Source organism: Sphingobium sp. DN12 (genome assembly GCF_051058005.1).
GTDB lineage: Bacteria > Pseudomonadota > Alphaproteobacteria > Sphingomonadales > Sphingomonadaceae > Sphingobium > Sphingobium yanoikuyae.
Genome location: NZ_CP173717.1, coordinates 1,080,001 through 1,137,671, shown reverse-complemented (window position 1 = coordinate 1,137,671; position 57,671 = coordinate 1,080,001). Strand labels below are relative to the sequence as shown.

The window sequence follows — 57,671 nt, the reverse complement described above, 5'->3', positions numbered from 1 at the left end:
ATTTCCCCGATCGCGCGGCGCTGGGCACCGGTCGGGGCGAAAGGCAGCTTCAGCATCGCGCGCAGCCGCCCGTCGCCGCTGATCGGCACGCCGCGCCGCCGCCGCGACGATTGCCGCACCAGCATCAGCGCCAGTTGCCCGGCGAAAATCTCGTCATAGGCCAGCCGCTCGCGCGCCTGTGCGTCGGTCGGGTCGGCATGGAAACGCTCCAGCGCCGCGCGCCAGGCCGGCCAGCCCTTGCTCGCCAGCAGGCTCGGCTCGATCCATTCGGGCAGTTCGGGCGCGCGGGCCAGCGCCTGCCCCACCAGGTCGCGCATCCGGTTGTTGGTCAGCCCTTCCGACAGGCCATAGACGCTCTCGCGCGCCGGCACGATGTCGGCCTCCTCGGGCGGCAGGACATAGTCGGGATGAACCATCTGGAGGTTGTCGCCATAGGCCTCCAGCTTGCCCGACACGAACTTGGGTTCATTCAAGGGCAACAGCTTGCGCGGCCAGGCGCTGTTGCGGCCGAAATAGACGAGGGAGACGGCGTTGCCATGAGCGTCCACCGCCTGCACCCGGAACGGCGCACGCGCATTGCCACTGGCGCGATAATCGACCGGGGTCAGCATGATGCCGATGACCTTGCCGGCGTCCGCCATGTCCAGTTCGTCGATCAGCTTCCGGTCGACATAATTGACCGGCAGGTGAAAGGCGACATCGACCGCCCGCGCCAGCCCCAGCCGTTCGAGCGGACGGGCCAGCGCCGGGCCGATGCCCTTGAGCGCGGAGATTTCGGCAAAGAGCGGATTGAGAATATCGGGTCGCATGGCTATCTGAGGCTTCTCTAACGCAGCCGGGACGGTCATTCAAATATCCGATCGGCTGTTTCGGCACGTCCGTTAAAGGAACAAATTGTGAACGACAACCCGCTGATGCGTCGCCTGAAATTCCGCGCCTGGCACCGGGGCACGCGCGAGGCGGATTATACGGTCGGTGGCTTCTTCGAGCGCTACCATGCGAGCTGGAACGAGGAGCAGATCGCCTGGTTCGAGCGTTTCATGGACGAACAGGATGCCGACATCATCGGCTGGGCGCTCGGCACCATCCCGGTGCCGGACGAATGGAAGGGCCCGATGATGGACCAGTTCCTGAAGCTCGATTTCGTCAAGATCGAGAACTGACAAGTCCCCCTCCCGCTTGCGGGAGGGGTTAGGGGAGGGCCTGTTTCTCCCCCTCCTTTGCAAACCCTCCCCCGACCCCTCCCGCAAGCGGGAGGGGAGAGAGCAAGGAGAGGCGCGAGTAGCAGATATGACCGATCTCCAGAAAATCCTGAAGGCGAAGGCGCCGCTCACTCTGTCCGGCGTGCCGGCCGGCTTCCAGCCCTGGCTGCTGGCGGACATTGCCCGCGCGGCCCATGGTTCGGATGCGACCCGCGCCGTCTTCGTCGCTTCGGACGAGCAGTTGATGCGCGCGGTCGCCGACACCGCCCATTATTTCGCGCCAGAGATCGAGCTCATCGAAATCCCTGCCTGGGACTGCCTGCCCTATGACCGGGCCAGCCCCTCGCTGCGCACCGCGTCGGCGCGCCTCGCCGGCCTTCATGCGCTTCAGGCAAAGCCTAAAGGGCCGCAACTGGTCCTCACCACCCTCAACGCCCTGACCCAGCGCACCCTCACCCCGTTCCGCGTCCGCCAGCTGGTCGCGCGCCTCGCGCCCAAGGAGCGGATCGCGATCACGCGCCTTGCCGACATGCTGCAATCCAACGGCTATGTCCGCACCGACACCGTCCATGATCGCGGCGAGTTCGCCATTCGCGGCGGCATCGTCGACCTGTTCCCCGGCGGCGAGGACCAGCCGTTGCGGCTCGACTTCTTCGGCGACGAGATCGAGACGGTGCGCCGCTTCGACCCGACCGACCAGCGCACCACCGGCAGCGTCGACGGCTTCACCCTGCTCCCCGCGTCCGAGGCGCTGCTGGACGAAGACACGATCAAGCGCTTCCGTGGCCGCTATCGCGAAACCTTCGGCGCGACCGCGACCGGCGACCCGCTCTATCAGGCGGTGAGCGAGGGCCGGCGCCTCGCCGGCATGGAACATTGGCTGCCCCTGTTCGAGGAAAAGCTGGTTCCGCTGACCGAGCATCTGGGCGACGACGCGATCATCGTCCGCGACCATGGCGTGGTCGGCGCAGCTGACGCCCGGTTCGAGGCGATCCGCGACTATCATGCCAACCGCATCGCCGCGAAATCGGCCGATCCCGGCGCCTACCGCCCGCTCGCGCCGCACGCGCTCTATCTCGACGCCTCCGAGTGGGACGCCGCCGCCGCCAGCTGGCCGATGCACGCCACCACCCCCTTCCATGAGCCCGAGAGCGCCACCGTCCTAGACTTCGCCGTCGACGGCCCGCGCGACTTCGCGCCGGAACGCGCGCAGAACGTCAATGTCTATGAGGCGGTCGGCAAGCATATCGACGCCCTGCGCCGCACGAAAAAGAAGGTGGTGATCGCCAGCTATTCGGCCGGCGCGCGCGAGCGCCTGTCGGGCCTGCTCGCCGATCATGGCGTCGCCCGCCTCGCCGCTGCCGACAGCTGGCAGGAGGCGCTCGGCACAGCCGCGGGCGGCAGCGCCGTCCTCACCGTGCTCGGCCTCGACCATGGCTTCACCGCGCCCGACGTCGCCGTCCTCACCGAACAGGATATGCTGGGCGACCGCTTGGTCCGCCGCGCCAAGCGCAAGAAGAGCGCCGACGCCTTCCTCGCCGAACTCGCCACCCTCTCGCCCGGCGATCTCGTCGTCCATATGGACCATGGCATCGGCCGCTATGAAGGGCTGACCCAGATCCCGGTCAGCAAGACCGCGCATGACTGCGTCGCCCTCTCCTATGCCGGCGGCGACAAGCTCTATGTGCCGGTCGAAAATCTCGAAGTCCTCTCCCGCTACGGCTCCGACAGCGAAGGCGTGAGCCTCGACAAGCTGGGCGGCGAGGCCTGGCAGCGGCGCAAGGCGCGGATGAAGGAGCGGATCCGCGAGATTGCGGGCGAACTGCTCAAGACCGCCGCCGAACGCGCCCTGCGCCCGGCCGAGATCGCCGAACCCGACGCCGCCGGCTATCCCGCCTTCGTCGACCGCTTCCCCTATCAGGAAACCGACGATCAGGATCGCGCGATCGGCGATGTCATCGAGGATCTGGGCGCCGGCCGCCCGATGGACCGGCTCGTCTGCGGCGATGTCGGCTTCGGCAAGACCGAAGTGGCTCTCCGCGCCGCCTTCGTCGCCGCCATGGCCGGGATGCAGGTGGTGGTGATCTGCCCCACCACCTTGCTCGCGCGCCAGCACCACATGAATTTCGTCGAGCGCTTCCGCGGCTTCCCGCTGGAAATCGCCCGCCTCTCCCGTCTCGTCCCCGACAAGGAGGTGAAGGCGACCAAGGCGGGCCTGGCCGACGGCACGATCGACATCGTCGTGGGCACCCACGCCCTGCTCGCCAAGGGGCTGGAGTTCAAGCGCCTCGGCCTCGTCATCGTCGACGAGGAACAGCGCTTCGGCGTCACCCACAAGGAACGCTTGAAGTCCCTGAAGACCGACGTCCATGTCCTCACCCTCACCGCCACGCCCATCCCGCGCACGCTCCAGATGGCGATGTCGGGCCTACGCGAATTGTCGGTCATCCAGACCCCGCCGGTCGATCGCCTGGCGGTGCGCACCTACATCATGCCCTGGGACGGCGTCGTCATCCGCGAGGCGCTGCTGCGCGAACATTATCGCGGCGGCCAGAGCTTCTTCGTCGTGCCGCGCATCTCCGACCTGACCGAGGTCGAGGAATTTCTGCGCACCGAAGTGCCCGAGGTGAAGCCGATCGTCGCCCATGGCCAGATGAGCGCCACCGATGTCGAGGAGCGCATGTCCGCCTTCTACGACAAGCGCTATGACGTGCTGCTCTCCACCACCATCGTCGAATCCGGCCTCGACATCCCCAGCGCCAACACCCTCATCATCCACCGCGCCGACCGCTTCGGCCTCGCCCAGCTCTATCAGCTGCGCGGCCGCGTCGGCCGGTCGAAGACGCGCGCCTATGCCTATTTCACCACGCCCGCCAACCGCATCATCACCGAAACCGCGGAAAAGCGGCTGAAGGTGCTGTCCGATCTCGATACGCTGGGCGCCGGCTTCCAGCTCGCCAGCCATGATCTCGACATTCGCGGCGCCGGCAACCTCGTCGGCGACGAACAGTCGGGCCATATCAAGGAAGTCGGCTTCGAACTCTACCAGTCGATGCTGGAGGACGCGATCATGGACGCCAAGGCCGGCGGCGCCGGCCTGGAGGCGCGCCGCGACAGCTTCTCGCCGCAGATCAGCGTCGACGCGCCGATCATGATCCCGGAAGAATTCGTGCCGGATCTCGACCTGCGCATGGGTCTCTATCGCCGCATCAACGAACTGGAGGACCGCCAAGGTCTGGAGGCCTTCGCCGCCGAACTGATCGACCGCTTCGGCAAGCTGCCCGCGCCGACCCAGAACCTGCTCAAGATCATCGAGATCAAGCAGAATTGCCTCAAGGCCAATATCGCCAAGATCGATGTCGGGCCAAAGGGCGCGCTGGTCAGCTTCTTCGAGGATCGCTTCCCCAACCCCGCAGGCCTGGTCGCCTATGTCCAGCGCCTCGACGGCGTCGCCCGCCTGCGCCCGGACAGCAAGGTCGTCGTCACCCGCGCCTGGCCCGACCCCGCCGCCCGCCTCAACGGCGCGCTGCAACTGTCGAAGGGGCTGGCCAAGGCTGCGGGGTAAGGGGGGGGCTCATTTCTCCTCGCCTTGCGGGGAGGGGAACCGCGGCGTGCAGCGGAGGATGAGCGACTGATTTTGGCCGTAAGGAGAATGGCGGCTTTGCATTACCGGATGTGAGAAAGCTGACATTGCCGGTGGAGCCCTAACTTCCCTTACGAAGGCCTATCCGTCCTCCGTGCTCGATTGCTCCGACACGTGCTGAAGCGTGATCGGGGGGAATTGGATACCAAGGGCGTTCAGGGTGCCGGCGCAATTAACGGCAGCGAGTGTCAATGTGGCGTCAGTATGAAATTGCCTCTTGTATCCCAACACCCGCTGCGCTTGTGCCAACCACGACAACAGGAGCAATTCGTGGTCGGCAAGCCAGACCGTCCCCGGCTCGTTCAACCGCATTCCAGCATGTTCGGCCAAATCACGCAGTCGACGAAACTGTTCGTTATATACGAACTGCGCACGGTCATCCGTGGGATCGCCGCGCAGCATGCGGATGACACGCTGTTCGGCAAATGACCGTCGTTTCAGCGCCATGGCGGTTCGGCGGGGCAAGGTGCGGATAGCTTGTGCCAAGGATATTGTCTCCCGGATCGGGAAGTGTTCAGCGCATGAAGAATTCGACGGGCACGACCAGTTCGATCGTCTCGCCCTTTACTTCTTCGGGTGGTTTGGGGAGCGGCTGCGCTCGCTTGGGCAGAGAGACGGCTTCGTCATCAAGGGGGCTATGGCCGGACGAGCGCTCCAGTCGCACCGACAGCACCTTGCCGTCGCGATTCATGACGAAGCGAATATAGGGGACACCCTGCTGCCTTCGGAAGGCCGCTTCACGCGGATAACGCTTCACCTTGTTCAGCGCGCCGAGCACCAGCCCCTCCCAGGTCGGCTTGGCATTGCTTTGCTGCGGCGCTGGCGGGAGCGGCCTGCTCTCGGGGGCAGTCGTCTTCTCGATAGGCGGGCCAGGGTCGATAACTGGCTTCTGGACCTCTATCGTCACCGGATTCTCGCTAGGCAGCTGGATTTCCGGCAGATCGACCTTGGGGCGATCTGGCTGGACTTCGGCCTTTTCCTTTTGGATCTGCTCAGGGCCGGGCGGAACTTCGCTCTGTGGTTCTGGCGGAGCGGCGGGCGGTGCGACATCGAAGACAGCCAGGTGCGCGGGCGACTGGGCGGGGCTGAGCGTCGTCCAGGTGAATAGCGCTCCGCCAATGACGAGCAGCACGACCAGAAGCACGCCTCCCATGCCGAACAGGCGTGTCCCTAAACTCACAGGCTGATCGCAGTAGCGACCGGAAGGCGCCGCGCAGGGTTGAGCGGACAGGCAAGAGGCGTTGACCATCGGAACCTGGACATCAAACAGATGCCCATCTGTCAGAGCAGAGGCATGCACGGTCATTTTCGCCACCAATTGTCCTTGTAGGTAAGCAGGAGCGCAACGGTCGTTGCGGCCACGGCCAGCAGGCCCGTCCAAAGCACCAGACCGGCAGAGTGGCCCGAATAACGGACGGCAGGAACGATCCCGGTACACAGCAGCAGTCCGCCTGCAACGCGCAACCCCCACATCTTGCGCGGGCCAAGGGGCGTTCCGAACAGATCGCGGTGATGTTTGGCAAGCGACAGGGCCAGCGCCGTGAACCCGGCAAACAGCAAGATGAAAGAAGCCAGCAGGTTCATGATACGCCCCCCACCGACAACCAGATCAGGATGCCCAGCGTCGCGGCAACTATCGCCAGCCCGGTCCAGGCCCTGCGCGCTGTGCGCGCGTGGAACACAGCCATGACGATGCCCGCCCAGATCGGGAAGCTGGCAATGGTGGCGCCGAGAATTACGGATGACCTGGCGACGCCGAATATCGGCAACAACGCCCCCAAAGCGACGATCACCAGCGAAGTGACCGCATAGCCGCCAAGCGAGGCAGCCAATATGCGCGATGCGATGGCGATGCGGTGTGAGCGTGTGGTCACAATGCCTCCGCCACTATCCGGGGCTTGGTTCGGGATCTGGCCGAAGGGACCGGCGGCATCGCAGCCTTGCGGGCTGCCAGTACGAACGCCGCGCCGACCAGCAAGGCGATCAGGTCGAATCCGGCCATCACCCAGTCGCCCGCCGGGATGGAAACGCCCAGATGGCGATCCGTGGTCAGCGCGTTCAGCACCGGCAGGAAGCCGAACGCACAGGCGCCAAGGGACAGCAATTCCACCCATGCCCGGCGCGCAGGACGCCAGATCGGCCAGATGAGCAGCGCCGCCCATGTCAGGAACAGGACGTGCACTTCCCAGTCATGGCGCTCTGGCAAGCTCAACGACAGCAACCGGTTGGCCCAGAAATAGGCGGCAATGGCGACAGGCAGGCCCGCGATTGCACCGATGTTGAGTGTTTCGACAAGCCGAAATCCGAAAGTCGAGCCCTGCTTCGCCCGGCGCTTGGCCGTCCACAGGACAAGGCCGGTGGCGATCATCCCGGCGCTGGCCAGTCCGACCAGCACGAAGATTGCCCGCAATGCAGGCCCGGCAAAGTCCGCCGCGTGCAGGCTGACAAGAACTTCCTGTGTCATGGCTATTGGCGATGGCGTCGCCCGCTCGTCACGCAGGAGAGTGCCGGTCGCGGCGCGGAACGTCAGCGAGCCATAGTCCTTTTCAACATTGCCGCGCCCGCTGGGATAGACAGTGACTTTTCCATTCATCTCGCCGGGGGCAGTAACCACGACCCGCCCGATGGACGCGCTTGTGCCCCAGCGCTTCTCGACCTGGGAAACAATGGTGGCGATCGGCACCATATCGGCGCGGGGTGCCCGCTGCGGCGCGACAGGTGCGGGCGACGCTGCCGTTTCCTGCGCCACGCGCTGCCCCGTATCGCCGTGAAGGATGGCCGGACCTGCTGGCATGTAAGTGAACAGGAAGAAGACCAGCCCGCTCCAGCTGATCATGATGTGGAATGGCAGTGCGGTGACGCCCAGCAGATTGTGCGCATCGAGCCAGCTGCGCTGCCCTTTGCCGGGCCTGAAGGTGAAGAAATCCTTGAAGATCTTCTTGTGGACCACGACCCCGGTGAGCGTCGCAATCAGCATGAAAATGGCGCAGATCGCCACCAGCCTGATGCCGATCTCATAAGGGATATAGTGAAGCTGGTAGTGCATCTCGTAGAGATGGCCCCCGCCGCCCGTATCGCGGACCTTTACGGCATCGGGCTGGCCCGTCGCCGGGTCAAGAAACAGTGCCTCAGTGTCCTCGCTGCCGGGCCATGGGCGCGCGACGAGATAAAGGTCATGCCCCAATCGGCGCATCGGCAGGAAGATCGTCCAGCTTTGCGCATCGGCAAAATGGCGCTCCAGATAGGCCACCGCGCGCGGCAGGCTTTCCGCCACTGGAGGCACTGACGCAGCCATCGGCCGCTCAGGCATCATCCAGCGGTCGATCTCGAACCGGACATAGGAGAGGGTTCCCGTCACGAAGACGAAGAACAGAACCCAGCCCAGGACAAGACCCGCCCAGGTGTGCAGCCAGGCCATGGACTGGCGGAACGTATCTTTCATCGGGCAGCCATCCGCAGACCACCGCCCCGCACCGCGAAAGTGCAGGGCGGCAGCGCTATTAGTATTTCGCGCGGAGGGTGACGGCGAACTTGCGAGGGTCGCCGTAAAGGTTCTGTCCGGCTCCGGTCAGGGTAGCATAATATGTCGTGTCGAAGATGTTATCCAGCAAGGCAGTCAGTTCCAAGTGCTCAGTCAGCCTGTAGCCGATCGTCGCGGAAGCCACTGCCCAGCTACCCTGCCGAAACACGCTGTCGGCGACGTAGACGCTGCTTTCACCGCGCAGCCCGCCGCCCAGGCTCAGGCCGTCCAATGCGCCCTTTTCGAAGCGATAGAGGCCCCACAGCTTGTAGGAGTGGCGCGGGGTAATTGAAGGCTGAAAGCGCTCGCCTGCATCAGCGCCGTTCAGGTTCTTCGAATCGTTAAAGGCATAGCTGGCGCTAATGTTCAGACCTTCGACTGGACTGCCGCTGATCTCCGCATCGATACCGCGCGTGCGCACCAGCCCGGCATTCTTGTAGCAGGTGGTCGAGGTCGGGCAGTTGACGTTGTCGGTATCGATCATCGCACGGCCGGTGTCACGGATCTGGAATGCTGCCAGCGCGAGATTAAGCCGATCATTGAGCAACGAGGATTTCACGCCTGCTTCCATCTGCCAGCCTTGACGCGGCTTCAGATAATTTCCCGCATAATCCTGCGTGAAGTTGACATTGTAAATTTCCGCATAGCTCGCATAAAGCGAGAGCGACTTGCGAATATCCCAGACGAGGCCACCATAGGAGGTGAACCGGTTCTTCTCCTTCAGGTCGTCATAGCTATAGTCCGCCATATTGCCGCCGACGATCGTGGTCAGGCTGTCGGCCAGTTTGATATGCGCGGCCCCGTACAGAAGCGACTGGCGGGAGCGAGCGTAGGTGAGGTTTCCCGACAACGGCGTGACGGTGAAATCGTGATCGTTCAGCACGTCCACATCGCTGTAGAATGTGGTGCCCGCACCATAATCAATGCCCATTTTTGCGGTGTTTAGCTGCCAGCCAAGCGTCAGCTTATGCTCCTGACCAAGAAGATGGACAGGGCCGTTAACACGCAAATCCAACCCCTTCATCGTCTGATCGAAAAGACGGTGGAGAACGCCCACGCGTGCAAGGTTCGTTTCCTCAGCGATCGTGCCGGATACGAAAAGATATTTCTGATCAGAAGTCTGCTCGATCCGATGGGCAACGGCTTTCGCTTCCCACCCGTTGTCAAAGTGATGGGTCAGGTCGACCCCATATTCGACTTCCTCATCGCTGGACGGAGCATTCGTGCCGATGAAAGACGAACGGCCGCCTATGGGGGTGCCATCGGCATATTGCGCACTGCCCCAGAACCTCTGGATGTATTTGCGATATTCGCGCTTCGCATAGGTCCCCAGCGTTGTCGAAGGCGCGAAGTCATATTCGACTATGCCATAAAGCGACTGATGCTGATCGGTGACGACATCGACGAAACTGTCACCACCCTGAACCGCCACGACCGCCCGTGCGCGCAGGGATCCGCCCTCGTTGACAGGGCCGGTGACGTCCATCGTACCACGATAATTGTTCCATGAACCGGCCCGAGCGCTAAGAGCGATGGCGGCATGATCGAGCGGCCGCTTGCGCACATAATTGACGGTGCCGCCCGGTGTCCCGATGCCCGTTAACAGACCGGAGGGGCCGCGCAGAACCTCGACCCGGTCGAACAGCTCAAGGTCGTTCACCGCGAAGTTATCGGTCAGTCGCTGCTGGGAGATGCCTTCCACCTGGATATTGGCCTCGTCACCGCGCATCCACGGGCGGTTCTCGTCCCTCTCGGCAAGGATGACACCCGGTGCGAACTGCAGTGCTTCTGCGAGCGAGGTCATCTGCTGATCGTCCATCTGCTGGCGGCCGACCACTGATACGGATTGCGGGATTTCTCGCAGGGTCTGCGCCGACTTGCCGAGGGTAACACCCAGCGCGGCGTAAGTATCGACGCCTTCGGTTGCCATGACATCGCTGCTGCCGCCGGATGAGGTGATAGTGCCATTGCCGCCGCTCGTCGCGCCTTCGACGCGCACCGGACCCAGCGAGATGGCGCCATCGGCTGACTTGGGTGCGCGCTCCAGCGTGTAGCGATTGCCGCCGCTGTGCCGGAACGTCAGGCCCGAGCCCGCCAGAATGCGGGACAGTGCCTCTGCCGTGCCGAAGCTGCCCGACAGGCCGGGGCTGGAAAGCCCGTCAGTCAGGCTGCCGTTATAGACGATGTCCGCGCCGCTCTGGTCCGCGAAGCGATTGAGCACGCCCGCCAGCGAACCAGCGGGGATGGAATAAGTCTTGTTGGCCTGCGCATGCGCCGCCATTGGGGCCACCGCTGCGCACAGAGCCAACCCGCTGGCCCCCAGCATCGTCATCGCCAGAACCCTGCGCCCCTGCCGCAAGGCAGATGCTGCGAAATTCACGTCCTTCACCTGGATATTCCCCCAATCGAAAAATCAGCAGGCGCCATGCAAATGCGACGCGCCCTCAATAAGAGAGACGCCGCACTTCGCCGAACCGGGATGCGGAAAGACGGAATTTTTCCGATTTTTATTTATGTAGGAAAATCATCCTGTTGGTGAGGCGTGTAGAGTGCACGCCCAGCGCGGTTTCAAGCTGTCCGAGCGCCGCGACGGGATCGGTGGTCCTGAAATTGCCGCTGACAGGAATGGTAGCAACGCTATCGCTCACATGGATGTATCCCGCATGATAGCGGCTCAGTTCCGCCGCAACCTCGGCCAGCGGGCGGTTGACGGCGATCAGACGGCCACGGGTCCATGCTTCTGCATCCGCGATCTCGATATTACCGGGCTTCGAAAGACCATGCCTGCTGTCGAACGCGACGCTTTCGCCTTCGCCGACCACGCCTTGGTGTTTGCCAAAGGATACCAATACCCGGTGTTCGGTAACGGTGACAGTCGCGCCATCGCTGTCGTTGCGCACGATGAACCGCGTGCCCAGCGCGCGGGCAGTGCCGCCATGGGCCTCGACCGTGAAGGGGCGTTGCGGGTCGGCCTTCACTTGGAAAGAAGCCTCGCCCTTGAGAAGTTCGATATGACGGCCCGATGAGGAATAGTCGTAAGCGATCGCGCTGTCGGTGTTGAGGTGCACCGACGATCCGTCAGGAAGCGAGACAAGCTTCTGCTCCCCCACGCTTGTCATGGCATCTGCCCGAAAGCGCATGGACAGATCCGTGGCCACCAGCACGGCCGCCACTGCGGCGCAGGCTGCGGCAGCACTGGTTATCTTGCGGCGATGGGCAGGCTCGGCCAACCAAGGCCTGCGACGTGGGCGGCGCCGTGCCGGCAGGGCTTGCACCTCTGCCGCGCTCCGCGGTGCGGGCCGCATACCAGGCGTTTCTTCTATATCGTCAAGCGCAGCCCAAAGGTGGTTGGCACGGTCATATGCCTCCTGATGCAGCGGATCGACTGCCAGCCAGAGCGATAGTTCCGCTTGCATCTTGGGCGTCAGCAATCCGGCATCGGCGTCAGCCACCCAGCGGGCAGCTTCATCGCTGATGTCTCGGGATATGGCACGCCTGTCGATCAACTGCTTCTTTCCTTCGGCTGTATCAGCGCAGCCGCGCACATAGAGTTAGACGATGGCCCAACCGGAACCGGGATGCGAGCAGGAACTTATTTGTCCGTTTTCTGCTCCAGTCTTTCCAGGCAATGCTGGAGAGCGATCCGAACATGCTTGGCGACCATGTTGGTGGAAATGCCCAGCCGGTCGGCGATTTCGGCAGGCGTAAGCCCGTCGATCTTGCGCATCACGAACACCTCACGGCAACGCGGTGGCAATTCTTCGACCGCCTGTGCCATTCGGCCCAGCAGGTCGCGGTTGATGGCTACAGCCTCGGCATCTGGCTCCGAGGATGCGACATCTTCTGGCAAGTCGCCGCTATCGAACAGCCGGCTCGCCCTCAGTGCCGAACGCCGCTGGTCCGAAGCCAGATTGAGAACCATGCGATAGAGGAAACCGCGCTTGTCCGTGATCGGCGGCTCGTCCTCGACCCGCTGGATCCGCAGCCATGCTGTCTGCGCAATATCTTCCGCCACGGTGCCGCTGCCGACAATCCGGCGCGCCAACCGGATGAGCGAAGAACGCTCAGCGATCAGAACTCGGGATAGGGCGACGGCATTGGTCGGCATAACGCTGCCCATAAGGATTTTGATAACGGCTCGCAAGAAGGGCATGCGAGTACCGTGAGCAGGGAAGCCAATGTCTGGTTTTCAGTATGGCAAGTTCGGTTCTGCCGACCAATTTGGGCGCAAAGCCGCCCCTCAGCCCTCAATCACGCCGATCGCCAGAGCCTCACCATCTTCCACGATCGCGATCAGCCGATCGACATTGGGGTGCGCGCCCGGCCGGTTGCGGGCGTCCGCCGTATGTTCGGCAAACACCGCCAGCCCATGCTCGGCCGCCGCCGCGTCGAGCGTACCAAACACCTTCTGCAAATAGGCATAGACCGCCAGCGATCCCTGCTTGCCCGGCTGGTTCTCGATGCTGGCGACGACCGTGCCGGTCGGATCCTTCAGGTCGATGCGGGCAATGCCGTCGATCGGCGGCAGCAGTTGGAGATTGTCCTTGAACGTCGCACCCGGTTGAATCATCGCTGGTTTCCCGCCTCGAATTTGGAATGAGCCTGTGCCCCTAGGGCCTGATCCCTTGCGGCGGAAGAGCCTTGCGCTTTTGCTCGGTCCGACACGCAGCCCTGAGCGCCCGCCTCACCCGCCCGCAGGCGGCATCGCGGCTTCCGATGCGGTCAGGTCCAGCACTTCGAAACCGGGCGCCGGCACCCGGCGCCGGATGAGCGATCCCACCCCGTTGGTATATTGATATCTGGGTGTTACCCGTTCGATCCGGTAGCTGCCCGGCACATCCGTCTCCCTCGCCTCCCCGCGTGCGGCATAACGCCGCCCCGTGACTTGGCGCAGGATCGCAGGCGCCCAGCCGGACGTGCGCGAACCGCGCAATATTTCCGCATCCTCGGTCCGTCCGTCGGGCCGGATCCAGAAACCGACATCGATCCACTGGATCGCTGCGATATCCGTGCTGCCGCCCGGCCGCACCGCTATGCCATTGAGATCCTGCGCCCGCCCGATATCGACGGCGTCTGTGCTGGCCGGATAGGGCGGCTGCCAGATCAGGATCGGCACCGCACCCTGCTCCGCGCCGATCGCCTCGGCCAGGCGGGTGATGGCCGCGTCATCCCCGTCGCGCACCGCGAGACGCAGCCGGAGCACGCGCAGGGCGGTACGATATCCCGGCTGCTGCGCGATCGGCCGCTGCTCCAGTTCGTCCAGCATCCTTGCCGCCTCGCGCCGCTCACCCTGCGCCGCCGCCAGCCAGGCCCGCTTCATCCCCGCCATGATCGCGGGATGGGCTCGCCCCTGCGCCAGCGCCTGATCCTCGATCCCGCGATAGGTCGCTGCCGCCTGTCGATAATTGCCCAGCTTGATCCACATGTCGCCCAATGCGGTGGAGGCCGCCAGCACCGCCACATCGTCCGCCGGCAGATTGTCGCGCAGCGTCTTCACCTGCCCCGCCACGGCCCGGCGATAGGCATTCTGGTCGCCCTCATGCAGCGCCACCGTCGCCATCGCTTCATAGATGGCCGCGACCGGCCGGGGCGCTTCGCTCCCCTTGTCCTTGTTGCGGCGGATCGCCGCCGCCAGCAGATACTTGGCCTTCAGATAGTCGCCATCGCGAAAGCGCTGCTCGGCCAGCGCGATCGTCGCCTGCGCATCGCGCAGTGGCGTGCAATCGCCATGCAAACATTTCGCCTGCTCCTCGACCAGCTTCTGGCCGGTGACGATGATCTCGGGCGATCCGGCCTGCAACAGCAGCAGAAGGGCAAGCATGATGATTTTCCTCCCGTTATCCCCGCATCATAGTGTCGAATCATCATGGGCCTGCCAATCCCCATGCCAGTTCCCTATGGAGCGCCGCGGCTTTCCTATTTGGATTTTCCCTGCTCTATCCTGTCGGATGAAACAGCACACGCCCATCGCCTTGCCCGCATTACCGACCCGGTCCCGCCACCCCCGCAACACGCCAGATCATCGCCCATGATCGTCGCTTTGCTGTCGCCTCATTGTCGCTTCACTGTCGCGTCGCAGCTGCGTTACAGGCGCGCCACTGTCGCTTCGTCGGCGCGTGACTGTCGCCTTCTCGGGCAAAAACGCCCAAATGCGCACGGCATCGACACTATGTACTTTCAACTGTCGCGTCGGCGCCCTCCTCATCCGACCCTCATGTCGCCATTCATCATCAACCGGAAAAGAAGCAGCAACAGTAGAAACCTACATGCCTTCGTGACGACCGGGCAACAAAGCGCGGCGTCACAGCAGGAGAATGAAATGAGTTTGATCCTTATGGCGCTTGCCGCCGCCGCGACCCACAATGTGTCGGTCGAGCATCATGGCAACCAGATCGGCGCCACCTACACCGCCCGTGCCGACATCCGCACAAAGACCATCGGCGCCAAGACGCCCAACCGCATGGACAATCAGCGCTGCCAGTGGACCGCGACGATCGTCGTCGACCGCAAGCTGGACCATGGCCCGGCGCTCGCCCGCACCGTGTCGAGCGACAAGCGCTTTTCGGGTAGCGAGGCTGGCGCCTGCACGACCGGCCGTCAGTCGGGCGAACGCAACATGGCCCAGTATCAGGACAAGATCGAAGCGCACCTGATCGCCGTGGCGGAAGCCGATCGCGCGCCGCTGCTGGCCGAACTGGACTCGGTGCGCGCTCTTGCGTCGAACTGATCGGACCATCGGCCTGGCATGGCTGGGCGGGCTCGGCCTCGCCCTCCATGCCGTACCGGCCGCCGCCCAATATGCCAGCGGCCCCAGCGCCACGGTCGAGGTCGCCAGTGACGAGCGTCGCCGCGGCCTGAGCTGGAGCGACGGCGATCCGGTGCTGCGCGGTAGCGTCTCCGTGCCGGTTGCACAGGGCCTGTCGCTGGATGGCGCCGCCACCAGCCTCTGGGGCAGCGGTCGCCATGGCGGCGCCGACGCCGTGATCGACCTTGGCCCTTCCTATGTCCACCAACTGGGCGGCTGGCGGCTGTCGCTCGACGCGCGCTACCATCTCTTCCCCGGCGCCGATCATCAGGGCTATGGCGAATTTGGCGCCGGCGCCGGCTTCATGATCGGCCCGGCCAGCGTCGACCTCGGCGCCCAATATGCCCCGCGCCAGTCGGCGATCGGGGGCGACAATCTCTATCTGTCCTCCGCCGCCGCCTTCGCCATTCCGGGCACGCCACTCACCGCCTCGGCACGGGTCGGCCATAGTTCCGGGTCGGATCGCGATCCGCTCGCTTCGCGACGGCTGCGACCGGGCGGGGATTATTGGGATTATGGCGCGGGCATCGCCTGGTATCGCGGCCGCTGGTCGGCGGAACTGCGCTACAGCGACACCGACATCGCCAACCGCGACGCACGCCACGCCGGCTCGGCCCTCATCGGAAAGGTCGGCCTAACCCTGTAGCACCAGCGATATGAGTTCGGGCGAGGAGACGCCCGCCGAGCGCAGGAAGCCCTGATAATAATCACAGCCTTCCCGTGCCAGCAGGTCGAGCTGCTGCTCCGTCTCCACTCCTTCGGCGATGACGTTGAGGCCCAGCGACTTCGCCATATGGATCACCCCGCGCACGATGATCCGGTCACGCGCCGACCCGGCGATATCCTGGGCCAGGCTGGAATCGATCTTCAGATAATCGAGCGGCAAGCCCTTGAGGTAAGCCAGGCTCGAATAGCCGGTGCCGAAATCGTCGATCGCCACCGCCAGCCCTTCGGACCGCAACGCCGTCAGCAGCGCCGCCGCCGCGTCGACATCGTGGATCAGCCCACTTTCGGTAATCTCCACCGTCAGCCGCGACCGGGGAAAGCCACTGCGGTCCACCTGCCCCAGGAAATCGGCCATGAACCCCGGCTGCGAAATATCCGCCGCCGTGACGTTGATCGACAGGCGCAGATTGGACAGCGCGCTCGGCCAGGCCGCCGCCTGCCGCAGCGCCTCCGCCTGGATATGCGCCGACAGCGGCAGCATATAGTCGGACCGCTCCGCCGTGCCGAACAAGATGCCGGCCCCCAGCGGGCCATAGATCGGGTGGTTCCACCGCGCCAAAGCCTCGACCCCGCTGATGCGATGGTCATAGACCGGATATTGCGGCTGGAACACGATGCCGATCTCGCCCCGGTGCAGCGCCAGCCGCAGGTCGGTTTCCAGCTGGTCGGCGTCGAGCTGGCGGCTGCGCTTCTCGGCGGAAAAGATGCGAATGCCCTCGCCCCCGCCCTGCCGCGCATCGGCCAGTGCAGCCCCTGCCCGCCGCAGCAACTGGGTCGCATCATCCTCCGCCCGCGCCTGCGCGATACCGCATCGCGCAATCAAACGGATCAGATGGTCGCCCGCGCTGAACGGCCGGCTGATCGCCTCGATCAACTGCCGCGCCAGATAGGTCGCTCGCTCCGCCGCCGCCGGCTCGCCGGTCAGGCCGACCAGAAATTCCGTGCCGGCGATCCGCGCGACCATCGCATGGCCCGCCACGCTATCGACAATCTGTTCGATCCGCCGCGCGATCCGCCCCAGCAGTGCGTCACCCACCACCTGGCCATAGGCCGCATTCATGCGATCGAACTGGCTGATCGACAGCAGCACCACCGTCGTCGGCAGCCCCGACCGGCGATCCAGCCAGTCCAGTGCCGCCTGGCGTGAACGCAGCCCGGTCAGATTGTCGCGGCTCGCCACATCCTGGTCCTGCGCGTCGGACAGCCACTCCACATCCGCCGCCACCGTGCCATCGACGAAGCGCAGATGATGCACCAGCCGATTGCCCGGCCGCCCCGGCACGGCATGGGCGAATGCCGCCGGACGCCCCGACTGCATCATCCCCTCCAGCGCGTTCAACACCGCCTTGCGCTCATTACGCGCCAGCCGGTGGATCAAGGTCGATGGCGTCGGCTGCCACGCCTCTATCCCCAGATTGCGGGCCAGACTCTCGCTCAGCCGCAGCCCTGCGCCGTCGCGGTCCATCTCCCAGTAGAGCGCGTCGCCGCGGCGGATGCGCTGCGCCCGCTGGCTCTGCATCGCGCCGCCGCCCAGCCGCTCGACCAGTCGCTGCGCCGATGCCAGCGTTGCCTGCAACACGGGTTGCGTTACCGGTGCCACCAGAAAATGGGTCGCGCCGGCGTCGAACAATTGCGGCAGGGTCGCGACCGCCGCCGCATCGACCAGCACCACCAGCGCGCAGCCGCCCGCATCCACAGCTGGCACCAAAGGCGCGATCAGCTTGGCTGCCGTCCCGCCGCGCATGTCGACCAGCGCTATCTGGGCATCGCTGCGCAGGAAACGTTGCGGCGCATCGGTCGCACGCCGCGCACCAATCGCGCGCCAGCCCGCCTCCTGCGCGGCACGGCACAGGGGGTCGCGGTCGCCGGGCGACAGGATGAAGATGCTGCGCTGCCCGTCCGGGGCGGCCTGCCCGCTCACTCTTTTATCGACTCCCTGACAAGGCGCATGCCGCTCTTGTAACAGCAACCGGTTACCGACCTCTTCACCGCCCCGCAACCGGCCAGCTTGCGCCCGCCATGCCCATGGCCTAGCTAGGGACATGGCCATGGTCGATCCTGCCTCAACTTCCATGACCGACGGCCTTGGCCGCCGGATCGATTATCTGCGGATTTCCGTTACGGATCGATGCGACCTGCGCTGCCGCTACTGCATGGCCGAACGGATGCAGTTCCTGCCGAAAAACCAGGTTCTGACACTGGAGGAAATCGCACTTCTCGCCGATCTCTTCATTGCGCGCGGCGTCCGCCGCATCCGCCTGACCGGCGGCGAACCGCTGGTACGCCGCGACATCATCGACCTGATCCGTCGAATCGGTCGCCATCTGGATGCCGGCCTTCAGGAACTGACGCTGACCACCAACGGCACACGCCTGGCCGATCATGCAGAGGCGCTGCACGACGCTGGCGTCCGCCGCATCAATGTCAGCCTCGACAGCCTGCAGGCCGATCGCTTCGCCCATATCACCCGCGGCGGCGACCTGACGGCCGTGCTGCGCGGCCTGGATGCCGCGCGCGCGGCGGGGCTCGCGGTCAAGATCAACATGGTCGCGCTCAAGGATATCAATGCCGACGAGATCCTGCCGATGCTGCGCTGGTGCGACAGCCAGGGCTTCGACCTGACCCTGATCGAGACCATGCCGCTGGGCGAAACCGGCGAGGATCGCACCGACCATTATCTGCGGCTGTCGCATGTCGCGCAGGAGATTGACGCCCATCATGCCCTCACCCCGATCGCGGCGCGCACGGGTGGCCCGGCGCGCTATCATGATGTCGAGGGGCTGGGTATTCGGCTCGGCCTCATCACCCCGCTCACCCGCAATTTCTGCGCCGACTGCAATCGCATGCGCATGACCTGCGAGGGCAAGATCTACATGTGCCTGGGCCATGACGACCATGTCGATTTCAAGGCCGCGCTGCGCAGCGGCGGTCTCGCCGCGGTCGAGCCGCTGGTCGATCGCGCACTGCGGCGCAAGCCTGCCGCCCATGATTTCCGGATCGGCGCCGGCGCTCCGACTGCCGCGGTCCAGCGACATATGAGCGTCACCGGCGGATGAACAGCGAACCCCGGCGCGCCCTCGTCGCGTCCCCGACCCAGGCTGCACGGGCAGCGGAAGAGCGGTTGCGCGCCGCCTATGATTTCGTGCCACTGGACCAGGCGGACACGGTCGTCGCGCTGGGCGGCGACGGTTTCATGCTGCAGACACTGCACGCCATGCTGGAATCCCGCCGCATATTGCCGGTCTTCGGCATGAACCTCGGCACGGTCGGCTTCCTGATGAACGAATGGCGTCTGGAACGGCTGGAACAGCGACTGGAAAAGGCCAAGAGCTTCAAGGTCAACCCGCTGCGCATGGTGGTCGACACAGTCGATGGCGAGCGTTTCTCCATCCCCGCGATCAACGAAGTCTCGCTGCTGCGCGAAACCCGCCAGACCGCCAAGCTGGAAGTGCAGGTCAACGATCGCCCCGTGCTGCCCGAACTGGTGTGCGACGGCGTGCTGGTAGCCACCCCCGCCGGGTCCACCGCCTATAATCTTTCCGCCCATGGCCCAATCCTGCCGCTGGGGTCCGCCCTGGTCGCCCTGACCCCGATCAGCCCGTTCCGGCCGCGCCGCTGGCGTGGCGCCATCCTGCCGGAAAATACCGCGATTCGCTTTACCGTGCTCGATCCGGTCAAGCGTCCGGTCAGTGCCGTCGCCGACCAGCGCGAAGTCCGCGACGTCGCCCAGGTCGAGGTCAAGATCGACCGCGCCACCCCGCTGACTTTGTTGTTCGACCCCGAACATACGCTCGACGACCGGATCGCGGCCGAACAATTTATCGCGTAATTTTCTGCAATTTCACGCTTGCCATTTGGGACAAGCCGCTGCATATGCGCGGCCTGCCCGGCGCAAGCGGGGCTGCTCCCCGATAGCTCAGCGGTAGAGCATTCGACTGTTAATCGAATGGCCGTAGGTTCGAATCCTACTCGGGGAGCCACTATTTCAGCCCTTGGCAAGGCCGGGCTAGCTCCAGACAATCCGAAATTCAGCGCATCGCACGATTGCGACACTCGCAACGCGCAGATGCATTGCGGGCCGGAACCTTTCGGCCCGGCCCGCATGAAGTCACGGTCACGCCCGAAGGCGCCGTGCGATCAGCGCGATGCGAACTGGCGACCGCGCGTCGATGCCACGGCCCAGCGCTGCGGCGTCGCGTTCGGTGCGCCTTCCCGCACGAAGCACTGGCCGCGCTGTGCCTTGATCGACTGGCACAAAGTCTGTGCGTCCGCACGGCTGCCAAAGCCGCTGATCGCGATCCGGTGGAAGGTCCGGCCATTGACGGTCGCCTGGCTAGTCAGCACCGGGAAGGCAGCCGGGCGGTCATTCACCCGGGCCATCGACATCCACTTTTCCTTGGCGATCGGCGGCGAGCCATAGGCGCCCAGCTGAACGACCCAGGCGCTCAATTATGGCCTGACGCGCTGCCGGCAAGGTGAGTTGAGGAGGTGGGTCAAGGACTTTTTTCCTGTCCTGCCTGAACGAGCCTTCTGGACTGCAAGAAGGCGCAGGCCATTATCGACATCAAGGCATGGCGATGAAGTCCGGCGCATGAGGCACCTGTGGACGACCGTGGCCTGTCACTGGGAAGGTCAGTTGCATGCCCGCCTTGGACATGCACGCGCTATTGCTCGCCCAGCTTTGTGGCAGGAATAGCAGCAAGCTTAGCATCAGGGGAAGTTCGCTTGAGGCCGGTGTCACCGATGCCAGCGTCTGGCAATTGGGATTCTTACCCAACGCCGTAGCCTCGGTCGATGATCGGTCAGGCTCCATCGCCACCACCCAGTTCACAGCCAGGCGCCACAAGGTTGCGCCCAGCGGCGTCTCACCGACCGGCTCCGATGAAGTTATGAAGCGGTCATAAGTGATAGCATCCGCGCGGGCTGCCATGAGCTGGATGCTCCAAAGCCGACCCTGCCAATTGCTGATTTCATACCGCCATTATCAACAATTTTCCGGCGCTTCATTAGCATGTCTTGGCAGCGCCCTGCACAAGCCGAGAATTGCAATTTACGCTGTCCGGCCAGAGGGATGTCACATTTTGGATAACATCTATTCGGGCTGATCTGGCGGACTTTTCATGGCGTCCAAAAATCAAATGTCTTGTTTTGCAAATAAATCTCATTTGCGTTAACAGCACCCTCCCGACGCGGTGATGCATCCGGCCATACGCCAGCGAAAGGGGTGGGCATTTTGTGGGCAACGGGACGGTTTCCAATATTTCTTGACGGTTTTTTGGAGAACCGGCCCCGCCAAACGTCAACCAAACAGGGCAATGATGGGCATTAGCGAACAGCGGGACATGCACGAACACAGGTCATCAGAGGTCGCCGGAGGCAAGGCATCATGAAGGCATCGTTGCGCCAGACCATGTCGACGCTGCACACCTGGACCGGGCTGCTGCCCGGCTGGCTGCTGTTCGTCATCTTCCTGTTCGGCACGGTCGCCTTCTTCCAGCAGGAAATATCGCAATGGATGCGCCCCGAACTGACGCCCGCGCCGGTGAGCGCCAAGTCGATCGACGCAGCAGACGCAATCCTGCGCAAGGACGGTGCCGGCGCCGACAACTGGACCCTTTCCCTTCCCGGTGCGCGCGGCGGCGAAGGCTTCTCGATCAGTTGGACGCCGGCCGGCGGCGGCCGCTCAAGCCAGCAGGAACGGACGCTTGATGCGACCAGCGGCACCCTGACCAGCGTGCGCGATACGCGCGGCGGCTTCTTCCTCTATCGCATGCATTTCGACCTTCATTATATGCCGGTCATGTGGGCGCGCCTGCTCGTCAGCCTGGCCGCGCTCGCCATGCTGGTCGCGATCCTGAGCGGCGTCGTCACCCACAAGAAGATCTTCACCGACTTCTTCCTGCTACGTTTCGGCAAGGGCCAGCGCTCCTGGCTCGACGCGCATAATGTCACCGCCGTCCTTGCCCTGCCCTTCTATCTGATGATCACCTATACGGGCCTTGTCACCCTGCTCTTCACCCTGATGCCCTGGGCAATCAGCGCCAATTTTCCGTCGACCGACGCCTATTATGAGGCGGCCTTCCCGTCCGGGCCAAAGAGCGAACCGAGCGAGACGAAGGCCGACCTGCGCCCGATCCCCGAACTGCTGCAGCGTGCGCGTACGCTGCGGCCCGGTTTCGAGCCCAGCTATGTCAGCATCAGCCATCCCGGCAATGCAGCCGCGATCGTCCGCATCTGGCCCCGTACCGAAACGCTGGGTGGTCACCAGCCGATGCTCTACCTCGACGGCGCCACCGGCGAACCGCTGGCTGGCCCGCGCGAAGGCGGCGCGGCGACAGCGACCAAAGGGGTGATGGTCGACCTTCATGCCGGCCGCTATGCCAACCCGGCCTTGCGCTGGCTCTATTTCCTCTCCGGCGTGGGCGGCACGATCATGGTCGGCAGCGGGCTGGTGCTGTGGACGGTCAAGCGCCGCGCCAAGCTGCCCGATCCGGCCCGACCGCATTTCGGTTTCCGTCTGGTCGAACGGCTGAACATCGGCGTCATCGCCGGCGCATCGGCAGGGATCGCGGTCTATTTCCTCGCCAACCGGTTGCTTGATCCAGCCATGGCCGGACGCGCCGACTGGGAAGTCAACGCCCTGTTCATCGCCTGGGGCGCGATCTTTGTGTGGAGCCTGGGCCGGCCGGCACGGCGGGCCTGGGTCGAGACGCTGGCCGCCTGCGCCCTGCTCTATGCCGCCATTCCGCTGGTCAACGCCGCCACTACGCCCCGCGGCCTGCCTGCCAGTATGATGGCGGGTGACGCTATCTTCATCCTGTTCGACCTGATGATGATCCTGACCGCCGCCGGCTTCGCCTTTGCCGCCCACAAAGTGGCGACCCACCAGTCCAAGGCCAAGACGCGCCGGACGCGCCAGCCCAAGCAAGATTTTCAGGAGGTGCCGGCATGACCCATGTCGCAACAGCCCTGCTGTCGCTCGGCGGCTTTGCGCTGCTGTTTCTGGCGATGGCGCGTCACCAACAGGACTGGCTTCGCCACAAGCTGCCCGACGCGCAATCGCGCCGGTTGCGCCGGGGCGGCTTTGCGCTGCTGAGCATTGCCTTCCTGATCGCAGGCCTTGGCCTTGGCTGGGGTTATGGCAGCGTCGCCTGGTTCGGCTGGCTGAGCGCCGGCGCCGTCACGATCGTGACGCTCAACTGCAATCGCGAGCGCATCCTCGCTCGGGTGCGGCCATGATCGGGTTCAGTTCCGTCGCCCGTGCCCGACTGGCCAATGCCGGGCGGGTCACGGCCTGCACGCTGGGCGCCTATGGCCTGACCGCGCTCGTCACTGCGGCCCTTTCCCGTCTGCTCGTGCGCCTTGGCATGGACGCTGTGGAGGCGGTCACCGGCGTCACCCTTGCCAGCTTCGCCCTGTTCGCGGTGATTGCGATGAGCGCCTTCCATGCGCGCAGTCCTGCGCGGGCTTGGGTCATCATGATCCTCCTCGCCTTGCCGCCCACCCTGCTGCTCGCGCTTTCGGAATAGACATGGCTTCGCTGCCTCTCGCCCGTGCGCCACTGACCGATCGCACGCCTTCACGCATCGAACCGGGTTGGAGCTATAGCCGCTACAGCGACCAGGCGATGCCGCTTCGCACGCGCCTGGCGGGCATGGGCGGCGTCGGGGCGATCGGACTGGCCGTCCTGGCGGTGAGCCTTGTCACCTGGCGCACCTATGTCGCGCCGAAATCGACGCCGACGCTGAGTGTCTTTGCCGTTGCTCCGCCGGCTGCGCCGCCGGAACCGGCACGCGAAGTGTCGCCCGGTCCCGAACAGGTGCAGAAGGAAAAATTGCAGCCCACGCCCCAGCGACCAATGCTGGAACCGCCCAAGATCATCATTCCGAGCACCAATATACTGCCAGCCGTGGCGGTCAGGTCTGTTCCCGATCCCGGCCCCCCGACCAAGGAAAGCACCGCGCCGGAAAGCAGGCCAGCGCCACCGACACCACAGATATCGACCGGCAAGCCAGCCTGGGAAGGGCTGGTGCTGGGCGCGCTCAACAAGGTGAAACGTTATCCCCGCGATGCCCATTTCGCGCGGCAACAGGGTGTTCCCTATATCCGTTTCGTCATGGACCGGACCGGCAAGCTGTTGTCGGCACGGATCGAGCGTTCGTCCGGCGTGCGGTCGCTCGATCAGGAAGCGCTTGCCTTGCCCAAGCGCGCGCAGCCGCTGCCCAAACCGCCCGAGGATGTGAAGGGCGACAGCATCGAACTGGTCGTGCCGGTAGAGTTTTTCCTGCGATGATGTTGTTTCATGCGCTGATGGCCGGCCTTGCCATGACGGCGGGCGCGATGGCGAGCGAACAAGAAGGGGCGCAGAACAATAGTCCGCCGGCTCATCCGCCAATCGTCCCGACCGGCCCTGATCCGGTTTATCCGGCCGATTTCTACGCGCCCTTCCAGCCCCAGACCGCGCTCGACATGCTGGAGCGCACCCCCGGCTTCCTGCTGAGCGAGGGCAACAGCCTGCGCGGTTTTGGCGGCGCGGCCGGCAATGTGCTGATCGATGGCCAGCGACCGACGGTGAAGGCCGGCGGCATTACCGAGGTGCTGCGCCGGATCGGTGCCGCACGCGTCGAGCGGGTCGTGCTGCTGCGCGGGACCGACGCGGCCGAGGCACAGGGACAGACATTGGTGGCCAATGTCATCCTGCGCACCGATGGAGGCGGATCGGGCAATGCCTCGCTGAAGCTCAGCCATACCCGCGACGGCCGCATCGCGCCCTCTGCCCAGATCAGCCATGCACGCAAGATTGCCGGCTGGCAGAGCAATGTGGAACTGTCGGTCGAGCAGGTCCGCTATCCGATCGACGGCATCTACCATATCAGCGACGGCAATGGCATGCCGACCGAGACCCGGCATGAGCGCATCATCGGCAAGGCGCCGGAGATAGGGCTTGCGGCATCGACATCGGGCGCGCTGGCCGGCGGTACGCTGACGCTCAATCTGCGGCTCAATCGGGATGGCTATGAATCCGACCGGGCGATCATGATCATGCCGACCGACGGTGCAGCGATGATCGAGCGGACCATCGGCTATGACGAAAAGGGGCGCAGTGGCGAATTGGGGCTCGACTGGACCCGCAGCCTTGGCAAGGACTGGTCGGCAAAGCTGGTGGGGCTCGGCCGGGTCGAACGCCAGACCACCAACGAAGACTATGTCGAAGCTGGCTATCGCGGCGTTTCCGCGCTGGCGCAGAAGCCGTTGGAACTGGTCGGTCGTACGACGCTGACGCGGGGGGGCGACCATGTGCTCCGCCCCGAACTGGGGATGGAGATCGCCTATAACCGGCTCAACAGTGCCCTCGACTATGCGGAGGATAATGGCAGCGGCCTGACCCCGATCACCCTGGCAAATGCCAATAGCCGTGTATCCGAACTGCGGGGCGAGGCCTTCGCCAATGTCACGCTGCGCCTGGGCACGCGATGGACGCTGGAAAGCGGCATGGCGTTCGAACTGTCGCGTATTCGCGTTACGGGGGATGCCGCGAACGAGCAAAGCCTGTCCTACTGGAAACCGTCTGCCGCTCTGGTCTGGTCGCCGCGCGATACCAGCCAGTTGCGACTGGGCATCCGCCGCACCGTCGATCAGCTCGACTTCGGCGATTTTGCCGCATCGGTAAATCAGGCCGACGGCCGGCCACTTGGCGGCAATGCCCAGTTGCGCCCGGCCCGCGTCACTCGCGCGCTCGTCCGTGCCGATCATCGCTGGGGCAGGGGCGGCGCGCTGGCGGTCGAGGCTTATCATCAATGGCACCAGGGGATGCTCGGCTATCTCCTCCTCCCCACCGGCGACGAAGCGCTGGGGACGATCGGCAATGCCCGCCAATGGGGTATCAGCACCCAGGCGACCCTCCCGCTCGATGCCGCCCTGCGTGGCGCGCGGCTGACGCTCGACGGTACGCTACGGGGATCGCGCATGCGCGACCCTGTAACCGGAGACAACAGGAAGATGGATGATATCGCGCCACGCAGCCTGAGCGCCGAGTTTCGCCACGACGTGCCGAAACTGCGTTCATCCTGGGGGATCAGCTATACCGCCGCCGAACAGGGCGATGTCTTCTACACCGGCGAGCGACTGACCTGGCGCGACGATGCCGCATTCGATGCCTATATCGAAACCACGGCGCTCGCCGGTTTCAAGGCCACGCTGCGGGCCAGCGCTCTCAACGGTCAGGATTATCATCGGCTGCGCCGTTTCTACAGCCCGAGCCGGGCAGGCAGCTATAGCGGGCAGGAACAGCGCAACCAGTGGGAGGGTGCAGTCGTCTCGCTGACACTGGCACGTGCGCTGTGAACCGCTCTACCCTTCCCCTCCACCGCCGCACGCGGACCGAGCGCCGGGTGCTCGCAATGCTGCGAGGCGAGGAGCAGCGGATCGGTCTCGCGGCCATCGACAGCTTCGCCCGCCTGCGCAGGATCGCCACCGAATGCGGCCTGCGTATCCAGCCGCCCGGCACCCGCTATGTCAGTGACGACGAACTGGTCCTGCTCGCCTCGCTGGCGGATGCGCAACGTCTCAACTCTGCCCCCACAATACCCCTCGACGAACGACTGACCGCCGATACCCGCGCATGCGCGGAACTGCTGATCCGGAATAATCTGCGGCTATCGCCCCTGACCCTTTATAGCGGACGTGGAGCACGTCGAAGCTGACCACAGCCGATGATCGGCGCGCCCATCTCTGCCGCGCAAATCTATGAGCCATTCTCCCGCCAGATTGCCCGAACTCATTTGCGCAAATTGTCTACAACTTTAGTTGACAGTTAACGCTGAGCCCCGGCTGCGGCGGATCAAGATTGAGTGGGGAACAATGAAAAAAGGGATTTTCCTGGCCGCTGGTGGCAGCGCGATCATGGCCGCGACAATGGCCGGATCGGCCTGGGCCCAGGCGCCCGCAGAGGATGGCGACGCTGGTGGCGGCATCATCGTCACCGCCGAGCGACGCGCTACGGATCTTCAGAAGACCGCGATCGCGATCTCCGCCTTCACGCCCGAGACGCTGGAGCAGCGCAACATCACCAATGTGCGCGACCTGGCCGGCCAGGTGCCCAACCTGTTCGTGGCGCGGACGTCGATCAGCCATACCACCCAGACCTTCTCGCTGCGCGGCGTGGGCGAATCCGACCCGATCCAGGAACCGGTGCTCGCCATCTATGTCGACGACGTCTACATCCCCCGCCAGATCGCCTCGATGAGCGAATTTGTCGATCTGGAACGGATCGAGCTGCTGCGCGGGCCGCAGGGGACGCTCTATGGCCGCAATTCGTCGGCCGGTGCGCTGCGGATCATTACCCGCGCCCCCGACGAAACCACCCATGTCACCGCCGAACTGGGCTATGGCAGCTATAATGACGTACAGGGCCGAGCGCTGGTCAGCGGCAAGATCGCGGGCGACCTGTCGGGCAGCATCGCCTGGATTCATCGCACCCGTGACGGCGTCACCTATGACCCGACGCTGGGCCATGACGTCAACCGGATCGACCTCGACGCCTGGCGCGGCAAGCTGCGCTATACCGGCATCGCCAATCTCGACGCGCTGCTGACCGTCAATATCCTGCGCGACCGCAGCGATACGCGGTCCTATATTCCGGTCAACCAGCCCGGCAGATTCAGCCGCCGCCGATCCTATTCGGAGGTTGAGCCGGACCAGCATCTCAATTCGCGCAGCGCCTCGCTGCGGCTGGTCTATGACCTGTCGCCCAGCCTGTCGATCAAGTCGATCAGCGCCTATACCGGCTTCAACCTCAACCCCGTCAATTACGAGAATGACGGCGAGGCCGCACTGATCCAGAAGAACCTGATCCATTATAATGACCGGGCCTTCAGCCAGGAGGTGCAGCTGAACGGCGACTTTGGCGACCTCAGCTTCACCAGCGGCCTCTTCTACCTGCACGAACGTTTCTTCGTGGAGCGCGACGGCTTCAGCCGGACCGGCACCGCGGCGACCGCACCCATCAACCGGCTGCGCGCCCACAACATCACCTATACCGATGCCTATGCCGTGTTCGGCGAGGGCACCTGGAAGGCGAACGACATATTCAGCCTGACCGCCTGCCTGCGCGGCACCATCGAGAAGAAGCGCTTCGTCTTCGACAACAAGGTGATCGACGATGATCGCAATGTTGTGGCCCAGTCGATCGCCGGCGAGGCGGAAAAGACCTGGAAGGCGCTGACACCGAAATTGTCGGTGCAGGCGCAATGGACGCCCAATCTGCTCAATTACCTCACCTATTCGCGCGGGTTCAAATCGGGCGGGTTCGACAATCGCGCGACCCGGCTGGATCTCGCCACCCTGCCCTTCGATCCGGAAAAGGTCTCGACCTATGAAGGGGGCCTCAAGGCCACCCTGTTCGGCGGCGCGCTGCGCAGCAATCTCGCCATCTTCTACAATGACTACAAGGATCTCCAGGTCTCCTTCTACGACCCTGCCTATGTCGGATCACGCCGCGGCAATGCCGGCAAGGCGCATAGCTGGGGCGTCGAGCTGGAGAATGACCTGCGCCTGTCGGAGCGTTTCTCGCTTCAGGCATCGGCCGGTTATCTCAAGGCCATTTATGACGATTATAAGGGCGCGGGCGGCAATGGCGTGGATGCCGATGGCAATCCGCTGCTGAACGCGCCCAAATGGTCCCTGTCGGGCGGCGCCAATTATGCGCTGCCGCTGGGTGCGTCGGGCAGCACATTGCGGCTGTCGGCCAATGCCCAATATCAGAGCAGCTTCTATCAAAACGCCCTCGCCCGGCCGCAGGACGAAGTGCCGGGCCAGACCTTCGTCAACGGCTCGATCACCTGGATATTGCCGGACGACCGTTTCCAGTTCGCCATCCAGGGCAAGAATATCCTGGGCGCGAACAAACCGGTCAGTTCGACCTACATCCCCTCGACCGGGGTCTATTATAAAAATTATGCCGATCCCGCGACGGTGCTGCTGAGCGCCCGCTTCTCCTACTGACGCCCGCCCTATTGGCCCATTTCATATGCGCTTGAAGAGTCCGCGTTGGTCGCGCGAACCGTCCGGGCGTAGATGGAATGGGCTCACCCTCCCCTCCAGCAGAAGGACAAGGCCATGGCCCGTTCTCCGCATATCAAGCTCGGCTTCATCCTGCATGGCGTCGGCCGCACCTGGCATGACTGGCGCCATCCCGATCGCGACGTGAATGCCAGCACCAGCCTTGCCCGCTATCAGGAACAGGCAGCGATTGCCGAACGCGGCAAGTTCGACTTCCTGTTCGTCGCCGACAGCCTGTCGATCACCGAACGATCCAGCCCGCATTATCTCAACCGGTTCGAGCCGATCACCATCCTGTCCGCGCTGGCGGCAACCACCAGCCATATCGGCCTGGTCGGCACGCTGACGGTCAGCTACTCCGAACCCTTCAACGTCGCCCGCCAATTCGCCTCGCTCGATCACCTCAGCGGCGGGCGGGCCGGCTGGAATGTCGTCACCTCCTGGCTGGGCGATACCGCCGCCAATTTCAGCAAGAGCGAACATCCGGCCCATGCCGTGCGCTATCGCATCGCCGCCGAATATCTCGATGTGGTTCAGGGCCTGTGGGACAGTTGGGAAGATGGCGCCCATGTCGCCGACAAGGAAAGCGGCCAGTTCGTCGATCCCGATCGGCTGCATGCGCTCGATCACAAGGGCGAGTTCTTCCAGGTGCGCGGGCCGCTCAACATCAAGCGCACGCCGCAGGGCCAGCCGGTAATCTTCCAGGCCGGCGCGTCGGACGATGGCCGCAACTTCGCCGCGCGACGGGCCGAGGTGATCTTCACCCATGCCGAGACGATCGAGGCGGGCCAGGCCTATTATGCCGACGTGAAGGCGCGGGCGAAGGGCTTTGGCCGGGATGCCGACCAGCTGTTCATCCTGCCGGGCATCGCCGCGATCGTCGGTGACAGCGATGAGGAGGCCGAGGCGCGCTACCGCGAACTCGCCGCGCTGGAGTCGATCGACACCGGCCTCGGCTTCCTGTCGCGCACCTTCAACGACCATGATTTCCGCCAATATGATCTGGACGCCCCCTTCCCCGATGTCGCGCATCTGGGCCTCAACAGCCAGCAGAGCGGGACGCTGCGCATCCTGGCCGAAGTCGAGGCGGAGGGGCTGACGCTGCGCCAGGTGGCCGAACGGCTGGCGACGCCGCGCGGCGCCTTCGTGGGTTCGGCCGAGACGGTGGCGGATCAGTTGCAGCACTGGTTCGAAAGTGGCGCGGCCGACGGCTTCGTCCTGTTCGAACCATTGCCGGGACAGCTGGCCCTGTTCGTCGACAAGGTGATCCCGATCCTGCAGCAGCGCGGCCTGTTCCGCACCGACTATGAAGGAACGACTTTCCGCGAGCATCTGGGCCTGTCGGTGCCGGACAATCGCTACAGCGTTGCGCGCGAGGCCAAGTCGGCCGCCTGATCCCATCGAACAAAAAAGGACCCGGCAATCAAATTGCCGGGCCCTTCTTTGTTGCGTTCAGCGCAGCCAGGCGAGGATATCGTCCGCCTCCGGTCGGTCGAGCCAGTCGGGGCTGACCTGCAAGCGCTGCACCACCCGGCCCGGCCCCAGCAGCAGCACGGCGGGCTGCGGCAATTCCCAGTTGCCCGTGCCGGTCACCTCGCCAATCCAGCCGGCGGGCGGCGGCGACGGGCGATCATCGGGGAGGAAGCTGATGCCGAGCAGGCGGGCGAGCTGATTGTCGCGATCGGTCGCGACGGCGAAGGGCAGATCGTGGCGGCGCTTGATTTCCGCCAGCCGATCGGGCTGCTGTGGGCTGAGCGCGACCAGCGAGATGCCGCGCGCCCGTAGCACCGGCCAGAGCGTTTCGGCATAATAGGGCAAGGCGATGTTGCAGGCCGGGCAACCGGCGAAGCGGAAGAAGATCAGCAAGGCCGATCCCTGCGCCGTCAGCGCGTCGAGCGTCAGGGTGCCGCCATCGACATCATCGAACCCCAGATCGGGCAGGACATCGCCGGGCTGCGCCACCGTCGCCGGATCGAAGCGCGCCACCAGCTGCTGCCGCTGCGCCGCGTTGCGCGCCAGTTGGGCCGGCGGCCAGTCCCGTTCCCGTTCTGCCTGAAGCGCGGCGTAGCGCGCCCTCAAATTGTCGCCGACGATCGTCGCCATCTGCCTGTCTCCTTTGCTGGAGATAGGAAAATGGCGCCGCGGGGCACGCGACGCCAATGAGACTTGGCGGAAAGCCGCCGATTAATCCTTATAGATCAGGCGTCATAGCCAGCTGCCTGGCGCGATGCCTTGCGCAGCGCCGCTTCCCAGACCAGATCATAATGGGTGCGCCGCCCTTCGACCGGCTGGCGCTCGCGCGACATCTGGCGCTTCACTTCCGCCTGCGCCTCCTCCGGCGCGATCAGCACATTGTCGCGCCCGACGCTGAGCGAACGAACCTGTGCGATGCAGGCGGATTCGAGCTGATAGATGCCGCTCCACGCCTCGCCCGGAGACGATCCCAACGCCAGCGTGCCATGGTTGCGCAGCAGCATGACCTTGGTGTCGCCCAGGTCCGCCACCAGCCGTTCGCGCTCGTCCAGGTTCAGCGCCACGCCTTCATAGTTATGATAGGACAGGCGCGGGATCAGGGCCAGCGCGCGCTGGTTCAAGGGTAGCAGCCCTTCGGCATGGGCCGAAACCGCCATGCCGTCGGCGCTGTGGAAATGGGCGATATAATGGGCATCGTCGCGCGCGCCGTGGATCGCCGAATGGATCACATAGCCCGCATAGTTGATGCCATAGTCGCTCTCCCCGATGACATTGCCGTCGAGATCGACCTTGACCAGGCTGGACGCCGTGATCTCGTCGAACATCAGGCCGAACGGGTTGATCAGGAAATGATGGTCCGGTCCGGGCACGCGGGCGGAAATATGGGTGTAGATGAAATCGTCCCAGCCATAGAGCGCCGAAAGGCGATAGAAGGCGGCGAGATCGACCCGCACCTTCCATTCGGCTTCGCTGATGCCGGTGCGCGAAAAACGATCATCCTTGAGGATGGTGGCCATGGGGAAAGCTCCTTGCGTCAGGATCCGAAACTGGTGTCGAAGGCCTGCGCCACGTCCCGTTTGGGATCGATCAGGCCGGCGCGGCGATAGCGGTCGACGATCGCCTGCTCATGGGCGATCACCTTGGCATCGACGGGCTGCGAAATGCGGTTGCTGCGTTCGAAACTGGCGCGGGCGATGTCGATCGGCAGGCCGGTTTCCTTGGCCAGCACGGCGGCGAACTGGTCGGGATGGGCGCGGGCCCAGGCGACCGCCGTCGCCTCACGCTGGAGGAAATCGGCCAGCAGCGCACGCTTGGGCGCGATCGAGGCATCATGGGCGATGTCGATATAAAGCGGCAGGCCGTAATCCTTGGCGTCAGCAACCGCCCGCGCCCCTTCCTTGACCGCGACATTGGTATAGGGGGTCCAGGTCGACCAGGCGTCGATCGATCCACTGTCGAAGGCAGCCTTGGCATCGCCCGGCGGCAGGAAGGTGACCTTGACCTTGTCGGCGGGGATATGCGCCCGCTCCAGCGCCTGGAGCAGCAGGTGATGGCCGATCGATCCGCGCGTGGTGGCGATCGTCCTGCCGACCAGATCCTGGGCAGATCGGATGGGCGAGCCATTTTTCACCAGGATCGCCAGCGCCTCGGCCGCCTGGTTGGCGGGTGCCTGCACCGCGATCGCCTTGACCGGGCTGCCGCTCTGATAGGCGAAGATGAAGGGCGCGTCGGCGGCAAGGCCAAGGTCCGCGGCGCCACCACCGACCGCTTCCAGCAGCGGCTGGGCGGCGGGAAATTCCGACCATTCGACCTTGTAGGAGGCGCCGTCTAGCGCGCCAGAGGCAAGCATCATCGCCTTGACCTGCCCCTTCTGGTTGGCGACGCGCAGCACCGGCACCTGTTCAGTGCGATATTGGGTGACAGCGAAGGCGACACCGGCGGAGGCGATCAGCGCGCCGACGATCAGGATCGATTTCTTGCTCGCCATGTCAGCCCGCGAGCGCGACGTCGACCTTCTCCCGCTCGGCCACCTTGCGGCGGACGACCGGCAGCAGTTCGCGGCCATAGAGGATGGAATCGCCCAGCGGATCGAAACCGCGGATCAGGAAATGATCGATGCCGATGTCATAATAATCGAGCATCGCATCGGCCACCTGTTCGGGCGTGCCGACCAGGCCGGTGGAATTGCCGGCCGCGCCGGTGAGCGCAGCGACGCCGGTCCACAGCCGCTTGTCCTGCCGGTTGGCCCTGGCCGCCTCCAGCAGGCGCAGCGATCCGACATTGGGCGGGCGATGGCCGGTCAGCGGAAGTCCGGCGGCGACCCGATTGGCGCGCACCTGCTCCTCAATCTCCGCCGCGCGCTTCCAGGCCGCTTCCTCGGTATCGGCGATCACCGGGCGCAGCGACAGCGAGAAGCCGGGATTGCGGCCATGACGGGCGGCGGCACGGCGCACCTGGCGTACCGTATCCTGCACCGCTTCGAGCGTTTCACCCCAGAGCGCATAGACGTCGGCATGGCGCCCGGCGACCTCGATCGCCTCAGCCGAGGAACCGCCGAAGAAGACCGGCAGATTGTCCGGCTTGATCGCGCTGAAGGCCTGGCGAATGTCGTAGAAGTCGCCGCGATGGTCGAACGGCTGGGCCGCCGTCCATTCCTGGCGCAGGATGGTCAGATATTCGTCGGTGCGCTGATAGCGCTGGGCCTTGACCGTGCCGGTGTCACCATCGCGTGCCATTTCATCGTCCGCGCCGCCGGTGATGATGTGGACCGCGACCCGCCCGCCAGACAGCTGGTCGAGCGTCGCCAGCTGGCGCGCGGCCACGGTCGGCTGGGTGAAACCGGGGCGATGGGCGACAAGGAAACCAAGCTTGCTGGTCAGCGCAGCGGCATGGGCCGCGACGATCTGGCTTTCCGGACTGTTGGAGCCGAAGGGGATGAGGACGCGGTCGAAGCCGCCCTCCTCCTGCGCCCTGGCTGCGGCCTCGACATAATCCTTGTCGAGCACGCGGCTGCGCACCGCCGCCTGGGTTTCCGAGCCATTGTTGAAGCCGATATAGCCGATGAACTTGACGCTCATGGGGTCATTCCTTCCCGCTGATCAGATGACGTAGAAGCCGTGGGTGCCGTCCTTTTCGAGCTGGGCGACAAGGCCATATTCCCAATCGAGATAGGCCTGCATCTTCTCGGCCTTGTTGTCGGTGCCCTCATAGGGGCGCTTGTAGCGGCCCTCGGGTCCACGCGGGGCCGGCGCGCCGTCACTGCCGCGTTCCAGCACCACCGCCGACCAGTCGACGGACAGGACATAGACTTCCCAGCCAAGCTGGGCGAGCCAGGAGGCGCTCATGTCGGCACGCGGGCCAAGATCGTCGGTGACGACGATGCGGGCGCCGCGCACCGGGGCATTATGGTCGGTTTCCTGCACCAGCTGGCCGCCCTGCGCATTGCGGAAACCGGGCAGATGCCCCGCCTCATATTCACGCGGCTGGCGCACATCATAGAGATAGAGGGTGCGAGCGGTGTCGGCCTTCAGATGCTCCAGATCGTCCCAGCCGATCCACTTGACCCCGGCGCGGTAGGCGACATCGCGGGCATGGGCACGGGCAGCCTCGATCGCCTTGCCATCGACCTCCGGCGCGGCACGCACCTGGCCGGTTTCCAGCCCCTGCCCGGCCAGCGTCCAGCCGATCGTGCCGTTGCGCAGCGCATAGACCTTGTTGGGCAGGCCGGCATTGACAAGCGACTGGGTGCCGATGATCGACCGGGTACGGCCGGCACAGTTGACGATGATGGTGGTGTCGGGATCGGGCGCGATCGTGCCGGCGCGCAGGACCAGTTCGGCGCCCGGCACGCTGGTCCCGGTCGGGATGCTCATCGTATGATATTCGTCGTAACGGCGCGCATCCAGGATCGCGATGTCGGCCTTTTCGTCGATCAGCGCCTGCACATCTTCGGCCGCAAGGCTAGGCGTATGGCGGCGATGCTCGACCAGTTCGCCGAACGCCTTGGAGTAGCTGTTCACATCCTCGAACAATTCATAGCCGGCCTCGCGCCAGGCGCTGAGACCGCCCTCCAGTTCGCGGACGTCGGTATAGCCAAGCCCCTGCAGCCGCACGGCCGCGCGGCGCGCCAGCCCCTCGCCCGCATCATAGACGATAATCGGGGTGTCGAGCCGGGGGATGCGCCAGCGCGCTTCCTCATCGATGCGGCGCAGCGGGATCTGGGCGGCGAACAGCGGATGGCCCTGCGCAAACTCATGTTCCTCGCGCACGTCGATCAGCGCGATCTCGTCGCGGGCGATCAGCACGGTGCGGATATCGGCCGGGGTGGCGACCTCTATGCGGTCCAATATGTCGGTGGTCATGCGTTTCTCGATCTGTCCCAGAGGTTGGGGATGACGCGGTTGGCGTATCCGGAGATGAAGCTTTTGGGCGTGCCGTCGGGGGCGAAGGTCGCGCGCTCGACCGCGCCGATATTGCCGCCATAGACATGGATGCTGACCGACGGCGCATCGGCCCGGCCGTTGGAGACGCGGTGGATGTCGCCGATCCGAGGCGAGACGGCATCCACCTCGCCTTCACGCAATATATCGGTGCCCTGGGCGACCAGCCCGCCGCCGGGCAGGCGATGGAAGCGCTCGACCTGCTCGCTGCCGCGCAGCACGCCGACTAGCCCCCAGACGCCATGGTCATGGATCGGGGTCGACTGGCCCGGTCCCCAGACGAAGCTGACGATGCTGAACCGCTCGCGACTGTCGCAATGAAGTAGATATTGCTGATAGCGATCGGGATCGGGCCGGGCATATTCGGGCGGCAGCCAGTCGTCGCGGGCGATCAGCCGGGCGAGCAACGTGCGGCCACTTTCCAGCAGCGCCTGTTCGTCGCGGGTGCAGGCGATCAGGTCAGCCAATGCCGTGACGAAACCGCGCAGCCGACTGGTATCGACCGGCCGGTCAATGGTGGTAACGGCGTTCATTCCGCCGCCTCCGCCTGGCGGGCGAAGGGCAATACGCCTTCACCGTGATGGTCACCGCCCAGATGGGACAGAAGCTGTTCGCGCAGTCGGCCGGCGAGACCCGCGCGCTCGCCGCGCGGGGCGTGAATGCGCTCCTCCGCGACGATCCGGCCCTTGTCGAGCACCAGCACCCGGTCGGCCAGCGCAATCGCTTCCTCGACATCATGGGTGACGATCAGCACCGCGGGCCTGTGCGTCCGCCAGAGCGAGAGCACCAGGTCATGCATGCGATAGCGGGTCAACGCATCAAGCGCGGCAAAGGGCTCGTCGAGCAGCAGCAATTGGGGCTCGCGCACCAGTGCGCGGGCGAGCGCGGCGCGCTGCGCCTCGCCACCGGACAGGGTGAGCGGCCAGGCATCGAGCCGATGGCCAAGGCCGACTTCCTTCAGCGCGGCTTCAGCCCGATCACGGATGGCACCACCTTTCAGACCCAGTGCGACATTCTTCCAGACCGGCTTCCATGGCAGCAGCCGGGCATCCTGGAACACGACGGCGCGGCTGTCGGGTACTTCGACATCCTGTGCGCCGGCATCATCCAGCCCGGCAAGGGTGCGCAGCAAGGTGGTCTTGCCCGATCCCGACCGGCCCAGCAGGGCGATGAACTCGCCCAGCGCGATTTCCAGGTCCAGCCCGTCGATGATGCGATTGGCGCCAAAGCTGCGGGTGAAGTGCTGCAGGCGGACGACCGGTTCGGGATGCGGCTGGTGCGCCGCGCTGTCGATGGCGGAAAAACCGAGGCGCGCGTCCATGATCAATTCTCCACTATGCTGGGGCGCCAGACGAGGGCGCGGGCTTCGAGGGCCCGGACCAGCCAGTCGGCACCGAGGCCGAGAATGGCGTAGACCATGAGGCAGACGACGATGATGTCGGTGCGCATGAAGTCGCGGGCATTGTTGATGAGATAGCCAAGCCCGGCCGAGGCGTTGATCTGTTCCGCCACCACCAGCACCAGGATGGAGATGGAGAGCGCATAGCGCAGCCCGACCAGCAGCGAGGGCAAGGCCGCGGGCAGCACGACATGCCAGACCTGTTCCCAGCGGCTGAGGCCGAAGCTCTTGGCGGCATCGAGCAGGCGCGGATCGACGCCGCGAATGCCGGCATAGAGGTTGAGATAGACCGGGAAGATGGTGCCGAAGGCAATCAGCGCGATCTTGGGCGTCTCGCCAATGCCGAACCAGACGATGAACAGCGGCGTCAGCGCCAGCGCGGGAATGGTCCGCTTGATCTGCAGCAGCGGGTCGATCGCCAGTTCCGCGCCGCGCGACAGGCCCGCTGCCAGCCCCAGCGCCAGCCCCAGGCCGACGCCGATCAGCAGGCCGACCGCGACGCGGGCGAAGGAGACGAGCAGGTTGGAGGGCAGTTCGCCGCTCAGCACCATCTGGATCAGCGTGCCGATCACGGCGGAGGGCGCGGCCAGCGTGCGTTCGGGGATAAGGCCCGTGCGCGAGCCCAGTTCCCACAGCAAAAGTAACAGCAAAGGTGACAGCCATCGGCCGCCGAAGCGAGCGAGGGAGAAGCGGCGTCTGGCGCGCTGCGACGGCGTGTCGCCCCTTATTGCCAATGCGGTCATGTCCATCCGTCATGCTGGTGAAGTCGCCTTCATCCAACATCAATTCTCTACTCATTCAATTGAGTTTTATCGTGCCGGTCTATTAGGGAAAATCATAAGTCGCCATTTGCCCCTAATTCCGGGCATTTCGGCGCGCGACGAGCGGGATAGCTTTTCCTGCCCCCGGACAAACTCTACTATTTTGATTGATATATTGGCATGGATCATAAGCACAGGCCCGTGCCCGGCATCGGATCGGCCCCTTTCACCATCAAAAGGATATGCCGTGCCGGTCAATTTGCCGACCAATCTCCTGCGCAGCTTTGTCGCGATCGTCGACACCGGGTCGATGCTCAATGCGTCGGAACAGGTGTTCGTCACCCAATCCGCCCTCAGCCTGCAGATCAAGCGGCTGGAGGAACTGGTGCAGCAGTCGCTGTTCCTGCGCGAAGGCCGCCGGCTACACCTGACCGCGGCGGGCGAGGTGCTGCTCGACTATGCACGCCGGGTGCTGAGCCTGCATGACGAGGCGGTGGCGGCGGTCAGCGCCGGCCGCTTTGCCGGCCCGGCGCGGATCGGCATGGTCCAGGACTTCGCCGACAGCCTGCTCTCGGGCCTGCTCTCCCGCTTTGCCGAGCTGCACCCGGACGCGCAAATCTATGCGCGGGTCGCGGGCACGGCCGAATTGCAGGCGCTGCTCGACCGGCGCGAACTGGATATCTTGCTGGGCTTTGCCGCGCCCAATGACGGCAGCGCGGTCACGGTGGCGCCGATGAGCTGGTATGGCACGGCCGAACTGGTTGATCGCAACACGATCCCGCTGGCGGTGCTGGAGGAACCGTGCCGTTTCCGCGAGGCGGCGATCCGCGCGCTGGAGGATATGGGGCTGCAATGGCGGATCGCGGTCGAGACACCCAACCTCGCCACGCTGCGCGCAGCGGTGGCCGCAGGGCTGGGCATCACCGCGCGTACCCATTTGTTCCAGGATGACATGACGGTGCTGGAGCATGAGCGGCTGCCCACCCTGCCCCGCGTCGCCGCGATCCTGCGCACCAGCGACAAGCTGGACCGCGCCTCACATCGACTGGCGGAACTGGCGCGCGAGACGGTGACCGGGCTTTAGATTGGAATGATTTAGACTGATCCACTGCGTCATTGCGAGCGCAGCGAAGCAATCCAACATCGCTCGGATGGATTGCTTCACTTCGTTCGCAATGACGATTCAAGGGCAAGTCATCGCTCTTCTACGCCCGTCTTCCAGACCCTAGTATCCGCGCGCCGGATCGACGATGTCGGACGGCGCCTCGCCCCGGACGAAGCGGGTCAGGTCGTCCTGGATCTTTTCCAGCAGGCGATGGCGTACCAGCTGGTAATTGCTGGAAATATGCGGGGTCAGCCGCACCCTGGGATGGGTGTAGAGGACATGCCCCTCCGGCAGCGGTTCGGGATCGGTAACGTCGAGCGTCGCAAAGCCCAGCCGGCCATCATCCAGCGCCCGCACCAGGGCTGCCTGATCCACCACCGATCCGCGCGCGACATTGATGAGATGCGCACCCGGCCGCACCCGCGCCAGCAGCGCATCGTCGACCAGATGGCGGGTCTGGGCAGTGGCGGGGACGGCGAGCAGGATATGATCCGCCTCCTCCACCAAAGTCCCGACATCGCCGACCAGTTGCACGCCCGGCACGCTGGGCTGCGCGCCGGATCGCCGCACGCCGATCACCTGCGCGCCGAGCGCCAGGCCGCGCCGTGCCACCGCCGCGCCGATCGCGCCCATGCCGATGATACCTATGGTCGTGCCCGATACCCGGCCCAGTTGCGCCGGCCCCCATTGCGCCCGCGAACGGACGGTGACGGCATCCAGATTCTTGGCATGGGCGTAGATGGCGGCGATCGCATAATCGGCGATCTCCTCCGACGCGACGCCCCGACCACAGGTGACGAGCGGCGCGTCGAGCAGCCAGTCGGGATAGAAATCGACCCCGACCGAGGCGCTGTAGACCCATTTCAGGCGCCCCGGCCAGGGTGCGGGACGACGCACCTCCGGCGCGCGCCAGGCCGGCGACGGGCGTATCAGCAATATGTCGGCCTCGTCGGCGGCGCTCCAGGGCGCGTCCTCGGCAACGTCGATCAGCACGGGGGCGGACGGGTGGCGGGCAAGGATCCGGTTGAAATCCGGCTCCATCTGGCTGGCGATGATCAGGGACATGGGCTCAATTCCCCAGCGCCGCGCGACCGGCGGCAATCAGGATGGTGTCGGTCTGCGGCGAATGGATACGGCTGCACAGCACGTCGCGATAATGGCGCTCCAGCGGATTATGGCGGCTGATGCCGGGATTGCCGGTCAGCTCCAACCCGATCTCGACCGCGCGAATGGCGTTGGCGGTAGCAACATATTTGATCGCATTGGCCTCGACTGCCGACGGCGGATCGTCCGCGTCGATCCGCGCGGCGGCGTCGCGCACCAGCGTGCGGTTTACCTGCAGCAACGCCTCGATCTCGCCGAACCTTTCCTGCACGCGCGGCAGGGTGGCGAGCGACGCGCCGAGGTTGCTCGGCACCCGATCATTGAGATAGGCGCGCAGCCAGTCGCGCGCGGCGCGCGCCACCCCGTCATAGATGACCGAGATGGACAGCGCATTCCACAGCGTCTGGACCGGATCGGGCGCGCCCCATTCCTCCGACCGGCGAATGTCGACCGCATGGTCGGCCGGCGTCGGCGTATCAGTGAAATGGACGGCATGGCTGACCGTCGCGCGCATCCCCAGATGATCCCAGGCCGGCTCGATATCCACCCCCGGACTGCCCGCCCGGACCAGGAAATTGCCAACGCGTGGAGCATCCTCGTCGGTCTTCGCCCAGACCGAATACCAGTCGAGGCCAGTCGATCCGGTCGAATAGATCTTCGTGCCGCTGATCGCCCAGCCATGGGCCGTGCGCCGCGCGATCGTGGCGGGCAGGCCACCGCGCACGGGCGTGCCCAGTTCCGGTTCGACGCGCAGCCCACCGATCAGCCCCCGGCCCGCCACCGCATCGCGCGCCAGCGTCTCGTAGATGTCGGCTGGCCAGCCGCGCGCCCGGTTGGGCGTAGCATGATAATGATAGGTCATGAACAGGATCAGCGCGGTCGAGGGATCGCCCTTCGCTACTGCCGCCAGCACCCGCAGCGCTTCGGAAACCGACGCGCCCCGCCCGCCATGCGCGCGTGGCACGGTCAGCGCGATCAGCCCCTGCTGCGCCAATATATCGAAATTGGCGCGGGGAAATTCGGCGCTGCGGTCATATTGTTCCGCATTGGCGGCGAGCAACCGGGTCAGCCGATCGAGCTGGTCGGCGGGCACCGGCCCTTCGGGCGGCAATGGCTGCACGGAAATTGCCTGGGTCGCCATGATATCAGCCTCTCTTGGGAATGGCGTCGTTGAAGCGGGCATCCCACAGCGGGCGGACATTCACCCGCTTGGGAACCAGCCCGGCCTTGAAGAAGACGTCGGCGACCTGCTGCTGCGATCCGATCGCCTCGGGCGTGACCGGGCGCAGTTCATAGGTCGCGCTCTTGCGACGGAACTGGTCGAGCACATAGTCCCGCGGTACGCCGATATCCTGGGCGACGATGCCGGCCCACTCGTCCTGATGCGCCGCCGCCCAGCCGAAGCCCTGCTGCACCAGCGCCAGATATTCGCGGAGGATCGCCGCCTTGTCGGGATCGGCCAGCGCCTCGACATGAGCGGAGACGAGATAATTGCCTGACAGGATACCATAAGCGGTGCGCAATATCCGCGCGCCCTCGGTCGCGATCGCGCGCTGGATCGGAAAGCCATAGATCGCCCAGGCATCGAGCGCCCCTTGCGAGAAGGCTGCGGCGCCATCGGACACGCCCATCGCGACCGGGATGATGTCGTCCCAGCTCAGGCCGACTTCCTCCAGCATGCGGATCAGGAAATATTGGGCGGTGGTGGCGCGGACATAGCCGACGCGCTTGCCCTTGAGGTCGGCGATGGAGCGCGCCTTCGATCCCTTCGGAACCAGCACCACCTGGTTATTGACGTCGCCATGGGCGACCGCAATCTGGCGGAAGCTCTGGATGGTGGAAGCCGCCGCAAAGATGGGCGGAATTTCGCTCATCCCGCCATAGTCGAGCGATCCGCCATTGAGCGCCTCGACCACCAGATGGCCGGACTGGAACTCGCTATAGACAAGGTCGAAACCCTTGGGCTGGATGCCCGCCGCCTTGAACAGCAGCCGCGTGTCCCCGTCACCCTTGCCGGTGATCGACACGCGCAGCTTCGGTCGGCCCTTGCCAGCGGTGCTGCAGGCGGTGAGCAGCAGGCTGCCCGCCGCCGCACCCAGCAGATTGCGTCTGGAGAACATGTCAGCGACCGCCGCTCGTTTCTCGCACACTTGCTGCGCTGGGATCACGTTCGAACAGGATTACCGTCGGATCGCGTAGCAATTCGCGCCGGGCCGCCGCCCTGAACCGGGCCAGCCTATCCGTCCACCGCTGCGTCCACGCCATGATATCCAAGTCCTCGTCTGATATGAGAGGACTTTATCTGCCAATTAAGTAGAGATATGTCTGTCAAGCTTTGCTGGGCCGCTTATTAGAAACGCTTGACCTTCATCGGGCGGCGGCGGCCGCCTCAATTGGCGATATAATAGTCCTTCGGGAAATCCTGGCCCGCATAAGCCTTGCGCATGGTCCAGGGCTGGGCCGGCGCGGTCCAGTAGCTGTCGGATGCAGGCAGGCCGAGCGCCAGCAGGCTTTCCGAGGTGATATACATGCTGCCGGCGTTGGAATAGACGTCGCCCAGGCTCGGCTGGCGCCGGGCGAAGCCGATGGTCAGGAAGCCATCGGCATCGAAATTGCTGGGATCCGCAAAAATGCGGCGCTGGGTTGCCATGGTCGCGGCGCGCACCTGGCCCTCGGGCAGCTTGGCATGGAGCAGCTTGCGCCAAGCAAGATAGGCGAGCGGCTGGTGAACGGCGGTGCGATAGGTGAGTGAACGGCCGACCGGCGGGAAGGCGCCGTCCGGCCCGATCATCCGCTCCAGCGCCTCACCGAACCGCTGTATCCGCTGGATCTGGATGGCGAGCCGCTCCTTGGGATCTAGCGCGTTGAAGCGCGCATCGCAGCGGACCAGGACATCCCAAATCTGGGTTAGCATCGGGTGGATGACATAGCTGTTATACATGTCGAAATGGAAATGCTCGCCATCGGCATACCAGCCGTCGCCGACATACCATTCGCTGAACTTGCGCAGCGCCAGGTCGACCCGGATCGGATCCCATTGCGCCCCGACCGACAGCAGGAACACCTCGTTCATCGCCGCGAACAGCAGCCAGTTGGTATAGGGTGGCGCGACCCGGCGCAGCCCCTGTATCTCCTTGATGATCCGGTCCTTGGTCGCCCGGTCGAGCGGATCCCACAATGCCTGCGGCGCGCGCAGCAGGGCGCTGGTGAAATAGGCGGAATCGACCAATGGCTGCCCCTCCGCCTGCCAGAGCAGATAGTCGGGGCTCTTGGGATCTACGCTGTGGACATAGCTCGCCAGCGCCTGCTCACGCAGTCGGTCGCGCAGTCGCCCTTCCGCGCCATCGGTATCGGGCAGCGCAAGCCAGGGCGCGATGCCGTCGATCAGCCGGCCAAAGGATTCCAGAAAGGCGACCTTGGGATTGCGGCCATCCCAGGTGGGACTGAGCTCGGGCTTCCACTGCGCCTGCAACTGCCCCCTGGCCATGCGCGACAGCACGGGGCTGGCCATGCGTTCGAGCAGCGCCAGGGCATAGCTGCGGTCGTCCGCATCGGCGGCGACGGGCGCGGCCTCCCCGGCGTTGGCAAGCGAGGGCATGGCGGCGAAAGCGGCAGTGCCGGTCGCCATGCCGGTCAGGATCGCGCGACGGTCGATATGGCTGGTCATGGTCAATCCTTGGGCGGGGTGAAGTCGAGGGTCTGGCCGGCAGCATAGGCATCCCAGGCGGCACGGGTGGTGAAACCGCCCTCCCCCTTGTTCCAGGCACTGCCGGAATAATAGACGAAGGGCTGACCCGGCCTGACCGTCAGCAATATGAGCTGATTGTCGGCATCCGCGCGGATATCGGCGATCTGCGCCGGATCGACACGCAACGCCAGCGCCATACGGCCATGCGCGCCATCTTCCGGGCCCCACCAACTCACCAGGCCGCGGGCCCGATCTACGGTCAGGTCGCCCGCCCCCTGCCCCGTGGTGCGCTTGCCGATGCCGATGCCCACCGCCAGCAGCGCCGCCTTGTCCGATCCTATGGTCGAGACCAGCCGGGTGAAATGGGTGCCGAGCGGCAATGTGAAGCGGCGCGTTTCCCAGACCTTGCGATCGACATCGACCGGCCAGGGCGCATAATCGACGCTGAAGTCGGCGACCTGTCCGCCCGATTTCAAAATATGGGCACGGACATAATTGCGCGAGGTCCACAGCTTGTTGTCATGCCAGATGCCAAGGCCGCCCGCGCCGCGCGTGGTGCCGACATTGTAGAAGTCCAGCCCCTCGCCATGATAGCCGTGCTGGTCGCCGCTGCGTAGCTGGCGATCGGCGAAGGGCCAGGCGACATTCTTGCCCCAGCTGTCGATCCCCGATCCCGATGGCGGCTCGGCCGCCTCCAGCGCATGGCCGTAGATGCGATGGGCGGTCTTGTCATTTTCCCACAGCAGGTCGTCGTAGCGATAGGATGCAACCAGTGCGACGGCGGCGGCCGCCTGGCTGGGCGGTGGTGGCAGGCGCTTCTCGACCGGCAGACGATCGCCCGCCCCATCGCCCTGCGCCAGGGCCGCGCCGACGCAAAGACCGATCGCCACCAATCCGATCGACAGATAGGGCGTCCGAATGCGGCGTGACGATGCTGTTGGCTGGGGGCGGTTCACCACAGGCTCCTCTCGATTATTTGTATGATAAGCTGATAAATCATCGAATCAGACTTGCCAAGCCCTTGCTCACATTGCCGCAGGCTGGCAGGCTCGAAAAAGAATATTCACTGGAACGACATCATGGCCAAAGCCGCCTCACTCGCCGACATGCTCTACACCAAACTGGAAGAGGACATATTGTCCGGCCGCATCCCGCCCGGATCGCGCCTGCCCGCGCAAAAGGACATTGCCGAGCAGGAAAATGTCAGCCGCACCGTGGTCCGCGAAGCGGTCGCCCGGCTGGAGGCACAGGGCTTTGCCGTCGCCCGCCAGGGATCGGGCGTGTTCGTGTCGGATGCCGCGCGCTACCGCGCCTTTCAGGTCACCAAGGATGAATTGTCCGAGCTATCGGACGTGATCAAATTGCTGGAAATGCGCCTGGCGATCGAGACCGAAATGGCCGGCCTTGCGGCTGCCCGCCGCACGAACGAAGATATTTCGGCGATGCGCGACGCGCTACGCCGCATCCGCGAGGCTGAGGATCCGGCCGTCGCCGCCACAGCCGACAGCCAGTTCCACATGGCGATCGCCCGCGCGACCCGGAATGATTATTACGCCCGCTTCGTCGAATTTCTGGGCGTCCGCCTGGTGCCACCAAGCAGCCTCTATCTCAAATATCAGCCAGAAAGATCGCACGACGCCTATACCCACAAGGTCAGCGACGAGCATGACGCGGTGCTTGACGCCATCGTCCGCATGGACATCGAAAAGGCGCGCCATGCCGCCCGCCATCACATGCAGGAAAGCCTTTTGCGCCATTCCGAACTCAACGACCTGATCAGCCGGGACGAATGATTGCATAACTAAAGTCTGACAATTGACATCCCCCTCAAAGTTGTATGATAACCTGATCAACACGATCAGAGTCGTGATGAGGGAGGATGGATATGAACAAGGCGTTTCCGTGCGTCGCCATGTCGGTGAGCATGCTGGCCATGATTGCGGCCTCGGCCCCCGCACTGGCCCAGGCAGAACCCCAGCCAACACCCCAGACCGATGCAGCACAGGGCGAAGCCACGACTGCCGACATCGTCGTCACCGGCTTTCGCGGCAGCCTGCAAAAGGGGATCGAACTGAAGCGCGAAGCCGTCGGCGTGCGCGACTCCATCGTTGCCGAGGACATCGGCAAATTCCCGGAGGCCAATGTCGCGGATTCGCTGCAGCGTATTCCGGGCGTCTTCCTCAGCCGCGACGGCGCATCGAACGAAGGCCAGCGCATCAGCATTCGCGGCCTGGGATCGGAATTCACCGTCACCACCATCAACGGCGCACCGGTGCGCACGACATCGTCACAGAATGTCGGCAGTTCGACCCGCGACTTCAATTATGACGTCTTCCCATCCGAACTGTTCGGTCGTGTCGATGTCTACAAGACCCCGCTTGCCAATCTGGAAGAGGGCGGCATCGGCGGCAATGTCGACCTGCAGACGCCCCGCCCCTTCGACAGCAAGGACCGGGTCATCCGCTATACCGCCCAGGCCAATTACAATACCCAGTCGAAGAAGTGGCAGCCGCGCGGATCGCTGCTGCTGAGCGACACATGGGGCGACTTCGGTGTGTTGCTGGGCGCGGCCTATGCCAAGAATGTCAATGAACGGTCCGGCTTCCAGTCGACCGGCGGCTATAACAGCTCGGTTATCGGTTCGCGTGCCTATGCCGGCCCGACCACGACCGGCGGCCCGTTCCAGTTCCAGCTCGACCTCGACAATCCTCTGGCCAATTATGGGTCGCTGACCCGCGACCAGGTGGCCAACGCCTATATGCCGCGTTTCTACCGCGTCTTCACCTCGAACAATGAGCGCGAGCGGCTGGGCCTGGTCGGGTCGCTGCAATATAAGTCGGATCGGCTGGAACTGAGCGCCGACGGCATCTTCTCGCAGCTCAAGGATCAGGCGGACGAGTTCACCTTTGGCGTCGCGGTGCGCAACTCCCGCACTGTGCCGGGGTCGACCAGCGCGCCGGGCACCGGCACCAATTCCGGCCTGATCCCGCTCGACGTGAAGATCGACGAATATAATAATCTCTACGGCACGTTCGGGAACAGCAGCTTCATCAACGAGAATTTCTTCCGCAACGCCCGCACCCGCTTCAAATATGGCATCATCCGGGGCGTCTATGACTTCACCGACAATCTGAAATTGTCGGCCCAGGCCAATCTGAGCGAGAGCAACGCCCGCTACACCGCCAACCGGATCGTCAGCAACATCTATGGCGTGACCAGCACCTTCGACCCGACCGGCAATGTCACCTATCCGACCATCAGTTCGCCGGTCGATTTCACCGATCCGTCAAACTACACCACGCCGACGCTGGGCTTCTCGCTCAACCGCGAGATCGACAAGCAGAAGACGGCGCGCGCCGTCCTAGACTGGTCGCTGCTGGACGATGGCGAACGCAAGTTCGCGCTCAAGATCGGCGGCAGCTATGTGAACACGGGCAAGCGCATCTCGACCCAGGACGGCAGCAGCATCGCGGCCGGCAAGCTGGTCGGCCTCGACGTCTTTTCCTACATGGATCCCTATATCCAATATGGGGCGATCCGCGACGGCGGCAATTCGGGCTATCCGTCCCAATTTGCGAGCTTCCCGCGCTCCTTCGTGATGGACTATCTCGACGCCAACGGCGCGAACGAAGCGGCCAAGGTCAATCTCAACGCGGCCTTCAACGCCAAGGAAATTGTCAAGACGGCCTTCTTCGAGAGCAATTTCGCCCTGCCGCTGTTCGGCAAGGAACTGCGCGGCTATGCCGGCCTGCGCTATTCCGACACCCGCACCATCATCAATAATTATCAGAGCGCGGGCGCCGGCGTCTTCCTGCCGCAGCGGCGCGAGGGCGGCTATGAAAACTGGCTGCCATCGGCCAGCCTGGCCTATGACCTGACGTCCAATCTGCTGCTGCGTGCGTCAGCCGGCAAGACGATCACCCGTGCGGCGCTGACCGCCATTGCCGGCGGCACCATCGTGCCCAACGTCTTCAATCCCGACGTCACGGTCGGCAATCCCAATTTGCGGCCCCAGGTCGCGACCCAATATGACGCCGGCGTCGAATGGTATTTCGCCCCCGGCGCGCTGCTGAGCGTCGGTGCCTTCAAGAAGGACATTACCGATCGTGCAACTGCGGTGCAGGACTTCGTCACCTTCGGCTCGCTCGGCCTGCCGTCGAGCGCGTTCAACACGACCTCGCTGGGCTTCCCCGGCGGCACCATACCGGACGATTTCCTGATCCGCCGGACCCAATATGTCAATCAGGGCCAGTTGAAGCTGAAGGGGCTGGAATTTGCCTATCAGCAGAATTTCACCTTCCTGCCCAAGCCGTTCGACGGGCTTGGCTTTACCGGCAGCCTGACGCTGATCGACCAGAAGGGCGATGATTTCGTCACCACCGAAGGGACGCGCGTGCCGATCTCCTTCGTGCCGGAATATAGCTACAGCGCGACGCTCTTCTACGAAAAGGGCCCATTCGCGATCCGCGGTTCCTATAATTACCGTGCCAAGACCGGCATCACCTCGCAAAATACCGGCAACGACCAGATACCCTATACCGCGCCGCAGGGCTTCCTCGACGGGACGATCAGCTACCGGTTCAGCGATGCGCTGGAGGTCCGTGTCGATGCGCTGAACATCACCAACGAGAATGTCTACATCTATTACCAGGATCCGGACGGACCGAAGGGCAATGGCCAGTCGCGGCGCGACAACAGCTTCTTCAACGGCACCACCATTTCGCTCGGCATCCGCGGCAAATTCTGACCCCTCCCCCCTTGGGCACCGGGGACTGCACGCCCCGGTGCCCATCTTTTCGCGAGACGATCATGACCATGCCGCATCCCGCCCCGGATATCGTCGATGATGCCGTTGCCGGCGCCAGCGATCGGGCCAGCCGCTATCGCTGGCTGATCTGCGGGTTGCTGTTCGCGGCGACCGCGATCAACTATGTCGACCGGCAGATGATCGGCGTGCTCAAGCCCGTGCTGCAAGCCGAACTGGGCTGGCGCGAGAGCGACTATGCCAATATCGTCTTCTGGTTCCAGTGCGCCTATGCGCTGGGTTTCCTGGCCATGGGCCGCTTCATGGACCGGGTCGGCGCGCGGATCGGCTATGCCGCCGCCTTCACCTTCTGGACGCTCGCCCATGCCGCCCATGGCCTGGTCAGCGGCATTGCCCAGTTCATCGCCGTCCGCTTTGCCCTGGGCATTGGCGAGGCGGGCAATTTCCCGGCCGGCCTGAAGGTCGTGGCCGAATGGTTTCCCCAGAAGGAGCGCGCGCTGGCGATCGGCCTGTTCAACGCCGGCGCCAATGTCGGCGCGATCGCCACGCCGCTGATCGTGCCCGCCATCACCATCGCCTATGGCTGGCGCGCCGCCTTCATCGTCACCGGTCTCGCCAGCTTGATCTGGGTGGCTACCTGGCTGCTCATCTATCGCCGGCCGGAGGATCATGCGCGCGTATCCCCCGGCGAACTCGCCTATATCCGCAGCGATCCGGTGCGTGCCAGCGCGCCCATATCCTGGTCGCGACTGTTCACCATCCGCCAGACCTGGGCCTATGCGCTACCCAAATTCTGCATCGACCCGATCTGGTGGATGTTCCTATTCTGGCTGCCCGATTTCCTCGGCAAGCGCTATGGCCTCGACCTCAAGAGCTTCGGCCCGCCGCTGGTCGTCATCTATCTGATGTCGGACGCCGGCAGCGTGCTGGGCGGTTGGGCATCGTCGCGGCTGATCGCGCGCGGCTGGAGCGTGAATGCCGCGCGCAAGGCGACGTTGCTGGCGTGCGCGCTGGCGGTGCTGCCGGTGGTGACCGTCCAGTCGATCGACAATCTCTGGGCGGCGGTGCTGCTGATCGGTCTTGCGACCGCCGGACACCAGGCCTTTTCCGCCAATATCCTGACTTTGCCGTCCGACCTGTTCCCGCGCGCTGCCGTGGGATCGGTGGTTGGCATCGGCGGCACGGCCGGCGCGATCGGCGGCATGCTGATCGCCCAGTTCGTCGGTTATGTGCTGGACATGACCGGCAGCTATGCCCTGATCTTCGCCGTCGCCGGCAGCGCCTATCTGGTGGCGCTGGCGCTGCTCCACATCATCAGTCCCCGTCTCTTGCCTACTGGAGAGCTTGCATCATGACCTTCCGCTCCTTCGCGCCGATCATGCTGGCCTGCGCTGTCGCCGCGCCGGCCCATGCCGCCCAGCCCGCCCGCACACCGATCGAGGCGGCGGTGAAGCTGGCCGACTGGCAATTGGCGCGGCTCGACGATCTATCGCACATTCCCAGCGCCACCGACGAGACGCGCAAGACGCGCGGCTGGGAACAGGCTGTGTTCTGGGTCGGTATGACCGCCCTCGCCGACGCCGGCGCCCCGCCCCGGATCAAGGAGGCGATCCTGGCGATGGGCCAGCGCAATGGCTGGAAACCCGGCGATAATCTCTATTTCGCCGACGATCAGGCGATCGCCCAGGCCTATCTCTGGGCCGCAGCCCATGACGCCGGCAAGGATGCGCTAGCCCCGACCCGCGCCGCGTTCGACACGGTGGTCGACAAACCGGCGGTCACCACCCTTGCCTTCGCCATCCCGCCACAGGGCTATGGCGCGACCGAGTGCCTCAAGCGCTGGTGCTGGTGCGATGCCCTGTTCATGGCGCCGCCCGCATTTGTCGAACTGTCGCGCCAGACCGGCGATGATCGCTATATGCGCTTTGCGATGAAGGAATTCTGGGCAACCACCGACTTCCTCTTCGACCCTGCCGAGCATCTCTATTATCGCGACAGCCGCTTCTTCGAGCGGCGCGACGAAAGGGGCCGCAAGCAGTTCTGGAGCCGGGGCAATGGCTGGGTATTCGGCGGCATCGCACGCGTCCTCCCGCTGCTGGCACAGGACAGCCCCGACCGCAGCCGGATGGAAGCGCTTTTCAAGGAGATGGCGGCGAAGATCAAGACGCTGCAGAAGCCCGACGGCTATTGGGCACCCTCGCTACTGGCGCCGGAGAATGCGCCACCCGAAACCAGTGGCACAGCCTTCTACACCTATGGCCTCGCCTGGGGGATCAAGGCCGGGCTGCTGCCCCGCGCCGAATATGAACCGGTGGTGCGCAAGGGCTGGGCCGCGCTGCAAAAGGCGATCCAGCCCGACGGCCGACTGGGCTGGGTCCAGCAGGTTGGCGACCGGCCTGACAAGGTGGCCGCCAGCGACACCCAATATTATGGCGTCGGCGCCTTCCTGATGGCGGCGACTGCGGTGGCCGCGCTCGACGCGCAACGCTGACGCGCGGGAGGACCAGGGGCATGTTCGAAAAAACCTATTACGCCACCCATCCCGCAATGATGGACGGCGCCAGCAACGAGGATTTGCGCGACCGGCATCTGGTATCCGGCCTGTTCCGCGCGGGCGAAATCACCCTCACCTACTCCCATGGCGAACGCTTCATCATCGGCGGCGCGGTGCCGGGCGCCGGGACGCTGGACCTGCCATGCCAGAGCGAACCGGAGAGTGCGGCCGGCCATCCGCTGCTGGAACGGCGCGAGATGAGCGTCGTCAATATCGGCAAGGGCGACGGCACGGTTCGCGTCGATGGCACCGACCACAGGCTCGCCCGCTATGAGGCCCTCTATATTCCCATGGGCTCGCAGGCGGTCAGCTTCAGCGGTGAAGGCGCGCGTTTCTATCTGCTCAGCGTCCCGGCTCATGCTGCCTTTCCGCTACGCAAATTGTCGCAGGCGGACAGCAATCCGATGCAGCGGGGCAGCCTGGAAACGTCCAACGAGCGAACCATCTATCAGTTGATCCTGCCCCATCTGTGCCAGAGCGCGTCGCTGTGCCTGGGCCTCACCCGGCTGGAGCCCGGTAGCGTCTGGAATACGATGCCGCCCCATGTCCATGAGCGGCGATCGGAAATCTATCTCTATTTCGATCTGGAAGAGGAAGATAGAATCTTCCACTATATGGGCCAGCCGGACGCATTGCGGCACATTGTAATGGAGAATGAGGACGTTGTGATCTCGCCGCCCTGGTCGGTGCATATGGGCGCGGGCACCCGCAACTACAGCTTTATCTGGGCGATGGCCGGCGAAAATCTCGATTATGAGGACATGGACGTCCTCGATATCTGCCAGTTGAAATAAGGGGATGGGAATGCACGGACGGATCTGGACCCTGGCGGCGGTCAGCACACTGGCGCTGGCGGGCGGCGCGTTGGCGCAGGGTGGCCCGCCGCAGGTGCAGCCCGTACAGGTCGATCCCGCCCGGCCCGACTGGGAAAATCCCGCCATCTTCGCAATCGGCAAGCTGCCCGCCCGCGCCACAGCCTTTCCGTTCGAGAGCCGGGACCGCGCGCTGGCCGGCCATCGCACCCAATCGGGCCGTTTCCTGTCGCTGAACGGGGAATGGAAGTTCGCCTTCTCACCCGATGCCGACACATTGCCGACCGGGTTCGAGCGGCCCGATTACGACGTGTCGAGCTGGAAATCGATCAAGGTGCCGGCCGACTGGCAGGCGGAGGGCTATGACCAGGCCCGCTACAATAATATCACCTACCCCTTCCCCGCCAACCGGCCGCTGATCCCCCATGCGACCAATCCGGTCGGTTCCTATCGTCGCGACATCGACCTGCCGGCGGGCTGGACCGAGCAGGATGTCGTGCTGCATATCGGGGCGGCGGGCTCGGCCTATTATGTCTGGGTCAACGGCCAGAAAGTCGGCTACTCGGAGGACAGCAAGCTGCCGTCGGAATTCGACGTCACCCGCTTCGTCCGTCCCGGCCGCAACAGCATCGCCATTCAGATATTCCGCTGGTCGGACGGCTCCTATCTGGAGGATCAGGATTTCTGGCGCGTGTCGGGCATCGAGCGCGAGGTGTTCCTGATGGCTACGCCCAGAACGCGCATCCGTGACTTCTTCGCCCATGCCGGCTTCGACAATGCGACGGGCGCCGGCAAGCTGGCGGTCGATGTCGCAGTGACGCCGGGGGCCGCGACCAGCGCGCGCTATGTCCTGATGGACGGCGATCGCACCGTGATCGAAGGCCGCCAGCCCGTTGCGGCGGGCCAGGCCGAACGCGCCGTGACGCTGACCGGCCTGGTCGACACGGTGAAGCCATGGACGGCCGAGACGCCCAATCTCTACATGCTGCTGGTCGAACTCTATGATGCGCAGGGGCGGATCATCCAGTCCAGCTATGCGCGGATCGGCTTCCGTACCGTGGCGATGCAGAATGGCGTCGTCACGGTGAACGGCAAGCCGATCACCATTCGCGGCGTCAACCGCCACGAGCATGATCCCGAAACCTTCCACGTCATTTCACTGGAGTCGATGGAGCGCGACATCAAGTTGATGAAGCGCAACAATATCAATGCGATCCGCACGTCGCACTATCCCAATGACCCGCGCCTCTACGAGCTTGCCGATCGCTATGGCCTCTATGTCATGGACGAGGCGAATATCGAGAGCCACGCCTATATGGACTATGCCAACAAGCATGGCGAACGGCGCGCCGAATTCCAGATCGGCTTCGACCCGGCCTGGAAGGATGCCCATGTCAGCCGCGTCACCAACATGATGGAGCGCGACAAGAACCATCCGTCGATCCTCTTTTGGTCGCTAGGCAATGAAGCAGGGATCGGCCCCAATTTCGCCGCCGCCGCAGCCGCCGCCAAGGCGCGCGATCCCGACCGGCTGATCAGCTATCTGGGCTGGGGCACATGGGACGGGATCGGCGATCACCGCCCCAATGACTATGCCGACATCTATGCGCCCATGTATGATCCGGTCGCCAAGCTGGTCGACTATGCCACCAACTGGAATTTCCGGCAGCCGATGATCCAGTGCGAATATGCCCATATGATGGGCAATTCGGGTGGCAATCTGAAGGATTATTGGGACGCGATCTACGCCCATCCCGAAAAGCTGCAGGGCGGCTTCATCTGGGACTGGGTCGACCAGTCCATGTATCGCTACACCAAGGACGGACAGCGCTATTGGGGTGATGGCGGCGAATATGGCCCCAATCCGGGCGGCGACATCGAATTTGGCGACGGCCTGCTCCAGTCCGATCGCACCCCCAATCCCGCCCTCTATGAACTGCGCAAGGTCTATGCGCCGGTCCAGTTCGACGGATTCGATCCGGCGAGCGGCCGCCTGACCGTACGCAACCGGCATGACTTCATCGACCTGTCAGGCTTCAGCTTTGACTGGGCACTGCTGGAGGATGGCGTGGAGATTGCGCGTGGATCGCTCGCCGCGCCCAATGTTCCGGCCCATGGCGCAGCCGCGATGACGGTGCCGATCGCAACCATGCCGCGCCGGGCTGGGTCGGAATATTTCGTGACGATCAGCGCCCGAGCCAAAGCTGGCTCGATCCCCGCCATGGAGACCGATGCGCTGGTCGGGTGGGAACAGTTCGCCCTGCAACGGGACACGCCGGCCCTGCCCGCCGCCGCCAGCGGCACCGTCGCGATCAGCGACAAGGGCGGCGCGATCAGCCTGAGTGCCGCTGACGCTGCGCTGGTGATCGACCGGACGAGCGGCCTGGTCCGTTCCTACAGCAAGCACGGCCGGATGCTGGCACAGGGTGGCGCGCCGCATTTCTGGCGCGCGGTGACCGACAATGACATCGGCATCGGCACCGACAGGCAATTCGCGATCTGGAAGGGCATGAGCGAGCAGCGCAAGGTCAGCGCGATCCGCCTGACGCCCCAGACCGATGGTAGCCGCACCGTCGAGGTCGACTATCAACTGGGCGATGGCGCGGCCAGCTTCACCAGCATATACCGCATGGTCGGCGACGGCTCGGTGACCGTCTCCGGCAGCTTCACCCCCGTCAAACCCGACCTGCCGCCCCCCTTCCGCATCGGCCTGGCCTTCAGCCTTCCCTCCGATCTCGATACGGTAGAATGGTATGGCCGCGGCCCGCATGAAAGCTATGTCGATCGCAGGACATCGGCGCCGATCGGCCTGTGGCGCGGCGCGCTGGCGGATCAGAATCACGACTATATCCGGCCGCAGGAGACCGGCAACAAGGTCGATGTCCGCTGGATGGAACTGTCCGGTGGCAGCGCGGGCCTGCGCGTGCAGGGCGACCAGCCGATGATGATGAACGCCCTCGCCTTCCCCTATGCCGATCTCGACCGGCACAAGCCGGGCACATGGAAATCGTCGGACATCCGGCCGCACGACCAGGGCACGCTGCTGATCGACGCGGCGCAATGGGGCGTGGGCGGCGACACCCAGTGGAGCGAGTTCGGCAAGCCCATGGCCGCCTATCGCACCAACAGCGCGCCGACGCGCTTCAGCTTCCGCCTGAGCCCCTTCGCCGGCACGGGCACCACGCCCGGCAAGGCGAAGCCGGCGCGCGCAACAGGGGTTGAGTGAGAGAGGCCGCTAAGACGCGGCCACAGAAAAGCCGCCGCGGAATGCTCCGAGGCGGCGTGTGCTGTGTTGTGTGTGTTGGTTGCGGGAGTAGGATTTGAACCTACGACCTTCAGGTTATGAGCCTGACGAGCTACCGGGCTGCTCCATCCCGCGACACTGGGCTTTTGTGGCCCTGACATGCAAAAAGGGCGGCTTTGCGGGCCGCCCTGTTTTGTAACATTGTGATGGGTTTTTGATCCGTTGCTATGCGCGTGCTTCAATGCCTGGCGACGCCCTACTCTTCCAGTGCTTGAGCAATAGTACCATCGGCGCAGACTGGTTTCACGGCCGAGTTCGGGATGGGATCGGGTGGGTCACAGACGCTATGGTCACCAAGCAATGAAGCAGGCGCATAACTGCGGGTTTTTAATCGATACCGTGCACAATTTTGTGTGTTTGTATGTTCGTATATCTGGGCTGGCTTAAAACCACGCCATCAGCGTCCTAGCTGTTTCCAGCATTGTCGTTGATGGTGGGACTCTTAAGCGCGAACAGAGCAATTAGGACTGGTTAGCTCCATGCGTTACCGCACTTCCACATCCAGCCTATCAACGTCGTGGTCTACGACGGCTCGATGAAATCTTATCTTGAGGGAGGCTTCCCGCTTAGATGCTTTCAGCGGTTATCCCGTCCATACATAGCTACCCTGCTGCGCCACTGGCGTGACGACAGGTACACCAGAGGTATGTTCAACCCGGTCCTCTCGTACTAGGGTCAACTCCTCTCAAATTTCGACGCCCACGGCAGATAGGGACCAAACTGTCTCGCGACGTTCTGAACCCAGCTCACGTACCACTTTAATTGGCGAACAGCCAAACCCTTGGGACCTGCTCCAGCCCCAGGATGTGATGAGCCGACATCGAGGTGCCAAACGATTCCGTCGATATGAGCTCTTGGGAATCATCAGCCTGTTATCCCCGGCGTACCTTTTATCCGTTGAGCGATGGCCCTTCCACGAGGGACCACCGGATCACTATGACCGACTTTCGTCTCTGCTCGACTTGTCAGTCTCGCAGTCAGGCGGGCTTATGCCATTGCACTCTAACAGACGGTTTCCAACCGTCCTGAGCCCACCATCGCGCGCCTCCGTTACTCTTTAGGAGGCGACCGCCCCAGTCAAACTACCCGCCACAGAGGGTCCCTGCACCGGATAACGGTGCGAGGTTAGACATCAGAAAACAACAGGGTGGTATTTCACCTATGGCTCCACATCAACTGGCGTCAATGCTTCAAAGCCTCCCACCTATGCTACACAGTTCTTTCCTAATGCCACTCTGAAGCTGCAGTAAAGGTGCACGGGGTCTTTCCGTCTAACCGCGGGTACTCCGCATCTTCACGGAGAATTCAATTTCGCTGAGCATATCCTGGAGACAGTGGGGAAGTCGTTACGCCATTCGTGCAGGTCGGAACTTACCCGACAAGGAATTTCGCTACCTTAGGACCGTTATAGTTACGGCCGCCGTTTACCTGGGCTTCAATTCAGAGCTTGCACTCCTCCTCTTAACCTTCAGGCACCGGGCAGGCGTCAGGCCCTATACGTCGTCTTGAAGCCGACTTAGCAGAGCCCTGTGTTTTTGCTAAACAGTCGCTACCCCCTGGCCTGTGCCCCCCATCAAAAGTTGCCTTAAGATGGGGCCTCCTTCTTCCGAAGGTACGGAGGCAATTTGCCGAGTTCCTTCAGGATACTTCTCTCAAACGCCTTGGTATACTCTACCATTCCACCTGTGTCGGTTTAGGGTACGGTCTATACGGTGGGGCTATTTCCTGGGACCCCTTCACTGCCCGGAGCAATCCAATAAGCCCGAACAATTTACGGCATCCGTCACACACCACCAGGCCCACGAATATTAACGTGGTTCCCATCGACTACCCCCTTCGGGCTCGTCTTAGGGGCCGGCTTACCCTGCTCAGATTAGCTTTAAGCAGGAACCCTTGGAATTTCGGCGAGAGGGCATCTCACCCTCTTAATCGCTACTCATGTCTGCATTCGCACTTCCGATACCTCCACGGTCGGTTACCCTTCCGCTTCAACGGCCTACGGAACGCTCCGCTACCGCTCAGTCATAAGACTGAACCCTAAGCTTCGGTGCATCACTTTAGCCCCGTTACATCTTCGCCGCAGGATCTCTTATTTAGACCAGTGAGCTGTTACGCTTTCTTTAAAGGATGGCTGCTTCTAAGCCAACCTCCTGGTTGTTTTGGAAATCCCACATGCTTTCCCACTTAGTGATGACTTGGGGACCTTAGCTGTAGGTTAGGGCTGTTTCCCTTTTGACGACGGACCTTAGCACCCGCCGTCTGTCTGCCGAACTAGACTCGTTGGTATTCGGAGTTTGGTTAGAATTGGTAGATCTCGCGACCCCCGCATCCATCCAGTGCTCTACCCCCAACGGCAAATATTCGACGCTCTACCTCAATAGATTTCGCGGAGAACCAGCTATTTCCCGGCTTGATTGGCCTTTCACCCCTAAGCACAACTCATCCGACAATTTTTCAACATTGAACGGTTCGGTCCTCCAGTGCGTGTTACCGCACCTTCAACCTGGTCATGCATAGATCGCCGGGTTTCGGGTCTAATGCATCAAACTATGGCGCCCTATTCAGACTCGCTTTCGCTGCGCCTACACCTAACGGCTTAAGCTTGCTTGATACACTAAGTCACAGACCCATTATGCAAGAGGTACGCGGTCAGGTCTCAAGGACCCTCCCACTGCTTGTAGGCATCCGGTTTCAGGTACTGTTTCACTCCCCTCATCGGGGTGCTTTTCACCTTTCCCTCACGGTACTGGTTCACTATCGGTCATGTACGAGTATTTAGGCTTGGAGGGTGGTCCCCCCATGTTCAGACAG

46 protein-coding genes, 2 tRNA genes, 2 rRNA genes and 2 pseudogenes (2 of these 52 only partly in view) are annotated in these 57,671 nt (G+C 64.1%); 22 read left to right on the top strand and 30 right to left on the bottom strand.

All coding sequences use genetic code 11. The features are described from left to right. On the bottom strand, positions 1 to 809 hold the 5' end (the start) of the coding sequence (recG, locus tag ACI6S0_RS05410; RefSeq protein WP_434405233.1) for an ATP-dependent DNA helicase RecG. It extends 1,255 nt beyond the left edge of the window; 809 of the gene's 2,064 nt are visible here — the first part of the coding sequence; it begins with the start codon at positions 807 to 809; its stop codon lies off the left edge, out of view. Positions 810 to 896: 87 nt separating this feature from the next. On the opposite strand from recG, the gene ACI6S0_RS05405 reads away from it, so the two are divergent. Beyond that, positions 897 to 1,163 (top strand): succinate dehydrogenase assembly factor 2, encoded by a 267-nt coding sequence (locus ACI6S0_RS05405; RefSeq protein ID WP_037511799.1) that lies wholly within the window; start codon positions 897 to 899, stop codon positions 1,161 to 1,163. 127 nt (positions 1,164 to 1,290) lie between these two features. Further along, positions 1,291 to 4,767 carry a transcription-repair coupling factor gene (gene mfd / locus ACI6S0_RS05400; protein WP_434405232.1) on the top strand — a complete coding sequence of 1,159 codons (3,477 nt, stop codon included), beginning with the start codon at positions 1,291 to 1,293 and terminating at the stop codon, positions 4,765 to 4,767. Between the two features lie 159 nt (positions 4,768 to 4,926). On the opposite strand, the gene ACI6S0_RS05395 is transcribed toward mfd, so the two are convergent. The 10 genes from ACI6S0_RS05395 to ACI6S0_RS05350 all read right to left on the bottom strand — a co-directional run bounded on the left by ACI6S0_RS05395 (position 4,927) and on the right by ACI6S0_RS05350 (position 14,186). Beyond that, positions 4,927 to 5,331 (bottom strand): hypothetical protein, encoded by a 405-nt coding sequence (locus tag ACI6S0_RS05395; protein WP_434405231.1) that lies wholly within the window; start codon positions 5,329 to 5,331, stop codon positions 4,927 to 4,929. Positions 5,332 to 5,359: 28 nt separating this feature from the next. Then, complete coding sequence (locus ACI6S0_RS05390; RefSeq protein WP_434405905.1) at positions 5,360 to 6,151, bottom strand: energy transducer TonB family protein; 792 nt, start codon at positions 6,149 to 6,151, stop codon at positions 5,360 to 5,362. Next, positions 6,148 to 6,429: a DUF3325 domain-containing protein gene (locus tag ACI6S0_RS05385; RefSeq protein ID WP_434405230.1), complete on the bottom strand. Its 282-nt coding sequence runs from the start codon at positions 6,427 to 6,429 to the stop codon at positions 6,148 to 6,150. The genes ACI6S0_RS05390 and ACI6S0_RS05385 overlap by 4 nt, the downstream gene beginning before the upstream one ends. Further along, positions 6,426 to 6,719, bottom strand: coding sequence for a DUF3649 domain-containing protein (locus tag ACI6S0_RS05380; RefSeq protein ID WP_434405229.1), 294 nt, complete (start codon positions 6,717 to 6,719; stop codon positions 6,426 to 6,428). The genes ACI6S0_RS05385 and ACI6S0_RS05380 overlap by 4 nt, the downstream gene beginning before the upstream one ends. Next, positions 6,716 to 8,287, bottom strand: coding sequence for a PepSY-associated TM helix domain-containing protein (locus ACI6S0_RS05375; protein WP_434405228.1), 1,572 nt, complete (start codon positions 8,285 to 8,287; stop codon positions 6,716 to 6,718). Before ACI6S0_RS05375 ends, ACI6S0_RS05380 begins: the two co-directional genes overlap by 4 nt. Positions 8,288 to 8,345: 58 nt before the next feature. After that, a complete protein-coding gene (locus ACI6S0_RS05370) occupies positions 8,346 to 10,754 on the bottom strand; it encodes a TonB-dependent siderophore receptor (protein WP_434405227.1) in 2,409 nt (802 codons plus the stop codon). Positions 10,755 to 10,872: 118 nt separating this feature from the next. Next, a complete protein-coding gene (locus ACI6S0_RS05365; RefSeq protein ID WP_434405226.1) occupies positions 10,873 to 11,871 on the bottom strand; it encodes a FecR family protein in 999 nt (332 codons plus the stop codon). An 86-nt stretch (positions 11,872 to 11,957) separates the two neighbouring features. Next, on the bottom strand, positions 11,958 to 12,473 hold the full coding sequence (locus ACI6S0_RS05360; RefSeq protein ID WP_434405225.1) for an RNA polymerase sigma factor: 516 nt from the start codon (positions 12,471 to 12,473) through the stop codon (positions 11,958 to 11,960). Between the two features lie 132 nt (positions 12,474 to 12,605). Next, entirely contained in the window at positions 12,606 to 12,935 is a 330-nt protein-coding gene (locus ACI6S0_RS05355) for a DUF2322 family protein (RefSeq protein WP_434405224.1), read from the bottom strand. Positions 12,936 to 13,049: 114 nt separating this feature from the next. After that, positions 13,050 to 14,186: a tetratricopeptide repeat protein gene (locus tag ACI6S0_RS05350; protein WP_434405223.1), complete on the bottom strand. Its 1,137-nt coding sequence runs from the start codon at positions 14,184 to 14,186 to the stop codon at positions 13,050 to 13,052. 498 nt (positions 14,187 to 14,684) lie between these two features. Between ACI6S0_RS05350 and ACI6S0_RS05345 the strand changes: the two genes are divergently transcribed. Beyond that, complete coding sequence (locus ACI6S0_RS05345) at positions 14,685 to 15,092, top strand: hypothetical protein (RefSeq protein WP_180275843.1); 408 nt, start codon at positions 14,685 to 14,687, stop codon at positions 15,090 to 15,092. Next, positions 15,079 to 15,816 carry a TorF family putative porin gene (locus ACI6S0_RS05340; RefSeq protein WP_434405222.1) on the top strand — a complete coding sequence of 246 codons (738 nt, stop codon included), beginning with the start codon at positions 15,079 to 15,081 and terminating at the stop codon, positions 15,814 to 15,816. The genes ACI6S0_RS05345 and ACI6S0_RS05340 overlap by 14 nt, the downstream gene beginning before the upstream one ends. Here the strand turns inward: ACI6S0_RS05340 and ACI6S0_RS05335 are convergent. After that, the gene (locus ACI6S0_RS05335) at positions 15,805 to 17,817 is read right to left on the bottom strand and encodes a putative bifunctional diguanylate cyclase/phosphodiesterase (RefSeq protein WP_333702141.1); all 2,013 of its coding nucleotides are present in this window, start codon (positions 17,815 to 17,817) and stop codon (positions 15,805 to 15,807) included. The genes ACI6S0_RS05340 and ACI6S0_RS05335 overlap by 12 nt on opposite strands. Positions 17,818 to 17,938: 121 nt before the next feature. Between ACI6S0_RS05335 and moaA the strand changes: the two genes are divergently transcribed. From moaA to ACI6S0_RS05320, 3 genes are all read left to right on the top strand, one after another. Continuing rightward, positions 17,939 to 18,952 (top strand): GTP 3',8-cyclase MoaA, encoded by a 1,014-nt coding sequence (moaA, locus tag ACI6S0_RS05330; RefSeq protein ID WP_434405221.1) that lies wholly within the window; start codon positions 17,939 to 17,941, stop codon positions 18,950 to 18,952. Next, entirely contained in the window at positions 18,949 to 19,725 is a 777-nt protein-coding gene (locus ACI6S0_RS05325) for an NAD kinase (protein WP_434405220.1), read from the top strand. Before moaA ends, ACI6S0_RS05325 begins: the two co-directional genes overlap by 4 nt. Positions 19,726 to 19,801: 76 nt before the next feature. Next, positions 19,802 to 19,876 (top strand) — tRNA-Asn (locus ACI6S0_RS05320). A 157-nt stretch (positions 19,877 to 20,033) separates the two neighbouring features. Here the strand turns inward: ACI6S0_RS05320 and ACI6S0_RS05315 are convergent. Together ACI6S0_RS05315 and ACI6S0_RS05310 are read right to left on the bottom strand one after the other, a co-directional pair. After that, positions 20,034 to 20,342, bottom strand: a pseudogene (locus ACI6S0_RS05315) (SPOR domain-containing protein); the annotation flags it as partial. 222 nt (positions 20,343 to 20,564) lie between these two features. Next, positions 20,565 to 20,826: pseudogene (locus tag ACI6S0_RS05310) on the bottom strand (IS701 family transposase); the annotation flags it as partial. Positions 20,827 to 21,282: 456 nt separating this feature from the next. Between ACI6S0_RS05310 and ACI6S0_RS05305 the strand changes: the two are divergent. The 8 genes from ACI6S0_RS05305 to ACI6S0_RS05270 all read left to right on the top strand — a co-directional run bounded on the left by ACI6S0_RS05305 (position 21,283) and on the right by ACI6S0_RS05270 (position 30,350). Beyond that, on the top strand, positions 21,283 to 22,848 hold the full coding sequence (locus ACI6S0_RS05305; protein WP_434405219.1) for a PepSY-associated TM helix domain-containing protein: 1,566 nt from the start codon (positions 21,283 to 21,285) through the stop codon (positions 22,846 to 22,848). After that, the gene (locus ACI6S0_RS05300; protein WP_099234196.1) at positions 22,845 to 23,135 is read left to right on the top strand and encodes a DUF3325 domain-containing protein; all 291 of its coding nucleotides are present in this window, start codon (positions 22,845 to 22,847) and stop codon (positions 23,133 to 23,135) included. Before ACI6S0_RS05305 ends, ACI6S0_RS05300 begins: the two co-directional genes overlap by 4 nt. Further along, positions 23,132 to 23,425 (top strand): hypothetical protein, encoded by a 294-nt coding sequence (locus ACI6S0_RS05295; RefSeq protein WP_099234197.1) that lies wholly within the window; start codon positions 23,132 to 23,134, stop codon positions 23,423 to 23,425. The genes ACI6S0_RS05300 and ACI6S0_RS05295 overlap by 4 nt, the downstream gene beginning before the upstream one ends. Before the next feature lie 2 nt (positions 23,426 to 23,427). Further along, entirely contained in the window at positions 23,428 to 24,189 is a 762-nt protein-coding gene (locus ACI6S0_RS05290) for an energy transducer TonB family protein (protein WP_434405218.1), read from the top strand. After that, positions 24,186 to 26,240 (top strand): TonB-dependent receptor plug domain-containing protein, encoded by a 2,055-nt coding sequence (locus ACI6S0_RS05285; RefSeq protein ID WP_434405217.1) that lies wholly within the window; start codon positions 24,186 to 24,188, stop codon positions 26,238 to 26,240. The genes ACI6S0_RS05290 and ACI6S0_RS05285 overlap by 4 nt, the downstream gene beginning before the upstream one ends. Positions 26,241 to 26,296: 56 nt before the next feature. After that, positions 26,297 to 26,599 carry a hypothetical protein gene (locus tag ACI6S0_RS05280; protein ID WP_004207509.1) on the top strand — a complete coding sequence of 101 codons (303 nt, stop codon included), beginning with the start codon at positions 26,297 to 26,299 and terminating at the stop codon, positions 26,597 to 26,599. 157 nt (positions 26,600 to 26,756) lie between these two features. Next, positions 26,757 to 28,898 carry a TonB-dependent receptor gene (locus ACI6S0_RS05275; RefSeq protein ID WP_434405216.1) on the top strand — a complete coding sequence of 714 codons (2,142 nt, stop codon included), beginning with the start codon at positions 26,757 to 26,759 and terminating at the stop codon, positions 28,896 to 28,898. Positions 28,899 to 29,012: 114 nt separating this feature from the next. Then, on the top strand, positions 29,013 to 30,350 hold the full coding sequence (locus ACI6S0_RS05270; RefSeq protein ID WP_434405215.1) for an LLM class flavin-dependent oxidoreductase: 1,338 nt from the start codon (positions 29,013 to 29,015) through the stop codon (positions 30,348 to 30,350). Positions 30,351 to 30,407: 57 nt separating this feature from the next. Here the strand turns inward: ACI6S0_RS05270 and ACI6S0_RS05265 are convergent, their stop codons facing one another. The 8 genes from ACI6S0_RS05265 to ACI6S0_RS05230 form a co-directional block, all read right to left on the bottom strand. After that, positions 30,408 to 31,058: a peroxiredoxin-like family protein gene (locus ACI6S0_RS05265; RefSeq protein ID WP_434405214.1), complete on the bottom strand. Its 651-nt coding sequence runs from the start codon at positions 31,056 to 31,058 to the stop codon at positions 30,408 to 30,410. A 95-nt stretch (positions 31,059 to 31,153) separates the two neighbouring features. Then, positions 31,154 to 31,945 carry a class II aldolase/adducin family protein gene (locus ACI6S0_RS05260; protein WP_434405213.1) on the bottom strand — a complete coding sequence of 264 codons (792 nt, stop codon included), beginning with the start codon at positions 31,943 to 31,945 and terminating at the stop codon, positions 31,154 to 31,156. Between the two features lie 17 nt (positions 31,946 to 31,962). Beyond that, positions 31,963 to 32,916 (bottom strand): ABC transporter substrate-binding protein, encoded by a 954-nt coding sequence (locus ACI6S0_RS05255; RefSeq protein WP_279728389.1) that lies wholly within the window; start codon positions 32,914 to 32,916, stop codon positions 31,963 to 31,965. Between the two features lies 1 nt (position 32,917). Further along, entirely contained in the window at positions 32,918 to 34,006 is a 1,089-nt protein-coding gene (locus tag ACI6S0_RS05250; RefSeq protein ID WP_048936659.1) for an LLM class flavin-dependent oxidoreductase, read from the bottom strand. Positions 34,007 to 34,027: 21 nt separating this feature from the next. Continuing rightward, the gene (locus ACI6S0_RS05245; RefSeq protein WP_434405211.1) at positions 34,028 to 35,290 is read right to left on the bottom strand and encodes a rhodanese-like domain-containing protein; all 1,263 of its coding nucleotides are present in this window, start codon (positions 35,288 to 35,290) and stop codon (positions 34,028 to 34,030) included. Continuing rightward, complete coding sequence (locus ACI6S0_RS05240; RefSeq protein ID WP_097383536.1) at positions 35,287 to 35,901, bottom strand: cysteine dioxygenase; 615 nt, start codon at positions 35,899 to 35,901, stop codon at positions 35,287 to 35,289. The genes ACI6S0_RS05245 and ACI6S0_RS05240 overlap by 4 nt, the downstream gene beginning before the upstream one ends. Further along, positions 35,898 to 36,689 carry an ABC transporter ATP-binding protein gene (locus ACI6S0_RS05235; protein ID WP_434405210.1) on the bottom strand — a complete coding sequence of 264 codons (792 nt, stop codon included), beginning with the start codon at positions 36,687 to 36,689 and terminating at the stop codon, positions 35,898 to 35,900. Before ACI6S0_RS05235 ends, ACI6S0_RS05240 begins: the two co-directional genes overlap by 4 nt. A 2-nt stretch (positions 36,690 to 36,691) precedes the next feature. Continuing rightward, positions 36,692 to 37,510 carry an ABC transporter permease gene (locus tag ACI6S0_RS05230; protein WP_434405209.1) on the bottom strand — a complete coding sequence of 273 codons (819 nt, stop codon included), beginning with the start codon at positions 37,508 to 37,510 and terminating at the stop codon, positions 36,692 to 36,694. Positions 37,511 to 37,775: 265 nt separating this feature from the next. Here ACI6S0_RS05230 and ACI6S0_RS05225 point away from each other — a divergent pair, with 265 nt between their 5' ends. Then, complete coding sequence (locus ACI6S0_RS05225) at positions 37,776 to 38,612, top strand: LysR substrate-binding domain-containing protein (RefSeq protein ID WP_434405208.1); 837 nt, start codon at positions 37,776 to 37,778, stop codon at positions 38,610 to 38,612. Positions 38,613 to 38,753: 141 nt separating this feature from the next. Here the strand turns inward: ACI6S0_RS05225 and ACI6S0_RS05220 are convergent, their stop codons facing one another. The 5 genes from ACI6S0_RS05220 to ACI6S0_RS05200 all read right to left on the bottom strand — a co-directional run bounded on the left by ACI6S0_RS05220 (position 38,754) and on the right by ACI6S0_RS05200 (position 44,381). Continuing rightward, the gene (locus ACI6S0_RS05220) at positions 38,754 to 39,698 is read right to left on the bottom strand and encodes an NAD(P)-dependent oxidoreductase (protein WP_434405207.1); all 945 of its coding nucleotides are present in this window, start codon (positions 39,696 to 39,698) and stop codon (positions 38,754 to 38,756) included. A 4-nt stretch (positions 39,699 to 39,702) separates the two neighbouring features. Then, complete coding sequence (locus tag ACI6S0_RS05215; RefSeq protein WP_434405206.1) at positions 39,703 to 40,878, bottom strand: acyl-CoA dehydrogenase family protein; 1,176 nt, start codon at positions 40,876 to 40,878, stop codon at positions 39,703 to 39,705. Positions 40,879 to 40,882: 4 nt separating this feature from the next. After that, complete coding sequence (locus tag ACI6S0_RS05210; RefSeq protein WP_434405205.1) at positions 40,883 to 41,857, bottom strand: ABC transporter substrate-binding protein; 975 nt, start codon at positions 41,855 to 41,857, stop codon at positions 40,883 to 40,885. 269 nt (positions 41,858 to 42,126) lie between these two features. Beyond that, entirely contained in the window at positions 42,127 to 43,404 is a 1,278-nt protein-coding gene (locus tag ACI6S0_RS05205; RefSeq protein ID WP_434405204.1) for a DUF2264 domain-containing protein, read from the bottom strand. Between the two features lie 2 nt (positions 43,405 to 43,406). Next, positions 43,407 to 44,381 carry a DUF4861 family protein gene (locus tag ACI6S0_RS05200; protein WP_434405203.1) on the bottom strand — a complete coding sequence of 325 codons (975 nt, stop codon included), beginning with the start codon at positions 44,379 to 44,381 and terminating at the stop codon, positions 43,407 to 43,409. A 123-nt stretch (positions 44,382 to 44,504) separates the two neighbouring features. Between ACI6S0_RS05200 and ACI6S0_RS05195 the strand changes: the two genes are divergently transcribed. The 6 genes from ACI6S0_RS05195 to ACI6S0_RS05170 all read left to right on the top strand — a co-directional run bounded on the left by ACI6S0_RS05195 (position 44,505) and on the right by ACI6S0_RS05170 (position 54,782). Further along, on the top strand, positions 44,505 to 45,218 hold the full coding sequence (locus tag ACI6S0_RS05195; RefSeq protein ID WP_037520836.1) for a FadR/GntR family transcriptional regulator: 714 nt from the start codon (positions 44,505 to 44,507) through the stop codon (positions 45,216 to 45,218). A 92-nt stretch (positions 45,219 to 45,310) separates the two neighbouring features. Then, positions 45,311 to 48,172 carry a TonB-dependent receptor gene (locus ACI6S0_RS05190; protein ID WP_434405202.1) on the top strand — a complete coding sequence of 954 codons (2,862 nt, stop codon included), beginning with the start codon at positions 45,311 to 45,313 and terminating at the stop codon, positions 48,170 to 48,172. A 62-nt stretch (positions 48,173 to 48,234) separates the two neighbouring features. After that, positions 48,235 to 49,545: an MFS transporter gene (locus ACI6S0_RS05185; RefSeq protein ID WP_434405201.1), complete on the top strand. Its 1,311-nt coding sequence runs from the start codon at positions 48,235 to 48,237 to the stop codon at positions 49,543 to 49,545. Beyond that, a complete protein-coding gene (locus ACI6S0_RS05180) occupies positions 49,542 to 50,681 on the top strand; it encodes a glycoside hydrolase family 88/105 protein (RefSeq protein WP_434405200.1) in 1,140 nt (379 codons plus the stop codon). The genes ACI6S0_RS05185 and ACI6S0_RS05180 overlap by 4 nt, the downstream gene beginning before the upstream one ends. Before the next feature lie 20 nt (positions 50,682 to 50,701). After that, positions 50,702 to 51,538 carry a 5-dehydro-4-deoxy-D-glucuronate isomerase gene (kduI, locus tag ACI6S0_RS05175; RefSeq protein WP_333702119.1) on the top strand — a complete coding sequence of 279 codons (837 nt, stop codon included), beginning with the start codon at positions 50,702 to 50,704 and terminating at the stop codon, positions 51,536 to 51,538. Between the two features lie 10 nt (positions 51,539 to 51,548). Further along, positions 51,549 to 54,782 (top strand): glycoside hydrolase family 2 TIM barrel-domain containing protein, encoded by a 3,234-nt coding sequence (locus ACI6S0_RS05170; protein ID WP_434405199.1) that lies wholly within the window; start codon positions 51,549 to 51,551, stop codon positions 54,780 to 54,782. Positions 54,783 to 54,858: 76 nt separating this feature from the next. Here the strand turns inward: ACI6S0_RS05170 and ACI6S0_RS05165 are convergent. From ACI6S0_RS05165 to ACI6S0_RS05155, 3 genes are all read right to left on the bottom strand, one after another. Beyond that, positions 54,859 to 54,935 (bottom strand) — tRNA-Met (locus ACI6S0_RS05165). Between the two features lie 108 nt (positions 54,936 to 55,043). Continuing rightward, positions 55,044 to 55,158: ribosomal RNA gene (rrf, locus tag ACI6S0_RS05160) — 5S ribosomal RNA — on the bottom strand. A gap of 144 nt (positions 55,159 to 55,302) precedes the next feature. Further along, positions 55,303 to 57,671 (bottom strand): 23S ribosomal RNA (locus ACI6S0_RS05155) (it continues 424 nt past the right edge of the window).

What these genes read in the sequence shown, in the direction of transcription:
- mfd (WP_434405232.1), top strand. Translation starts at nt 1,291, where the DNA reads ATGACCGATCTCCAGAAAATCCTGAAGGCGAAGGCGCCGCTCACTCTG.
- ACI6S0_RS05390 (WP_434405905.1), bottom strand. Translation starts at nt 6,151, where the DNA reads ATGACCGTGCATGCCTCTGCTCTGACAGATGGGCATCTGTTTGATGTC.
- ACI6S0_RS05385 (WP_434405230.1), bottom strand. Translation starts at nt 6,429, where the DNA reads ATGAACCTGCTGGCTTCTTTCATCTTGCTGTTTGCCGGGTTCACGGCG.
- ACI6S0_RS05375 (WP_434405228.1), bottom strand. Translation starts at nt 8,287, where the DNA reads ATGAAAGATACGTTCCGCCAGTCCATGGCCTGGCTGCACACCTGGGCG.
- ACI6S0_RS05360 (WP_434405225.1), bottom strand. Translation starts at nt 12,473, where the DNA reads ATGCCGACCAATGCCGTCGCCCTATCCCGAGTTCTGATCGCTGAGCGT.
- ACI6S0_RS05355 (WP_434405224.1), bottom strand. Translation starts at nt 12,935, where the DNA reads ATGATTCAACCGGGTGCGACGTTCAAGGACAATCTCCAACTGCTGCCG.
- ACI6S0_RS05350 (WP_434405223.1), bottom strand. Translation starts at nt 14,186, where the DNA reads ATGCTTGCCCTTCTGCTGCTGTTGCAGGCCGGATCGCCCGAGATCATC.
- ACI6S0_RS05345 (WP_180275843.1), top strand. Translation starts at nt 14,685, where the DNA reads ATGAGTTTGATCCTTATGGCGCTTGCCGCCGCCGCGACCCACAATGTG.
- moaA (WP_434405221.1), top strand. Translation starts at nt 17,939, where the DNA reads ATGGCCATGGTCGATCCTGCCTCAACTTCCATGACCGACGGCCTTGGC.
- ACI6S0_RS05325 (WP_434405220.1), top strand. Translation starts at nt 18,949, where the DNA reads ATGAACAGCGAACCCCGGCGCGCCCTCGTCGCGTCCCCGACCCAGGCT.
- ACI6S0_RS05305 (WP_434405219.1), top strand. Translation starts at nt 21,283, where the DNA reads ATGAAGGCATCGTTGCGCCAGACCATGTCGACGCTGCACACCTGGACC.
- ACI6S0_RS05300 (WP_099234196.1), top strand. Translation starts at nt 22,845, where the DNA reads ATGACCCATGTCGCAACAGCCCTGCTGTCGCTCGGCGGCTTTGCGCTG.
- ACI6S0_RS05295 (WP_099234197.1), top strand. Translation starts at nt 23,132, where the DNA reads ATGATCGGGTTCAGTTCCGTCGCCCGTGCCCGACTGGCCAATGCCGGG.
- ACI6S0_RS05290 (WP_434405218.1), top strand. Translation starts at nt 23,428, where the DNA reads ATGGCTTCGCTGCCTCTCGCCCGTGCGCCACTGACCGATCGCACGCCT.
- ACI6S0_RS05285 (WP_434405217.1), top strand. Translation starts at nt 24,186, where the DNA reads ATGATGTTGTTTCATGCGCTGATGGCCGGCCTTGCCATGACGGCGGGC.
- ACI6S0_RS05280 (WP_004207509.1), top strand. Translation starts at nt 26,297, where the DNA reads ATGCTGCGAGGCGAGGAGCAGCGGATCGGTCTCGCGGCCATCGACAGC.
- ACI6S0_RS05275 (WP_434405216.1), top strand. Translation starts at nt 26,757, where the DNA reads ATGAAAAAAGGGATTTTCCTGGCCGCTGGTGGCAGCGCGATCATGGCC.
- ACI6S0_RS05270 (WP_434405215.1), top strand. Translation starts at nt 29,013, where the DNA reads ATGGCCCGTTCTCCGCATATCAAGCTCGGCTTCATCCTGCATGGCGTC.
- ACI6S0_RS05265 (WP_434405214.1), bottom strand. Translation starts at nt 31,058, where the DNA reads ATGGCGACGATCGTCGGCGACAATTTGAGGGCGCGCTACGCCGCGCTT.
- ACI6S0_RS05260 (WP_434405213.1), bottom strand. Translation starts at nt 31,945, where the DNA reads ATGGCCACCATCCTCAAGGATGATCGTTTTTCGCGCACCGGCATCAGC.
- ACI6S0_RS05255 (WP_279728389.1), bottom strand. Translation starts at nt 32,916, where the DNA reads ATGGCGAGCAAGAAATCGATCCTGATCGTCGGCGCGCTGATCGCCTCC.
- ACI6S0_RS05250 (WP_048936659.1), bottom strand. Translation starts at nt 34,006, where the DNA reads ATGAGCGTCAAGTTCATCGGCTATATCGGCTTCAACAATGGCTCGGAA.
- ACI6S0_RS05245 (WP_434405211.1), bottom strand. Translation starts at nt 35,290, where the DNA reads ATGACCACCGACATATTGGACCGCATAGAGGTCGCCACCCCGGCCGAT.
- ACI6S0_RS05240 (WP_097383536.1), bottom strand. Translation starts at nt 35,901, where the DNA reads ATGAACGCCGTTACCACCATTGACCGGCCGGTCGATACCAGTCGGCTG.
- ACI6S0_RS05235 (WP_434405210.1), bottom strand. Translation starts at nt 36,689, where the DNA reads ATGGACGCGCGCCTCGGTTTTTCCGCCATCGACAGCGCGGCGCACCAG.
- ACI6S0_RS05230 (WP_434405209.1), bottom strand. Translation starts at nt 37,510, where the DNA reads ATGACCGCATTGGCAATAAGGGGCGACACGCCGTCGCAGCGCGCCAGA.
- ACI6S0_RS05220 (WP_434405207.1), bottom strand. Translation starts at nt 39,698, where the DNA reads ATGTCCCTGATCATCGCCAGCCAGATGGAGCCGGATTTCAACCGGATC.
- ACI6S0_RS05215 (WP_434405206.1), bottom strand. Translation starts at nt 40,878, where the DNA reads ATGGCGACCCAGGCAATTTCCGTGCAGCCATTGCCGCCCGAAGGGCCG.
- ACI6S0_RS05210 (WP_434405205.1), bottom strand. Translation starts at nt 41,857, where the DNA reads ATGTTCTCCAGACGCAATCTGCTGGGTGCGGCGGCGGGCAGCCTGCTG.
- ACI6S0_RS05205 (WP_434405204.1), bottom strand. Translation starts at nt 43,404, where the DNA reads ATGACCAGCCATATCGACCGTCGCGCGATCCTGACCGGCATGGCGACC.
- ACI6S0_RS05195 (WP_037520836.1), top strand. Translation starts at nt 44,505, where the DNA reads ATGGCCAAAGCCGCCTCACTCGCCGACATGCTCTACACCAAACTGGAA.
- ACI6S0_RS05190 (WP_434405202.1), top strand. Translation starts at nt 45,311, where the DNA reads ATGAACAAGGCGTTTCCGTGCGTCGCCATGTCGGTGAGCATGCTGGCC.
- ACI6S0_RS05185 (WP_434405201.1), top strand. Translation starts at nt 48,235, where the DNA reads ATGACCATGCCGCATCCCGCCCCGGATATCGTCGATGATGCCGTTGCC.
- ACI6S0_RS05180 (WP_434405200.1), top strand. Translation starts at nt 49,542, where the DNA reads ATGACCTTCCGCTCCTTCGCGCCGATCATGCTGGCCTGCGCTGTCGCC.
- kduI (WP_333702119.1), top strand. Translation starts at nt 50,702, where the DNA reads ATGTTCGAAAAAACCTATTACGCCACCCATCCCGCAATGATGGACGGC.
- ACI6S0_RS05170 (WP_434405199.1), top strand. Translation starts at nt 51,549, where the DNA reads ATGCACGGACGGATCTGGACCCTGGCGGCGGTCAGCACACTGGCGCTG.